50 protein-coding genes (2 of these 50 running past the window's edge) are annotated in these 55956 nt (G+C 72.6%); 22 read left to right on the top strand and 28 right to left on the bottom strand.

The window, feature by feature from the left end:
* Together ACZ32T_RS11170 and ACZ32T_RS11165 are read left to right on the top strand one after the other, a co-directional pair.
* Positions 1-926: the 3' portion of a glycosyltransferase family 2 protein gene (locus ACZ32T_RS11170; protein ID WP_467263801.1), read on the top strand. 562 nt of this gene lie to the left of the window's left edge; 926 of the gene's 1488 nt are visible here — the last part of the coding sequence; its start codon lies off the left edge, out of view; it ends in the stop codon at positions 924-926.
* A 100-nt stretch (positions 927-1026) separates the two neighbouring features.
* Entirely contained in the window at positions 1027-2574 is a 1548-nt protein-coding gene (locus ACZ32T_RS11165; RefSeq protein ID WP_467366415.1) for a polysaccharide deacetylase family protein, read from the top strand.
* Between the two features lie 27 nt (positions 2575-2601).
* Here the strand turns inward: ACZ32T_RS11165 and mgt are convergent, their stop codons facing one another.
* The 4 genes from mgt to ACZ32T_RS11145 form a co-directional block, all read right to left on the bottom strand.
* A complete protein-coding gene (gene mgt, locus ACZ32T_RS11160; protein WP_467263798.1) occupies positions 2602-3810 on the bottom strand; it encodes a macrolide-inactivating glycosyltransferase in 1209 nt (402 codons plus the stop codon).
* 65 nt (positions 3811-3875) lie between these two features.
* Entirely contained in the window at positions 3876-5168 is a 1293-nt protein-coding gene (locus tag ACZ32T_RS11155) for an ABC transporter substrate-binding protein (protein WP_467366413.1), read from the bottom strand.
* Positions 5168-6007: a carbohydrate ABC transporter permease gene (locus ACZ32T_RS11150; RefSeq protein WP_467263794.1), complete on the bottom strand. Its 840-nt coding sequence runs from the start codon at positions 6005-6007 to the stop codon at positions 5168-5170. Before ACZ32T_RS11150 ends, ACZ32T_RS11155 begins: the two co-directional genes overlap by 1 nt.
* A complete protein-coding gene (locus ACZ32T_RS11145) occupies positions 6004-6951 on the bottom strand; it encodes a carbohydrate ABC transporter permease (RefSeq protein ID WP_467263792.1) in 948 nt (315 codons plus the stop codon). Before ACZ32T_RS11145 ends, ACZ32T_RS11150 begins: the two co-directional genes overlap by 4 nt.
* Before the next feature lie 126 nt (positions 6952-7077).
* Here ACZ32T_RS11145 and ACZ32T_RS11140 point away from each other — a divergent pair, with 126 nt between their 5' ends.
* Positions 7078-7944 carry a phosphotransferase enzyme family protein gene (locus ACZ32T_RS11140; RefSeq protein ID WP_467263790.1) on the top strand — a complete coding sequence of 289 codons (867 nt, stop codon included), beginning with the start codon at positions 7078-7080 and terminating at the stop codon, positions 7942-7944.
* 44 nt (positions 7945-7988) lie between these two features.
* The gene (locus ACZ32T_RS11135) at positions 7989-8501 is read left to right on the top strand and encodes a hypothetical protein (RefSeq protein WP_467366410.1); all 513 of its coding nucleotides are present in this window, start codon (positions 7989-7991) and stop codon (positions 8499-8501) included.
* A gap of 98 nt (positions 8502-8599) precedes the next feature.
* Here the strand turns inward: ACZ32T_RS11135 and ACZ32T_RS11130 are convergent, their stop codons facing one another.
* Both ACZ32T_RS11130 and ACZ32T_RS11125 read right to left on the bottom strand, forming a co-directional pair.
* Complete coding sequence (locus tag ACZ32T_RS11130) at positions 8600-9334, bottom strand: exonuclease domain-containing protein (RefSeq protein ID WP_467263785.1); 735 nt, start codon at positions 9332-9334, stop codon at positions 8600-8602.
* Between the two features lie 78 nt (positions 9335-9412).
* Complete coding sequence (locus ACZ32T_RS11125) at positions 9413-10645, bottom strand: SAV2148 family HEPN domain-containing protein (RefSeq protein WP_467263784.1); 1233 nt, start codon at positions 10643-10645, stop codon at positions 9413-9415.
* A gap of 378 nt (positions 10646-11023) precedes the next feature.
* Here ACZ32T_RS11125 and glgX point away from each other — a divergent pair, with 378 nt between their 5' ends.
* Both glgX and treY read left to right on the top strand, forming a co-directional pair.
* On the top strand, positions 11024-13180 hold the full coding sequence (glgX, locus tag ACZ32T_RS11120; protein ID WP_467263782.1) for a glycogen debranching protein GlgX: 2157 nt from the start codon (positions 11024-11026) through the stop codon (positions 13178-13180).
* 109 nt (positions 13181-13289) lie between these two features.
* Complete coding sequence (gene treY, locus ACZ32T_RS11115) at positions 13290-15674, top strand: malto-oligosyltrehalose synthase (RefSeq protein WP_467366408.1); 2385 nt, start codon at positions 13290-13292, stop codon at positions 15672-15674.
* An 11-nt stretch (positions 15675-15685) separates the two neighbouring features.
* Here the strand turns inward: treY and ACZ32T_RS11110 are convergent, their stop codons facing one another.
* Positions 15686-16255 carry a DUF1707 and FHA domain-containing protein gene (locus ACZ32T_RS11110; RefSeq protein WP_467263778.1) on the bottom strand — a complete coding sequence of 190 codons (570 nt, stop codon included), beginning with the start codon at positions 16253-16255 and terminating at the stop codon, positions 15686-15688.
* 163 nt (positions 16256-16418) lie between these two features.
* On the opposite strand from ACZ32T_RS11110, the gene ACZ32T_RS11105 reads away from it, so the two are divergent.
* Together ACZ32T_RS11105 and ACZ32T_RS11100 are read left to right on the top strand one after the other, a co-directional pair.
* Positions 16419-17381: a GNAT family N-acetyltransferase gene (locus tag ACZ32T_RS11105; RefSeq protein ID WP_467263776.1), complete on the top strand. Its 963-nt coding sequence runs from the start codon at positions 16419-16421 to the stop codon at positions 17379-17381.
* A gap of 204 nt (positions 17382-17585) precedes the next feature.
* Complete coding sequence (locus ACZ32T_RS11100) at positions 17586-18497, top strand: GNAT family N-acetyltransferase (protein ID WP_467366406.1); 912 nt, start codon at positions 17586-17588, stop codon at positions 18495-18497.
* On the opposite strand, the gene ACZ32T_RS11095 is transcribed toward ACZ32T_RS11100, so the two are convergent.
* Positions 18469-19863, bottom strand: a complete 1395-nt coding sequence (locus ACZ32T_RS11095) for a GH1 family beta-glucosidase (RefSeq protein WP_467263772.1) — start codon at positions 19861-19863, stop codon at positions 18469-18471. The two genes, ACZ32T_RS11100 and ACZ32T_RS11095, sit on opposite strands and share 29 nt — an antisense overlap.
* Positions 19864-20066: 203 nt before the next feature.
* Here ACZ32T_RS11095 and treZ point away from each other — a divergent pair, with 203 nt between their 5' ends.
* On the top strand, positions 20067-21827 hold the full coding sequence (treZ, locus tag ACZ32T_RS11090; protein ID WP_467263770.1) for a malto-oligosyltrehalose trehalohydrolase: 1761 nt from the start codon (positions 20067-20069) through the stop codon (positions 21825-21827).
* A 25-nt stretch (positions 21828-21852) separates the two neighbouring features.
* On the opposite strand, the gene ACZ32T_RS11085 is transcribed toward treZ, so the two are convergent.
* Together ACZ32T_RS11085 and ACZ32T_RS11080 are read right to left on the bottom strand one after the other, a co-directional pair.
* Positions 21853-22518 carry a hypothetical protein gene (locus ACZ32T_RS11085; protein ID WP_467263768.1) on the bottom strand — a complete coding sequence of 222 codons (666 nt, stop codon included), beginning with the start codon at positions 22516-22518 and terminating at the stop codon, positions 21853-21855.
* 144 nt (positions 22519-22662) lie between these two features.
* Positions 22663-23556: an NADP-dependent oxidoreductase gene (locus tag ACZ32T_RS11080; protein WP_467366404.1), complete on the bottom strand. Its 894-nt coding sequence runs from the start codon at positions 23554-23556 to the stop codon at positions 22663-22665.
* A 70-nt stretch (positions 23557-23626) separates the two neighbouring features.
* Here ACZ32T_RS11080 and ACZ32T_RS11075 point away from each other — a divergent pair, with 70 nt between their 5' ends.
* The gene (locus ACZ32T_RS11075; protein ID WP_467366402.1) at positions 23627-24214 is read left to right on the top strand and encodes a TetR/AcrR family transcriptional regulator; all 588 of its coding nucleotides are present in this window, start codon (positions 23627-23629) and stop codon (positions 24212-24214) included.
* A gap of 48 nt (positions 24215-24262) precedes the next feature.
* Here the strand turns inward: ACZ32T_RS11075 and ACZ32T_RS11070 are convergent, their stop codons facing one another.
* Positions 24263-25393 (bottom strand): M24 family metallopeptidase, encoded by a 1131-nt coding sequence (locus ACZ32T_RS11070; protein ID WP_467263765.1) that lies wholly within the window; start codon positions 25391-25393, stop codon positions 24263-24265.
* Between the two features lie 153 nt (positions 25394-25546).
* Positions 25547-26386 (bottom strand): SDR family oxidoreductase, encoded by an 840-nt coding sequence (locus tag ACZ32T_RS11065; protein WP_467366399.1) that lies wholly within the window; start codon positions 26384-26386, stop codon positions 25547-25549.
* A 93-nt stretch (positions 26387-26479) separates the two neighbouring features.
* On the opposite strand from ACZ32T_RS11065, the gene ACZ32T_RS11060 reads away from it, so the two are divergent.
* Positions 26480-26869, top strand: a complete 390-nt coding sequence (locus tag ACZ32T_RS11060; RefSeq protein WP_467263760.1) for a winged helix-turn-helix transcriptional regulator — start codon at positions 26480-26482, stop codon at positions 26867-26869.
* Positions 26870-26955: 86 nt separating this feature from the next.
* Here ACZ32T_RS11060 and ACZ32T_RS11055 read toward each other — a convergent pair whose 3' ends face one another.
* Entirely contained in the window at positions 26956-27582 is a 627-nt protein-coding gene (locus tag ACZ32T_RS11055) for a nucleoside/nucleotide kinase family protein (RefSeq protein WP_467366397.1), read from the bottom strand.
* 88 nt (positions 27583-27670) lie between these two features.
* Between ACZ32T_RS11055 and ACZ32T_RS11050 the strand changes: the two genes are divergently transcribed.
* Entirely contained in the window at positions 27671-28057 is a 387-nt protein-coding gene (locus tag ACZ32T_RS11050) for a VOC family protein (protein ID WP_467366395.1), read from the top strand.
* Positions 28058-28073: 16 nt separating this feature from the next.
* On the opposite strand, the gene ACZ32T_RS11045 is transcribed toward ACZ32T_RS11050, so the two are convergent.
* From ACZ32T_RS11045 to ACZ32T_RS11015, 7 genes are all read right to left on the bottom strand, one after another.
* On the bottom strand, positions 28074-28979 hold the full coding sequence (locus ACZ32T_RS11045; protein ID WP_467263755.1) for a LysR family transcriptional regulator: 906 nt from the start codon (positions 28977-28979) through the stop codon (positions 28074-28076).
* 31 nt (positions 28980-29010) lie between these two features.
* Positions 29011-30204 carry a glycine C-acetyltransferase gene (locus tag ACZ32T_RS11040; RefSeq protein ID WP_467263753.1) on the bottom strand — a complete coding sequence of 398 codons (1194 nt, stop codon included), beginning with the start codon at positions 30202-30204 and terminating at the stop codon, positions 29011-29013.
* A gap of 42 nt (positions 30205-30246) precedes the next feature.
* On the bottom strand, positions 30247-31272 hold the full coding sequence (tdh, locus tag ACZ32T_RS11035) for an L-threonine 3-dehydrogenase (protein ID WP_467263751.1): 1026 nt from the start codon (positions 31270-31272) through the stop codon (positions 30247-30249).
* Positions 31273-31514: 242 nt separating this feature from the next.
* Positions 31515-33626, bottom strand: a complete 2112-nt coding sequence (locus tag ACZ32T_RS11030; RefSeq protein WP_467366393.1) for a bifunctional serine/threonine-protein kinase/ABC transporter substrate-binding protein — start codon at positions 33624-33626, stop codon at positions 31515-31517.
* Position 33627: 1 nt separating this feature from the next.
* A complete protein-coding gene (locus ACZ32T_RS11025) occupies positions 33628-35751 on the bottom strand; it encodes a bifunctional serine/threonine-protein kinase/ABC transporter substrate-binding protein (protein ID WP_467366390.1) in 2124 nt (707 codons plus the stop codon).
* A 7-nt stretch (positions 35752-35758) separates the two neighbouring features.
* A complete protein-coding gene (locus ACZ32T_RS11020) occupies positions 35759-36532 on the bottom strand; it encodes a hypothetical protein (RefSeq protein ID WP_467263745.1) in 774 nt (257 codons plus the stop codon).
* Positions 36533-36720: 188 nt separating this feature from the next.
* The gene (locus ACZ32T_RS11015) at positions 36721-37140 is read right to left on the bottom strand and encodes a MarR family winged helix-turn-helix transcriptional regulator (RefSeq protein ID WP_467264375.1); all 420 of its coding nucleotides are present in this window, start codon (positions 37138-37140) and stop codon (positions 36721-36723) included.
* Between the two features lie 161 nt (positions 37141-37301).
* Between ACZ32T_RS11015 and ACZ32T_RS11010 the strand changes: the two genes are divergently transcribed.
* Complete coding sequence (locus ACZ32T_RS11010; RefSeq protein ID WP_467263743.1) at positions 37302-37775, top strand: MarR family winged helix-turn-helix transcriptional regulator; 474 nt, start codon at positions 37302-37304, stop codon at positions 37773-37775.
* 134 nt (positions 37776-37909) lie between these two features.
* Positions 37910-39496 carry an MFS transporter gene (locus tag ACZ32T_RS11005; RefSeq protein WP_467263741.1) on the top strand — a complete coding sequence of 529 codons (1587 nt, stop codon included), beginning with the start codon at positions 37910-37912 and terminating at the stop codon, positions 39494-39496.
* 69 nt (positions 39497-39565) lie between these two features.
* Here ACZ32T_RS11005 and ACZ32T_RS11000 read toward each other — a convergent pair whose 3' ends face one another.
* A complete protein-coding gene (locus ACZ32T_RS11000) occupies positions 39566-40402 on the bottom strand; it encodes an alpha/beta fold hydrolase (RefSeq protein ID WP_467263739.1) in 837 nt (278 codons plus the stop codon).
* A 197-nt stretch (positions 40403-40599) separates the two neighbouring features.
* On the opposite strand from ACZ32T_RS11000, the gene ACZ32T_RS10995 reads away from it, so the two are divergent.
* The 4 genes from ACZ32T_RS10995 (at position 40600) to ACZ32T_RS10980 (ending at position 46482) form a co-directional block, all read left to right on the top strand.
* The gene (locus tag ACZ32T_RS10995) at positions 40600-43014 is read left to right on the top strand and encodes a GTPase-associated protein 1-related protein (protein ID WP_467366388.1); all 2415 of its coding nucleotides are present in this window, start codon (positions 40600-40602) and stop codon (positions 43012-43014) included.
* A gap of 95 nt (positions 43015-43109) precedes the next feature.
* A complete protein-coding gene (locus ACZ32T_RS10990) occupies positions 43110-43580 on the top strand; it encodes a hypothetical protein (protein WP_467263734.1) in 471 nt (156 codons plus the stop codon).
* A 138-nt stretch (positions 43581-43718) separates the two neighbouring features.
* Positions 43719-44273, top strand: a complete 555-nt coding sequence (locus ACZ32T_RS10985; RefSeq protein ID WP_467366386.1) for a TetR/AcrR family transcriptional regulator — start codon at positions 43719-43721, stop codon at positions 44271-44273.
* A 40-nt stretch (positions 44274-44313) separates the two neighbouring features.
* Positions 44314-46482: an MMPL family transporter gene (locus ACZ32T_RS10980; RefSeq protein ID WP_467366384.1), complete on the top strand. Its 2169-nt coding sequence runs from the start codon at positions 44314-44316 to the stop codon at positions 46480-46482.
* A 51-nt stretch (positions 46483-46533) separates the two neighbouring features.
* Here the strand turns inward: ACZ32T_RS10980 and msrB are convergent, their stop codons facing one another.
* The 4 genes from msrB to ACZ32T_RS10960 all read right to left on the bottom strand — a co-directional run bounded on the left by msrB (position 46534) and on the right by ACZ32T_RS10960 (position 49782).
* Positions 46534-46941 (bottom strand): peptide-methionine (R)-S-oxide reductase MsrB, encoded by a 408-nt coding sequence (gene msrB / locus ACZ32T_RS10975; RefSeq protein ID WP_467263727.1) that lies wholly within the window; start codon positions 46939-46941, stop codon positions 46534-46536.
* Between the two features lie 10 nt (positions 46942-46951).
* Entirely contained in the window at positions 46952-48346 is a 1395-nt protein-coding gene (murC, locus tag ACZ32T_RS10970; RefSeq protein ID WP_467366382.1) for a UDP-N-acetylmuramate--L-alanine ligase, read from the bottom strand.
* 46 nt (positions 48347-48392) lie between these two features.
* The gene (locus ACZ32T_RS10965) at positions 48393-48845 is read right to left on the bottom strand and encodes an indole-3-glycerol phosphate synthase (RefSeq protein WP_467263722.1); all 453 of its coding nucleotides are present in this window, start codon (positions 48843-48845) and stop codon (positions 48393-48395) included.
* Positions 48846-49002: 157 nt separating this feature from the next.
* Positions 49003-49782: a pyrimidine reductase family protein gene (locus ACZ32T_RS10960; RefSeq protein WP_467263720.1), complete on the bottom strand. Its 780-nt coding sequence runs from the start codon at positions 49780-49782 to the stop codon at positions 49003-49005.
* A 37-nt stretch (positions 49783-49819) separates the two neighbouring features.
* Here ACZ32T_RS10960 and zapE point away from each other — a divergent pair, with 37 nt between their 5' ends.
* The 4 genes from zapE to ACZ32T_RS10940 all read left to right on the top strand — a co-directional run bounded on the left by zapE (position 49820) and on the right by ACZ32T_RS10940 (position 53982).
* Positions 49820-50962: a cell division protein ZapE gene (gene zapE / locus ACZ32T_RS10955; RefSeq protein WP_467366379.1), complete on the top strand. Its 1143-nt coding sequence runs from the start codon at positions 49820-49822 to the stop codon at positions 50960-50962.
* An 83-nt stretch (positions 50963-51045) separates the two neighbouring features.
* Entirely contained in the window at positions 51046-51471 is a 426-nt protein-coding gene (locus tag ACZ32T_RS10950; protein ID WP_467263716.1) for an OsmC family protein, read from the top strand.
* A 133-nt stretch (positions 51472-51604) separates the two neighbouring features.
* Complete coding sequence (locus ACZ32T_RS10945) at positions 51605-52981, top strand: alkaline phosphatase PhoX (protein ID WP_467366377.1); 1377 nt, start codon at positions 51605-51607, stop codon at positions 52979-52981.
* A gap of 95 nt (positions 52982-53076) precedes the next feature.
* A complete protein-coding gene (locus ACZ32T_RS10940; RefSeq protein WP_467263712.1) occupies positions 53077-53982 on the top strand; it encodes a polysaccharide deacetylase family protein in 906 nt (301 codons plus the stop codon).
* A 17-nt stretch (positions 53983-53999) separates the two neighbouring features.
* Here the strand turns inward: ACZ32T_RS10940 and ACZ32T_RS10935 are convergent, their stop codons facing one another.
* The 3 genes in view from ACZ32T_RS10935 to ACZ32T_RS10925 are tightly spaced (at most 13 nt apart) and all read right to left on the bottom strand, a layout consistent with a single transcriptional unit that may run on beyond the window.
* Entirely contained in the window at positions 54000-54179 is a 180-nt protein-coding gene (locus tag ACZ32T_RS10935) for a hypothetical protein (RefSeq protein ID WP_393764173.1), read from the bottom strand.
* Between the two features lie 13 nt (positions 54180-54192).
* Positions 54193-55818, bottom strand: coding sequence for an ATP-binding cassette domain-containing protein (locus ACZ32T_RS10930; RefSeq protein WP_467366375.1), 1626 nt, complete (start codon positions 55816-55818; stop codon positions 54193-54195).
* Positions 55815-55956 carry the 3' end of an AIM24 family protein gene (locus ACZ32T_RS10925; protein WP_467263708.1) on the bottom strand. 533 nt of this gene lie beyond the right edge of the window, so only the last 142 of its 675 coding nucleotides appear in the window; its start codon lies off the right edge, out of view — the gene reads right to left on this strand; its stop codon occupies positions 55815-55817. The genes ACZ32T_RS10930 and ACZ32T_RS10925 overlap by 4 nt, the downstream gene beginning before the upstream one ends.

Genomic DNA, 55956 nt, shown 5'->3' with positions numbered 1-55956 from the left:
TCGGCAAGAAGCACGCGCTGGTCCGCGCCTGCGAGCTCGCCGACACCGAGATCATCGCCTTCACCGACTCCGACTGCGTCCTCGCCCCCGACGCCCTGCGCCGCTGTGTGCGCGCCCTGGTGGCCCACCCCGAGCTGGGTGCCGTGAGCGGCCACTGCCGGGCGCTCAACACGGACGCCGGATTCCTGGCGCGTGCCCAGGACGTCTGGTACGAGGGCCAGTTCAGGGTGGCCAAGGCGGCCGAGGCCTCCTTCGGCTCGGTGTCCTGCGTCTCGGGACCGCTGGCCGTCTTCCGGCGGGACGCCGTCTACAACTACCTCCCCGCGTGGGCCGACGACCGGTTCATGGGCGCGCCGTTCCGCTTCGCCACGGACCGCCAGCTGACGGGATACGTCCTCGGGCAGGCGTGGAAGGGCGCGGCGCTCAAGCGCCGGTACGCCGGTTCCCCGTTCGTCGAGGAGGACTTCGCCGAGCGCCGCTGGCGCGTCGGGTACGTACGCTCCGCGCGGGTGTGGACCGATGTGCCCGCCCGGCTGGGGCCTCTCCTGCGTCAGCAGGTCCGCTGGAAGAAGAGCTTCATCCGCAACCTCTTCTTCACCGGCTCCTTCATGTGGCGCCGCGGGCCGGGGCCCGCCGCTCTCTACTACGGGCACGTGCTGTGGGTGCTCGCCGCACCGGTGATGGCGTTCCGGCATCTGGTCTGGGCGCCGGCGCACGGAGCGCTCTTCCTGACCCTGCTCTACTTCTGCGGAGTGGTCCTCAAGGGCTGCGTCTGGGGCCTCGCGTACAGGATCGACCACCCCGGGGACACCCGCTGGCGCTACCGGCCCCTCATGAGCCTGTTCTCCTCGGTGCTGCTCGCCTGGCTGCTGCCGTACTCCCTGCTCACCGTCCGGCGGGGCGTCTGGTCCAGGGGGGCGGCATGAGAGAGCAGGTCCGTACGGCCGCCAGGGCGCTGGCCGCGCTGCTCAGCGCGGCCGCCGTCATCACCGTGTACCTTCTCGTGCTCTTCCGGGGGGCCCTGCCGTGACCACCTCCGCACCCAGGCGTGCGCTGCTCGGGCTGCTCGCCGTGGCGATGGTCTGCGTGCCCTTCTACGGTGCATGGCGCTACGACGAGTTCCACCGGGCCGTGGCGGCGCAGGAGGCGCCTCCCGGGCCCGGTCGCGGGGCCGCCGCGGCCGCGGGCGGGCCGTCCTCCGGGAGGCGGACGGAGGGCGCCGCCCCCGTCGTGCTGGCGTACCACGACATCGGGCGTGACAGCCGCAGCCGCTACACGGTGACCCCTGAAGCGTTCGACGCGCAGCTCGCCGCCCTGGCGGCGGCGGGCTACCGCACGCTGAGCAGCGAGGAGTTCACCGCGTATCTGCGCGGAGGGCCGGCCCCGGGGCCGCGCTCGGTGTTCCTGACCTTCGACGACGGCGCCCACGGGCTGTGGGTGCACGCCGACCGCATCCTCGCCCGACACGGCATGCGGGCGGCCGCCTTCCTCATCACGCGTGCGGTGGGGAGCCACCGCCCCTACTACCTCTCCTGGGAGGAGATCGGCCGCATGGCGCGGTCGGGACGGTGGGACTTCCAGAACCACACCCACGACCTTCACCGGCGGGAGGCCGTGGACGCGGCGGGCCGCACGTCCTCCGCGCTCGCCTCCCGGCTGTGGCTGCCCGGCGAGGGGCGGCGGGAGACGGCGCAGGAGTACCGGCGGCGGATCGAGGCCGATCTGGACCGCTCGATCGGCGACATCACACGCCGGGGCCTGCCCAGGCCCCGGCTCTTCGCCTACCCCTTCTCCGAGACGACCGGGCACGCCTCGGCGCCGGTCGCCGACCGGATGCTGCGCACGGCGCTCGCCGAGCGGTTCGTGGCCGCCCTGACCAACACCTCCGGCCGTCCGCTGCCGGCCGGGCGACGGGCGGCCGCCGCCGGTGAGGTGCAGCGGGTGGAGGTCACCGCCGGCACCGGCGTCCGGGAGCTGCTGACGGAGGTCCGGCGCTGGACGGCGGTGTCCCCCGCCGACTGTCCGGCCCCGCTCACCCAGCCAGGGTCCTGGCGGCCGCACGACGGTGCGCCCGCCGGCCTCGGGGTGTTCACCGGCGCGGGTCCCCACCCCGGCCGCACGGGGTACGTCGGCGCCGCCTACCGGCCGATGGCCTCGGCCGACTGGACCGCCTACGGGGTCGACTTCCGGGTGACGGGGCTGCGGGAGTCGGAGAACAGCGCAGGCGTGATCGTGCGCGACGGCAGCCTCGGCCCGCTGGAGGTGTCGCTCAGCTTCAGTTACGTCCGGCTGCGTGAGCTCAGGGGCGGCCGCTGGCACGAGATCGGCCGCCGCACCCTGACCGACGCCGGGGAGCACCGGGTCAGGATCACCGTGGAGGGCGACCGGACCGTGGTCGCCGTCGACGGGAGGACGCGGATCGAACAGGCCACGCGCGTGACCGGCGGCGACGCGGCCGGAGGGATCGCCGTCAGTGTGCGTAACGGCGATCCCGAGGGGGGATGGCCCCGCTTCACCTCCCTGACGGTGCGTCCGTCGGCCGGGCCCGGGAAGGACGGGGTACGGCGCGGATAGCGCCTTCCCGGGCCCTGGCGACGCGGGTCAGCCCAACCGGCCGGGGAGTTCGGCCTCGATGAGGTCGGCCGCCCGCTTCGCCCCGCCCTCCCCCGCCATCTGTTCCCGGATCCGCTCCAGCCTCGCGGCCACCTCCGGGTCCTCCACCAGGGCGAGCACCGCGTCGCGCAGGGACGCGGCGTCGGCCTCCTCCTTCGGCAGGTGCCGGGCGACTCCGATGGCCTGGAGCATGTCCGCGTTGCCGAACTGGTCGACGGCCTGCGGGACCGCCACCATCGGGGTGCCGGTGGCGAGTCCCTCCTGGCTGCCGCCGGCGCCCGCGTGGGTGATGAAGGCGTCCGCCTGCTTCAGCACGGACAGCTGCGGGACCCAGGAGTGCACCTCGACACTGTCCGGTACGTCCCCGAGTTCCGCCGGGTCGACATGGGCGCCGATCTGAAGCACCACGTGCCAGTCCGGCAGGTCGCCGAAAGCCTTGACGCACTCGCGGTAGAAGGCGGGCTCGTTGGTGTACGACGAGCCGAGGGAGACCAGCAGGACCTTCCCTGCTCCCGCCGGCCGCTTCCACTCCCCCTGGTCGGCGCGCTCACCCTGGCAGGCGCCGACGAAGGTGAACCTGGTGTGGTCCACGCGGTCGGCGTTCGGCTGGAGCGCCTCGGGGATGAGCACCAGGCCGCGGCGTGGCCGGGCCACGAAGTCGTCGGACGAGAGGTCGCCCAGACCGTTCTCATCGAGCCAGGACGCGAAGCGCGCGAAGTACGCCCTGCCCCTCTCGGTCTGCTTCAGCTCGGCGTTCGCGGGGTCCCCGACCTCTTCCTCGTACCCCTCCCAGGGAACCAGGTTGGGCCAGAGCTGGACTGCGGGCACACCCCAGCGGTGGGCGAGGGCGCGGGCCGGGTAGGAGGTGATGTCGTGCAGGACGAGGTCCGGTTCGTCGCCGTCGAAGGCGGCGACGAACTGTGGGAGGGCCTGGACCGCGTCATCGAGGAAGGGTTCGAGGTTGTCGATCATCTCGGTTCCCCAGTCCTCCGGGTTGTCCTCGGTGGGCAGCACCGAGGTGTAGATCACGGGCTCGGCTCCGGTGGCGGCGACCTTCTCGGCGAAGGACTCCGGGATGGCGTAACTGACGCGATGGCCACGGGCGACGAGCTCCCGGATCACTTCGAGGCTCGGGTTCACGTGCCCGTGGGCGGCGATGGAGAACATGGCGATGTGGGCACGCGGGGTCGATGTCATGCCCTCACCGTAGACGAGACGCAACGTCTCGTCCACCGTATTTGCGGGTCCGCGCCGGACCCGGTTCAGCGCTGGTAGCGGGCCAGCACCCTGTTCCCGTCGTCGACCAGGCGCTTCCTCAGCTCCTCTGTACCGATGGCCCCGCTGTAGAACTCCTGGAGCGCGGGCGTGGCGACCTTGTCCTTCCACTCGGGATAGCCGCGCACCGACTGCGCGGGGGCCGGGCGCAGCGACCGCGCGAGAGCGGTGCCCGTCGCCCAGCCGTTCTCCTCGGTGTGCAGTGCGGGATCCGCCAGGGCCTCGGTGCCGGTCGGCAGCATCCAGTCACCCCTGGCCAGCCGCACCATGTTCGGTGGACGCAGGAGGAAGTCGATGAACCGCGCGGCCTCCTTCTTGTGCGGGCTCTCCTCGGCGACCGAGAGCGTCTGGGGACTGACCCCCTGGGCGAGCCCTCCACTGCCGGCGGGGGTGGGCAGCACCGTCCATTCGAAGCCCTCGGGGGCCTGCTCGACGACCTGCTGGCGGTAGGAGAAGCCGAGCGGCACCATGGCGTACTTGCCGCCGAAGAAACCGGGGAGCGTGTCCGAACCCCCCATGCCGAGCGCCGACCGTGCCGCGCTCCGGTCGGAGTTGACCTGGTCCCTGACCGTGCCGGGCATGACCTGGTCACCCTCGCCGGACCGGATGGCCACCTTGCCGTCCGCGCTCCGGTGGAAGAGCTGCCCGCCGACGGAGAGGCCCAGATTGAGGGTGACGGAGACCGGCTCCTTGAGCGGCCAGGCGACCCCGTACGTCCCCTTCTTCGTCAGCTCCCCGGTCACCTGCCGGAATTCCGGCCAGCTCCAGGGCTTCTCCGGGGTCGGGATCCGGACGCCCGAGGACTCGAGGATCTTCTTGTTGGCGATGAGGACCTTGGGCTCCTGGAGGAACGGCACCCCGTAGACGCCGTCACCGAAGGTGGTGGTGTCCCAGGACGCCTGCGGGATGTCCTCGGTCAGCCGGTCCGGCAGCAGGGTCCGCAGATCGGCGAGGTATCCGCCGTACGCGAAGTCCGCGAGGTCGTCGGAGGCGTCGTGGATGATGTCGGGCGCCTCACCGCCCTCGAAGGAGGTGAGCAGCTGGTCGTGGACGTTGTCCCAGCTGCCCTGGACGTAGTCCACCTGCACGTCGGGGTGGGCGGCGTTCCACTCGCGCACGAGTTGCTTGTTGGCGTCGACGGACTCCTTCTGCCAGGCGAGCGACTGGAAGCTGAGCCGGATCGTGCCGTCCGCGCCGTCGCCGCCCTCTCCGGAGCAGCCGGCCAGCAGGAGGACGAAGGCGGTGGTCACCGCGGCGAGCGCGGGCAGCCGGCGGCGCATCAGTGCTTCACCGCCCCGGCCGTGAGGCCGCCCGTGATGCGCTTCTGGATGACCGCGAAGAGCACGAGCGAGGGAAGGGTGGCGAGGAAGGCGGCGGCGGCGAGCGGCCCGAGGTCGGCCACGCCCTCCGCGCCGAGGAAGTGGGTGAGTACGACCGGCAAGGTCTGCTTCTCCGGTGTCTTGAGCAGGACGAGCGCGAAGAAGAACTCGTTCCATGCGGTGATGAACGCGAAGAGCGCCGTCGCGACGATCCCGGGGGCCAGCAGCGGCGCGGTGACCGAGATCAGGATCCGCGCCTTCCCGGCCCCGTCGACAGCGGCGGCCTCCTCCAGCTCGGGCGGGACGGCCCGTACGTATCCGGCCAGCATCCAGAGCGCGAAGGGGAGCGACCAGACGACGTAGACCAGGATCAGCCCCCACAGGGAGTTGATCAGGTGCAGGTGCTTGAGGACCAGGAAGAGCGGGATGATCACCAGGACGAAGGGGAACGCCTGGCTGACCACGACCCATCCGGTGGCGGCCGTGGACAGCCGCCCGCGGTGACGGGCCATCACGTAGGCCATGGGCGTGGCGATGACGACCGCGATCAGGGCGGCGCAGAGCGCCGCGGTGAGCGAGTTGGCCGCCGCCCGCAGCAGCGGCTGTTCGTCGAAGGCCTGCCGGAAGTTGTCCAGCGTGGGGTTCTCGGGGATCCAGGTGGGGTGCAGCGAGCCGAGCTCACGGGCCGGCTTGAAGGCGGTGGAGATCAGCCAGAGGAAGGGGAACGCCAGGAAGACGAGGTAACACAGGAGCGCGGCGTACTGCCCGGCGCGCGCGGTTCTGCCCGTACGAAGGCTCATGCGTCCTCGCCTCCCCTGAGCCGGCCGGCGAGGTAGACGGCGAGGAGCACCGAGATGACGGCCACCATCACGCATCCCATCGCGGCGGCGTAGCCGAACTGTCCGTAGCGGAAGGCCTCTTCGTAGGCGAAGAGCATGGGAAGCCGGGTCCGGCCGCCCGGTCCGCCGCTGGTCAGGACGTAGACCAGGGCGAAGGAGTTGAAGTTCCAGATGAAGTTGAGCGCGCTGATCGCGAGGGCCACCGGTCTGATGGCGGGCCAGGTGACCGTGCGGAAACGGCGCCAGGCCCCCGCTCCGTCGAGGGCGGCCGCCTCGTGGAGTTCGTGGGGGGTGTTCTGCAGCCCGGCCAGCAGCGCCACGGTGGTCTGTGGCATGCCGGCCCAGATCCCGACGACTATCACGGCGGGCAGAGCGGTGGCGAGACCGGTCAGCCAGTCCCTGCCGTCGCCGAGCCCGAGATCGCGGACGGTCTCGTTGAGGATGCCCGCGTCGGGGTTGTAGACCAGGCGCCACATGATGCCCACGACGACCTCGGGCATGGCCCAGGGGATGATCGCCAGGGCCCTGGCGAGCCAGCGCATCCGCAGGTTCGCGTTGAGCAGCAGGGCGAGACCGAGGGCCAGCACGAACTGCGGGACGGTGACCCCGACCGCCCACAGCAGGCCGATCCGGAAGGAGTCCCAGAACAGCGTGTCGTGGAGCAGGTCCTGGAAGTTGAGGGTCCCGACCCACTGGGTGGAACGGGTACGGCCCGACTGGGCGTCGGTGAAGGCCAGCAGGATGCCGTAGACCAGCGGGCCGACACTGAGGATCAGGATCGGGATCAGTGCGGGCAGCACCAGGAACCAGGTGGCGCCGTCGCGGCGGCGGCCCTCTCTCCGGCCGCCCTGGGGCCCCTGGGGGCCCTTACGCCCGGACCGCTCCGTTGCGGTCGCCAATGTCACGAATTCGACCCCTTTTACTTCCTTGGATCGGTTTCATCCCCCTATCGCCGCCCGGGCGGCCCCCGTCATCGTGCTGACGGGCAGCCCGTTCGTCAAGGTGGCCTGCGAGGATGAGAAAATCGAGCCATGGACGACATGCGTGCGCGCGAGGTGCTGACGGCCGCCGGACTGCCCTCCGGTGCGGATCTCCTCGCGCTCGGCGAGAACGCGGTCTTCGGCCTCGGTGACCTGGTCGTCAAGGTCGGCCGGGACTCGACACACCACCCCGAGCTCCGGGCGCGGGCCGAGCGTGAGGTGGCCGTCGCCCTGTGGCTCGCCGACTCGGGCGTACCCGCCGTGCGGGCCGCAGAGCCTCGGCCCCGCCTGGTCGAGGGTCACCCGGTGACACTGTGGCACCGGCTGCCCGACGCCGTGCGCCCGTCCGAACCGCGCGACCTGGCCCCGCTGCTCACCCAGGTGCACGCGCTGCCCGCCCCGTCGGGCTTCACACTGCCGCGGCGTGAGCTGCTCGGCGGTGTCGAGCGCTGGCTGCGTCTGGCGGGCGACGCGATCGATCCGGCCGACGCCGACTATCTCCGCGGCCGGCGCGACGGCTTCGCCAAGGCCGCGGCGGCCCTCGCCCCGCATCTGACGCCCGGCCCCATCCACGGCGACGCGCTCCCCCGAAATGTCCATGTCGGCCCGGACGGGCCGGTGCTGGTCGATCTGGAGACCTTCTCCGCCGACCTGCGCGAGCACGACCTGGTGGTCCTCGCGCTCTCCCGCGACCGGTACGGGCTGCCGGCGCGGGCCTACGACGCGTTCACCGAGGCGTACGGCTGGGACGTGCGCGCCTGGGAAGGGTGCGCGGTACTGCGCGGCGCCCGGGAGACGGCGAGCTGCGCCTGGGTGTCCCAGCACGCCCCGGCCAACCCCAAGGCCGCGGCGGAGTTCCGGCGCAGGGTGGCGTCACTGCGTGAGGACGACCCCGAGGTGCGCTGGTACCCGTTCTGACCCGCGCCTTCGTCGCGCGGATGCGCGTCGCATAGGTTGACCGGATGGGAATCCTCGACAAGCTCACCGGAACCAGGCACCCCGAGGACGGCGTGGAGCCACGTCCGGCCGGGGAGCTGCGGAACGCCCTGCTCGCTCTCAACCGGCCCGACGTCCCCTACGTCATCCGTGACGGCGCGTCGGAGGGCGCTGACCTGGTGGCGGAGTGGCGGATCGCCGAGCCCGCCTGGCAGACCTTCTTCGTCGGGTCCCAGCTGACGCACGCCATCCGGATCCGGATGCGCCTGGCCGAGCAGAGCCACGAGGTGCGGGCGGTCGAGGAGCAGTGGGAGGTCACCCGCGTCGGAAATCCCCCGAGGCTCCAGACTTCGGCGGAGTACGGGCGTGGTGGGGGACGGACCGTCTCCCGCCGCTACACGCTCCGACGCGGGGAGAGCGGCCGCATCGAGGCCACGGAGACGTTCAGCTTCGACAGCGCGCAGCTGACCGGACCCCTGCGGAGCACCACCCTTGACGCAGGGTGGATCTGGCGCGGAGTGCTCCTCGGCAAGCTGTGAGGCCCGCGGGACATCGGCTCGCCCCCGGCCCCTCGGCTGGGCGCCCGCCTGCTGCCGGATGCGGGCCGGGCCGGACCGGCGGGTCCCCCGGTGTCCGGTCATCCCCTGCCGCCCGCCGGCTCGCGCCTCCGGGGGATGAGCGGCCAGGCGGCTTCCACGACGGCCGCAGGATCCGCCGTGCGCCGCAGATAGGCCTGCAGGGAGAGCGACTGCTCGGCCGCCGCGTGCACCTGGAGGCCGTGCAGATCCTCCAGCGGCATCACCCCGACGGGCTGGTGCCTCTCCCCCATCCGCCGCACCACCCGGGCCGCGGCCACGGCGTCCGCCCTCGCGTCGTGCGCGTCCTCCAGCGACACCCCGTAGTGGGCGCACAGTGCGTGGAGGGCGCGCTTCCCCTTGCGGTACTTGTCGACATGCTTGTCGATGACCAGCGGGTCGATGACGGGCGAGGGCGCGTCCCCCAGCCGCTCGCTGACCGACTCCACGCCGTACCTCCGGCACTCACGGTCGAGCAGGGAGAGGTCGTAGCGCGCGTTCATCACCACCAGAGGCGTCCCCGAGCGCAGTCCGTCGGCGACGGCCCGGGTGATCTCCTCGATCGCGGAGGCGGCCGGCATCCCGTGCTCGCGGGCGCGTTCGGTCGAGATGCCGTGGATCGCCGATGCCTGCTCCGGTATGGCGACACCGGGATCCAGCAGCCAGGTCCGCTCCCGGGAGACGGATCCGTCCGCCTCCAGCCGGACGACCGCCGCCGTCACGATGCGGTCGGTCTCGACGTCCGTCCCCGTGGTCTCCAGGTCGAACGCCAGCAGTGGCCCGCTGATCCAGCTCATCCCGTACCTCCTTCTGTGGTGCGTGCCCCCAAGTGATGACCACCTTCGCACGCACCACTGACAACGCCGGAAGGTGCGTCAGGAGACGGGTCTGGAGTCCGTCCAGACCGACTCGAACTCCTCGCGGTACGTCTCGAAGAGGCCGTGCTCGCTGTCCTGCCCCGCCCTGACCACCGCACGCCCCCCGCCGCGCAGCACCAGGACGGGTGCCTCCATGCCGCGTGCGCGCCGCAGATAGGGCTGGACGACCCCGACCGCGTCGGGTCCGTCGCCGTCCACCAGATAGGCCGTGAAGCGCGGCGTCTCGTCGAAGACGTGGATCTGGAAGGCGCCCGGGTCGCGGAGCTTGGAGCGGACCCGGCGCATATGGAGGATGTTCATCTCGACGGAGCGGCTCAGTTCGCCCTTCTTGAGGCCCAGTTCGCGCTCCCGGCGCTTGACCGCGCTGCTCGCCGGATTGATGAACAGCAGCCGGACCCGGCAGCCCGACTCGGCGAGGCGCACCAGCCGGCGCCCCGAGAAGTTCTGCGTGAGGAGGTTGAGCCCGATGCCGATCGCGTCCAGCCGGCGCGCGTTTCCGAACAGGTCCTCGGCGGGCAGCTGACGCTGCAGCCGCACCCGGTCCGGGTGGACGGAGACCACGTCGGCGTAGCGGTCGCCGACCAGCTCCTCCACGGCGTCGACCGGCAGCCGCTCGGCGGAGGGGACGGCCGCGCCGCTGCCGAGGATCTCCAGGAGCCGCGCGGAGGCGCGTTCCGCCTGCGCCAGGACCGCCTCGTTGAGCGCGCGGTTGCGGGAGACGACGTTGCGCGCCACCTCCAGCTCGTCCAGCGCGAGCTCCACCTCGCGGCGGTCGTCGAAGTACGGTTCGAAGCAGGGCCAGTGCTGGACCATCAGTTCACGCAGCTGCGGCAGCGTGAGGAAGCTCAGGACGTTGTCGTCGGCCGGGTCGAGCAGATAGCCCTTGCGGCGCGAGACCTCCCGGACCGCGACGGCGCGCTGCACCCACTCCTGCCCCGCGGGCCCCGCGGCGGCCACCACCCAGTCCTCGCCGTGCACCGGCTCGTAGATCGGCCGGATCACCGCGGCTACCACGGCGCGCAGCCGCTGTTCCACCAGATTCAGCCAGATGTACGCCCGCCCGGCGCGCTGGGCGCGGGTGCGCACCTCGTTCCAGGAGTCCGCTCCCCAGTTCAGATCGGCACCGATCTCCATGGGCTGTGCGAGGGAGACCGCCCCCGGCGGGGCATCGGTCGATTCCCCCTCGTGACCCGCGTCACCTGGGGGCAGCTCGAACCCTCCCGAGCTCACCCGTGTACCGCCTTCCACTCCCCCACCAACGATCAAGGAAGGGTACTCCGGCAGCGGAGGCCGGTGCAGCAGGATGCACAGGCTCCTCACTCAACTCCCCTGATCCGGGGGCTCGTTCCTTGCGGTGAGATCGGGTGGAGTGAGATGGTTCATAGCGATTGCGCACCCCCTCGCACGCCGCATACCGGACGGAGGAGCTGCCCGGCGGCCCGGGCCCCTGCCCGGGCGACACCGAGGTGCACCGGGTTGACCGGCCCGGGGGGATCCCACGACGGAAACCGGCCGCACCGGTCGACGTACTAGGTACAGGACCGTCTTTCGGGGAGTATCGGGGCGAAATCCCCCAGCACCCGGATCAGAAGTGGAAGAGTCCTATCTATGCAGGTCTGGCCGGGACACGCGTATCCGCTCGGCGCCACCTACGACGGCGCCGGAACCAACTTCGCGGTCTTCTCGGAGGCCGCCGACCGAATCGAGTTGTGCCTGCTGCACGACGACGGTTCAGAAACGGCGGTGGAGCTCCGCGAGACCGACGCCTTCGTCCGTCACGCCTATCTGCCCGGCGTGATGCCGGGGCAGCGCTACGGCTTCCGGGTGCACGGCCCGTACGAGCCGCAGCGCGGACAGCGCTGCAACTCGGCGAAACTGCTCCTCGATCCGTACGCACGTGCGATCTCGGGGCAGATCCAGTGGGGCGAGGCGGTGTACGGCTACCCGTTCGGCAAGCCGGACGAGCGCAACGACCTCGACTCGGCACCGCACACGATGAGCTCGGTCGTGGTCAATCCGTACTTCGACTGGGGCGACGACCGCCGTCCGCGCACCGACTACCACCGCACGGTGATCTACGAGGCCCATGTGAAGGGCCTGACGATGCTCCACCCGGGCCTGCCGGAGGAGCTCCGCGGCACCTACGCGGGACTCGCGCACCCCGAGATCATCGCGCATCTGACGGAGCTGGGCGTCACCGCGATCGAGCTGATGCCGGTGCACCAGTTCGTCCAGGACCACCGTCTCGCCGACGCCGGCCTGGCCAACTACTGGGGTTACAACACCATCGGCTTCTTCGCCCCGCACAACGCTTACGCCTCCTGGGGCGACCGCGGCGAACAGGTGCTGGAGTTCAAGCAGGCGGTGAAGGCGCTGCACCAGGCGGGCATCGAGGTGATCCTCGACGTGGTCTACAACCACACCGCCGAGGGCAACCACCTCGGTCCGACGCTCTCGTTCCGGGGCCTCGACAACGCCTCGTACTACCGCCTGGCGGACGACCAGAAGTACTACATGGACACCACCGGCACCGGGAACTCGCTGCTGATGCGGTCCCCGCACGTCCTTCAGCTGATCATGGACTCCCTGCGGTACTGGGTGACCGAGATGCACGTGGACGGCTTCCGCTTCGACCTGGCCGCGACACTCGCACGCCAGTTCCACGAGGTGGACCGGCTGTCGTCCTTCTTCGACCTGGTGCAGCAGGACCCCGTGGTGAGTCAGGTGAAGCTGATCGCCGAGCCCTGGGACGTGGGCGAGGGCGGCTACCAGGTGGGGAACTTCCCGCCGCTGTGGACCGAGTGGAACGGCAAGTACCGGGACACGGTGCGGGATCTCTGGCGGGGCGAGCCCCGGACCCTCGCGGAGTTCGCCGGGCGTCTGACGGGCTCGTCCGACCTCTACCAGGACGACGGCAGACGTCCGCTGGCCTCGATCAACTTCACCACCTGCCACGACGGTTTCACCCTGCACGACCTGGTCTCGTACAACGAGAAGCGCAACGACGCCAACGGCGAGGGCAACCGGGACGGCGAGAGCCACAACCGCTCGTGGAACTGCGGGGCGGAGGGGGAGACCGAGGACAAGGAGGTCCTGGAGCTGCGCAGCCGTCAGATGCGCAACTTCATCGCCACGCTGATGCTCTCCCAGGGCGTGCCCATGCTGAGTCACGGTGACGAGTTCGCGCGGACGCAGCGGGGCAACAACAACGGCTACTGCCAGGACAACGAGCTCTCCTGGGTCCACTGGCCCGATCCGGCCGCCGCCTCGCACTCGGAGGACGGCGACGAGGAGGGCGGCTCCACGGATACGAGCCTGCTGGAGTTCACCCGGTCGATGGTCTGGCTCCGCCGCGACCACCCGGTCTTCCGGCGCAGGCGCTTCTTCCACGGCCGTCCGGTGGAGGGCACGCACGACGAGCTGTCCGACATCGCGTGGTTCACCCCCAGGGGTGAGGAGATGACCCAGCGGGACTGGCAGGCCGCACACGCCAAGGCCATGACCGTCTTCCTGAACGGCCACGCGATCTCCGAGCCGGGGCCCCGCGGTGAGCGGATCTCCGACGACTCGTTCCTGCTCATGTTCAACGCGGGCGCCGAGACGCTGGAGTTCGCCGTTCCGATGAACCACGGCAAGCAGTGGCAGGTCGTCGTGGACACGGCCATCCCGGACGGTGTGCCGCCGGGCGCGGGTCCCAAGGTGTCGGCGGGCGAGCGGGTGACGCTCGTCGGGCGGAGCATGACGGTGCTCAAGCGTCCGGCATAGGGCGGCCTTGACCCGTTGGGGTGACCGGGCGGACCGGGCGGGCCCGCCCGGTCCGCCCGGTCGGTGCAGAAGGTGGGAAAGAGACGTCCGGCTGGGTACGTACGACTCCATGACGCCCACCGCCACGTACCGGCTGCAGCTCCAGCCGGACTTCCCGTTCGCCGCCGCCGCGGACGCCGTGCCGTACATCGCCGAGCTCGGCGTCTCCCATCTGCACCTGTCCCCCGTCCTGGAGGCCGTGCCCGGCTCGGGGCACGGCTACGACGTCGTCGACCACACCAGGGTGCGGTCCGAGTTCGGGGGCGAGGAGGGGCTGCGGGAGCTGGCCGTCACGGCACGCGCCCACGGCCTCGGGCTGATCCTCGACATCGTGCCGAACCACATGGCCGCAGCGCCCCGGTACAACCTGCCGTTCCGGGAGGTGCTGCGCGAGGGCCCGGAGTCCTCTTACGCCCGCTGGTTCGACATCGACTGGGCCGCGGGCGGCGGGAAGGTGCTGCTGCCCGTGCTGGGGGGACGGTTCGGCGAGGAGCGCGGCAGCATCGAGCAGGGGACCCGGGACGACGGCACGCCGGTGCTCCGCTACGCCGACCTGGAGTTCCCCCTGCGTGAGGGCACGGCGGACCTTCCGCCGGACGAGCTGCTGGCCGCCCAGCACTACCGGCTCGCCTGGTGGAGGCTGGCCAGGACGGAGCTGAACTACCGGCGTTTCTTCACGATCTCCGATCTGATCGGTGTCCGGGTGGAGCACCCCGAGGTCTTCGCCGCCACCCACTCCAAGATCCTCGAACTGGTCCGCGACGGGGTCGTCGACGGGCTGCGCATCGACCACCCCGACGGGCTGGCCGACCCCGCCGCGTATCTCGGGCGGCTCGGCGACGCCACCGGCGGGCGGTGGACGGTGGTGGAGAAGATCCTCACCGGTGACGAGGCCCTGCCGGCCGGCTGGGCGGTCGCGGGGACGACCGGCTACGACGCGCTGCACCGGATCGACGGCCTGTTCACCGACCCGATGGGCGCGGCCGACCTGCTCGGCCGCTACCGGGACTTCGCGGGGCCTCCCGGGGACCGCGGCGGCTACTGGACCGCGACCGTCCGCCGCGCGGCGTACCGGGTGGTCACCCATGAGCTGGCCGCCGAGACGGAGTGGCTGACCCGCCTCGCCACCGAGGTGTGCGCGGGGGACGCGACCCTGCGCGACCACGCGCCGTGGGCGCTCCACACGGCGGTGCGCGAGCTGTTGGTGCGGGTGCCCGTCTACCGGCCGTACGTGACCGCGGGCGGCCCGCTCACGGAGATCGCCGAGTCGACGCTCCCGGCCGAGGCGGTGCGGGACGCCAGGGCGGTGTTCTCGGTCGCCCAGGAGGCGGACGCCGTCGACGTGGTGCGGGATCTGGCGCTGGGCCGCCTCGGCGACGGTCCGGAGCACGTGGCGTTCTGCGCCCGGTTCGCGCAGACCGCGTCGGCGCTGCACGCCAAGTCGGTGGAGGACACGGCGTTCTACCGCTACGTCCCGCTGATCTCGGCGACCGAGGTGGGCGGCGACCCGGGCCGGCCGGCGGTGGGCCCCGAGGAGTTCCACGCCTTCTGTGCCCGGATCGCGCGGGACTGGCCGGCCACCGGCACGGTGCTGACCACCCACGACACCAAGCGAAGCGGCGACCTACGGGCCCGGATCGCGGTCCTGACCGAGTGCCCCGAGCGGTGGTCCGCGCTGGTCGCCCGGCTGGCCCGGGCGGCCCCCGTGCCGGCCCCGGACCCTCAGCTGGCCTGGCAGGCCTGGCAGTCGGCGTACGGCTGCGCGGGTCTGCCCGCCGGTGAGATGGCGGGCAGGCTGGAACCCGCGCTGCTGAAGGCCGTGCGCGAGGCGGGGCTGTTCACCAGCTGGACGGAGCCGGACGCCGCGTACGAGCGGGCGGTGACCGACTTCGTGGCGGCCGGTCCCGGCAGCGACGCGGGCGAAGCCCGGTCGGTGATGACGGGTTTCGCGGACACGCTCGCCCCGTTCGTGCGGGCCAACGTGCTGGGCGCCGCGCTGGTGCACCTCACGATGCCCGGGGTACCCGATCTGTATCAGGGCACGGAGCGGGAGTACATCGCGCTGGTCGACCCGGACAACCGGAGGCCGTTCAGCAGGCCCTTCGGGGGTGGGGACGAGAAGACGGCGCTGACCACGGCCGCGCTGTCGCTGCGCCGGGAACGCCCGGAGCTCTTCGGCGAGTCGGGGACCTACGCCGCGCTGGGTGCGCGGGGCCCGGCGGCCGCGCACTGTCTTGCGTTCTGCCGGTCGGGCGAGGTGGTCACGGCGGTGACCCGGCTGTCGCTCAGGCTGGCGGAGGAGGGCGGCTGGCGCGAGACGGAGCTGGCGCTGCCCGACGAGGGCCCGTGGGCCGATCTCCTGTCGCCCGGGCGGGAGTTCGCGGGCCCGGTCGTTCCGGTGGCGGACCTCTTCGCGGACCGGCCGGTGGCGCTGCTCGTGAGGGCGGGGCGCTGAGCGGTGCTCGTTCAGGCAGGGGGCACGGGCAGCGACGCACAGAGCCGGAAGGTCATCCGACCGAAGCTCACCTGGTCGCCGTCGTGCACCACGACCGAGCCGACGACCCGCTGGCCGTTGACACAGGTGCCGTTCGTCGAGCCCAGGTCACGCAGGATCCACCGGCTGCCCTGCGCGGTCAGTTCGGCGTGCAGCCGCGACACCGTCTCGTGGCTGAGCCGCAGGCCGTTGCCCGGGTCGCGGCCGATGCGCAGCGGCTGCGGTCCGGGCACGGGCAGCAGGAGCCTGGGCAGCCGCTCGGACTGCCAGGCCCTGCGCACCAGGGCCGGAAAGGCGGAGACCCCGCCCACCGCGCGGAACAGGCCGCGGGACCAGCGCCCGCCGCCCGCCTCCAGGTCCGAGGTGAGCGCCTTCAGCTCCTCGGAGCGCCGGGCGGTCAGGGCGAGTTCCATGCGGCGCAGGAACGTGTCGTGGGAGAGCTTGCCCTGTGCGGCGCCGTCTCTGAGCACACCGAGTACACGGTCGCGCTCGGCGTCCGAGAGCCGCGCGGGATACGTGTAGTGCTCGAAGGAGGACGTCACAGCACCGATTGTCGGTCCGAGGGGCCCGAGGTGTCCAGACGATGCCCGATTCCGGCCACCTGACCTGCGAGGCAGTGGATAAATACTGACCACCGGGGCCGGGGAGTTGTTACCCTCACGCGCTGCCGCCTTCGCCGGGCGGCACTCATGTCGAGGAGACTCTGTGATCCCTGCACCACCGGAACTGACCGTCCGTCCGCTCACCGGAGCGGACGAACTCGGTCTCTTCCTCCGACTGTCCTATGTGCTCGACCACGAGCTCGCGGACGACCTCGCCACGGGCCGGCGCCGCCCCGAGTGGATGTGGGTGGCCCTGCGCGGTGACCGCGTGGTGGGGCGCGTCGCCTGGTGGACGGGCCAGGACGGCGGCAGCCCTCAGCTCCTGGACTTCTTCGACCTGGACGACACCCTGCCGGAGCCGGAGCGCGGCGAGATCGGGCTCGAACTGGTCGAGAAGGCGACCGCCGCGGTCGTCCCGGCCGGGTCCGCCCGCCTGGAGTACGGACGGTTCGTCCCGCCGGACTGGCGTGAGGATCCCGCCGCCCGCGACGTCGTCGAGGCCCGGATACGGGTCATGGAGGCGAGCGGGGCCCGGATGCTGGTCGAGCGGCTGCGGCTGGAGTGGCGGGCGGGCACACCGGTGCCCGAGGACACCGGCCGTCTGGTGTTCCGCCGGGTCACCGGGCGCGAGGACCTCGTGGCGCTGATGGCTCCGGTGATGGAAGGCACCCTGGACGCCCACGGCCAGGCGGATCTGGCATCCGGCCTGAGTGCCCGCGAGGCGGCGGAGAAGCAGTACGACGAGGAGTTCGCCGGTCTCAGGACGCCTCAGGAGTGGTGGCGGATCGCGGAGTTGCCGGACGGAGAGCCGGTGGGCTTCGTCATTCCGGCACGCAACAACTACCACCCGATGATCGCCTACATCGGGGTGCTGCCGGCGCACCGGGGCCACGGCTACATAGACGACATCCTGGCCGAGGGGACCCGGGTGCTCGCCGCGCAGGAGGACGTGGAGCGGATCAGGGCGGCGACCGACCTCGGCAACGTCCCGATGGCGAAGTCCTTCGAGCGCCTGGGCTACGTCAACTTCGAGCGCGCCTTCGACATGGTGTGGGACCAGGCGTAAACCGGTGGACGGGGGGTGCCGGAGACCGTAATGTCGTCGCCCGGCACCCGCTCGGGCGTCTGCCCCGGACGAGGAAGGAGGCGAGACACGTGCGTGACATCGGCACCATCCGTTGCACCACCACGTTCACGCGCTCCCGTCCCGTCCTCAGGACGGTGCCGGACTCGGTCTGACCGGGGGCGCCGAGTCCCGGAGGACATCACCATGACCGTTCCGGTCATCCGTTCGCTCACCCCGAGCGAGGCCCCTCTCTTCCATTCCCTGCAGGGCCCTTCCCTGGTCGGCCGTGCCGCGTTCGGCCACCGCTACGCCCCCGTGCACGAGGGCGGTGAGTACCGCCCCGAGTGGACCTGGGTGGCTCTGCGCGACGGAGTCGTCGTCGCCAGGGCGGCCTGGTGGGGCGGGCCCGAGGACACCGAGCCCGTACTGCTCAACTACTTCGACTTCGCCGAGGGAGAGGACGCCACGGGCGCCGAACTGCTGCGCCGCGCCCCGTGGTCCGTCGAGTACGAGCTCATCGTGCCGCCCGGCTGGCGCGAGGCACCCGAGGTGCGGGCGGCCGCTTCGGCGCGGATCGCGGCCGCGGAGGCGGCCGGCATGGAGCTCCTGGTCGAGCGCTACCGCTACGAGTGGACGCCCGCCGACGGCCTGCCCGAGCGGCCCGGCCGGCTGGAGTTCCGCGAGGAGCCCGACGACACGGTGGTCCTGGAGGTCCTGCGCCGGGTCCACTCCGAGACGCTGGACGCCCATGCCCGGCGGACCATCGCCGGGCCGGGCGGTCTGGAGCAGGCCGCCCAGGAGGAGCTGGACTTCTTCCGCTGGTGCCCCTCGCCCCGCGCCTGGTGGCGGCTCGCCCACACCCCGGACGGCCGGCTCGCGGGCATCCATGTGCCGGCCCGAAACCCGGGCGGGCCCTGCATCGGCTTCATCGGGGTCGTCCCGGAGGCGCGCGGTCACGGTTACGGCTACGACCTGCTCGTCGAGTGCACCCGCTTCCTGGCGGCCGAAGGCGCGACGTCCGTCGCGGGGGCGACGGACCGGGGCAACACGCCGATGGCTGCCGCGTTCGCCCGGGCCGGTCACCGCATCACGCAGGAGCGTGTCCACCTGGTGTGAGCGCCGTCCCCCGCGAGCCCCCGGTGCGCTGCGCGCTGATCACGTCGCGGTACCAGGCGTACGACTCCTTGGGCGTGCGGCGCAGCGTCTCGTAGTCGATGTGGACCAGGCCGAACCGCTTGCTGGCGCCCTCGGTCCATTCCACGTTGTCGGTGAGTGACCAGGTGAAGTAGCCACGCACGTCGACGCCCGCGTCGATGGCCGTGCGCAGCGCCTCCAGGTGTCCTTCCAGGAAGGTGATGCGGCGGCCGTCGGCGACGGGCTCGTCGACGGCGCAGCCGTTCTCCGTGATGTAGACGGGCGGCAGCCGGTCGCCGAAGCGGTCCCTCAGCTGACCGAGCGTCTCGGCGAGCCCTTCGGGGACGACGGGCCAGCCGAAGTCGGTGGTGTCGTACCCCTCGATCTCCCTGATGCCGAAGGGAAGTCCCTCGGGCATGGTGTAGCCGGAGAACGAGCCGGGCGCTTCGGGGCGCGGGGCGCCGACGAGCGTCGGGTTGTAGTAGTTGACGCCGTACCAGTCGAGTGGCGCCGAGATGACCTTGAGGTCGTCCTCGACCGGTCCCGGCATCAGGGCGGCGAAGCCCTCGTCGGGATAGCGGCCGGTGAGGACCGGGTCGGCGAACAGCCAGTTGGTCAGGGTGTCGTAGATCTCCGCCCCCGCCCGGTCCTCGTCGGAGTCCCCCGCCGCCCAGACGGGTGTGTGCGAGAGCGCGATGCCGATGTTGTCGGCGCCGGCCGCGCGCAGCGCCCGTACCCCCAGTCCGTGGGCGAGGAGCTGGTGGTGGGCGGCCGGCAGGGCGTCGAAGAGCAGCGTGCGGCCGGGGGCGTGCTCGCCGAGCGCGTAGCCGAGCATGGTGACCTCGGCCGGTTCGTTGATGGTGATCCACATGGGGACCCGGTCGGCGAGGCGTTCGGCGACGATGCCCGCGTACTCGGCGAAGCGGTAGGCGGTGTCCCGGTTGAGCCAGCCGCCCGCCTCGTCCAGCGGGAGCGGCGTGTCCCAGTGGTAGAGCGTCGGGGCCGGGGTGATGCCGTGGGCGCAGAGTTCGTCGACGAGCCGGTCGTAGAAGTCCAGCCCCGCCGGGTTGAGCGCGCCGCTGCCGCCGGGGACGACCCGGGGCCAGCTGACGGAGAAGCGGAAGGCGTCCGCACCGAGTCCGGCGAGCAGGGCGACGTCCTCGCGGTAGTGCTCGTGGAAGCCGGTGCCCCGGGTGGTGTCGGTGCCGTCCTTGATCCGGCCGGGCTGGGCGGCGAAGGCGTCCCAGCCGGAGGGCCCCTTGCCGTCGGCGTCGAAGGCCCCTTCCGTCTGGAAGGCGGAGGCGGAGGCGCCCCAGAGGAAGCCGGGTGGGAAGGTCGGCACGGTCATCTCGGCCTCCAGCAGCCGTAGGAGGGACCTTGTACTACTGCCCGGGCTCGCCGCGAATGAGCAGAACCCGGCAGGGCAATGATCAGGACCAGACCCTAATCGTCAGTTGCAGGCTCGTTCCAGTGCCCTGGGGCCGTGCGTGCGAATTCCGCCGATCGTGGGGCCTCCGGCGAGGCATCAGGTTCATGGACGAGGAGTGCTGAATGCAGTTCGAGGTGTGGGCCCCCGAGGCCGGTTCTGCCGCGCTGTGCCTGGCGGGCGGCCGGCGGCCGATGGAGCGGGATCCGCTGCGTGCGGGCTGGTGGACCGCGGAGGCGGAGGCGGCGGACGGGGACCGTTACGGGTTCTCGCTCGACGACGGCCCCGTGCTGCCCGATCCGCGCTCCCGCCGCCAGCCGGACGGGCCCGACGGCGAGAGCGCGGTCGTCGACCACGGCGCCCACACCTGGCGCACCGTCTGGGCCGGGCGCGGGCTGCCGGGCGCCGTCCTCTACGAGCTGCACGTCGGCACGTTCACCGAGGCGGGCACCTTCGACGCCGCGGCCGAGCGGCTCGGGAGCCTAGTGGACCTCGGCATCACCCACGTGGAGCTGATGCCCGTCTGTCCGTTCCCCGGCACGCACGGCTGGGGGTACGAAGGGGTGTCCCTCTGGGCGGTGCACGAGCCCTACGGGGGCCCGTCCGGGCTGAAGCGTTTCGTCGACACGGCGCACGGTCTGGGCCTCGCGGTCGTCCTGGACGTGGTCCACAACCATCTGGGCCCCTCGGGCAACTACCTGCCGGCCTTCGGCCCGTACTTCACGGACACGCACCACACCCCCTGGGGCTCGGCCGTCAATCTCGACGCCCCCGGCTCGGACGAGGTGCGCGCGTATCTGCTGGGCAGCGCGCTCGCCTGGCTGCGGGACTACCGCCTGGACGGCCTGCGCCTGGACGCGGTCCACGCGCTGGCCGACGGCAGGGCGTTCACCTTCCTGGAGGAGCTGTCCACGGCGGTCGACGCCCTCGCCTCGGAGCTCGGCAGACCGCTTGGACTGATCGCGGAGTCCGATCTCTGCGACCCGCGGACGACCACTCCGCGCACGGAAGGCGGAATCGGACTGCACGCCCAGTGGAACGACGACTTCCACCACGCGCTGCACACCGCGCTCACCGGCGAGTCCCAGGGCTATTACGCCGACTTCGCGGCCGCCCCGCTGGCCGCCCTCGCCAAGACCGTGACCAGGGCGTTCTTCCACAACGGTACGTACTCCAGCTTCCGGGGCCGCACGCACGGCCGCCCGGTCGACGTCACCCGGGCGCCCGCCCACCGTTTCGTGGGCTATGCCCAGACCCATGACCAGATCGGCAACCGTGCCCTCGGTGACCGGCTCGCCGCCGGGCTCTCCCCCGGCCTCCAGGCGTGCGCCGCGGCGCTCGTGCTCACCGGGCCGTTCACCCCGATGCTCTTCATGGGCGAGGAGTGGGGCGCCCGTACCCCGTGGCAGTTCTTCACCGACCACACCGATCCCGAGCTGGCCCGCGCCGTACGCGACGGCAGGCGGCGGGAGTTCGCGGCCCACGGCTGGGCCGAGGAGGACATCCCCGATCCGCAGGCCCCGGACACCCGGGCCCGCTCGTGTCTCGACTGGAGCGAACCGGCGCGCGAGCCCCACGCCCGGCTGCTCGCCTGGTACCGCGAGCTGATCGCGCTGCGCCGCGCCCTGCCGGACCTCTCCGATCCGGACCTGGCGTCGGTGCGGACGGCGTACGACGAGGAGGCCCGCTGGATCGCCTACCGGCGGGGCGATCTGCGGATCGCGGTCAACCTGTCCGGCAAGCCCGCCGCCATCCCGCTGGGGGCCGGCCGTCACCGTGCGCCCGGGGGCAGGGTGCTGGCCGCCTGGGAGCCGGCCGAGGCCCCGGGCGGCGACGGGGTGCTGCACCTGCCGCCGGAGTCGTGCGTGGTGCTGGCCGACGACTGAGACCGCGCCCCGGTGCGGGCGGCCGTCAGATCTTGCCCCGGTCCCACGCGTTCAGCATGCCGTCGAAGGAACGGACCAGGGCGAGCAGGGCGGCCCCCGACCGGGGGTCCAGGAACGCCTCCTGGAGACGCAGCTGGTTTCCGTGCGCCTTGAATTCCAGGGGGACCCGGCCGCCCTCGCGCCAGATGATGCGGCCGGGTCCGCGAGGAACGTCGCCGCCGCCGAGCACAGCCGCCACGAAGAGGAACGGCATCAGGGGCGAGAACAGCCACCACACGCACCACCAGAGGATCCGGCCCTTGTATCCGACCGCGTCGGGCGCACCGGGCCGGCGCACTGTCCACCGGGTGCGCAGCCCCTTCCTGAACGCCTTCTCGCGTATGACCGTGCACAGGAGTTCGCCCTGCGCGCCGAGCACCTGATAGACCGAGACGCCCTTCGCGCAGGAGGCGGTCACCACGGTGGCGGCCCGTGCCCCGCGGTACTCGTCCGTCCACAGCACGAAGGAGCGCGCACCGCTGCCCCGGGCCGCGAGATAGGCGGGCACGCCGCCCGGCGGCAGCTCCCGTTCCACGTGGCCCACGGTCCGGGACGGCCCCGGCTTGACGAAGAGGCTGATCCTTCGGGCGACCGGCTCGGGAGCGACGCCCTCCTGCCGCCTCGGGTGACTCATCGTCAGCATGCCGGTCATCCGGTGTTCCCCCTCGTACGGTCCTCGCCGGTCCTCGCCGGTGCGAGGAGCGTACGGATCCTACGGCCGTGAGGGTGACCGGGGCGCCGGCGGTGGACACTTCCGAGGACCCGCACGGCACCGTGCGGCCGTGCGGGAGCCGGCTCAGACGACGATGACCCGGCGACCGCGCGAGTGACCGGCCTGGCTGTCGATGTGCGCCGCCGCGGCCTCGGCGAGCGTGTAGGTCTTCTCGACCGGGATGTGGAGCTTCCCCGCCGAGATGAGGCGGGACGCCTCGGCGAGCGCGTCCGGCACACTCCCCGCCACGCCGGAGAACCGGACTCCGAGCGCGGGTGCGTCGAGGTCGGCGATGGAGATCACCTTCCGCGGCTCCCCGGTCAGCTCGACGAGCTCGCGGATCACGCCCGAACCGGCCAGATCGAGCGCCGCGTCGACGGAGCCGAGCCGCCGCACCCGCTCGGCCCAGCCGTCGCCGTACGTCGTGGCGAGGGCACCCAGGCTCCGCAGATAGTCCTGGTTGGCGGCCCCGGCGATGCCGATCACCGCGATGCCGCGGTCCCGGGCGATCTGCAGCACCGCCGACCCGACTCCCCCGGACGCGCCACTGACCAGCAGCGTCTGCCCGGGCCGCACGCCGGTCCCGCGGATGACGCGCAGCGCGGTCTCCACCGGGGAGGGGTACCCGGCCGCCTCTTCGAACGTCAGCCCCTCAGGCATCCGGGCCCAGGCCGACAGCACGGCGAACTCGGCGTAGGTGCTGGAGCCCCTGCCGAACACGTGGTCGCCGACCTCGGCCCCTGCGGCTCCCTCGCCGACCTCGTCCACCACCCCGGCGGCGTCCAGCCCGAGTCCGGAAGGCAGCCTCATCGGACGGGCCTTCTGGAACTGGCCTTCACGAACCCTCCAGTCGTGGGGGATGACGCCGGCCGCCCGCACGGCGATACGTATGTGACCGGGACCCGCGTGGGGCTCCTCGGCATCGATGAGGCGCAGGACGTCCGGGCCGCCGAACTCGGCGAAGCTCACTCTCTTCATGCGGTGGACCGTAACACTAACGGTTAGGCTTTTGGAACGGTTACGGTTTCCTAGCTGATAGCGTGCGGGCATGACCGAGCCGCCCGGGCGCCGTGAGCGCAAGAAAGCCGCGACCCGCCAGAAGATCGCCGACGCCGCGCTGCGGCTCTTCCTGGAACGCGGTTACGACGCGGTGGGCATCCGTGAGGTGGCCGCCGAGGCCGACGTGGCCGTCACCACGCTCTTCTCCCACTTCGCCTCGAAGGAGGCCCTGGTCTTCGAGCAGGACGAGGACTTCGAGCAGCGCCTCACGCGGGCGGTCACCGACCGGGCCCCGCACGAGCCGCTCGTCCCCGCTCTGCGCCGCGAGATCCATGCGATGGTGCGGCACTGCACGGCGCCCGGCGGCGCGACGATCCGGCGCATGATCGACGGATCGCCCGCCTTGCGGAAGTACGAGGATTCGATGCGGCTGCGCCACGCGGAGACGCTGGCGACGGCCGTCGCCGCCGATCCCGGGCCGCCGCGGAGCGCGACGGCGAGCCGGGCGATCGCGCGGTTCGTGGTCGACGCCCATGCGCTGGCCCGCGAGGCGGCCGACCCGGACGGTGCGGTGGACGAGATCTTCCGGATGATCGAGGCGGCCTGGGAGACCACGCGCCCCGCCCGGCCCGCCTGAGCGAGGGCGTCGCGCCCCCGCGCGAGCGAGGGCGGAACGCCGAAACCGCTACTCGACGACCGCCAGTTCGCGCGCGGTGGTGTTCAGCCGCCTGCCCCCGCTCGCCGTGACCGTGACGATGTCCTCGATGCGGACGCCGAAGCGGCCCGGGAGGTAGACGCCCGGCTCGACGGAGAAGCACATCCCGGGGACCAGCGGCTGCTCCTCGCCCTCGATCATGTAGGGCGGCTCGTGGGTGGTCACGCCGATGCCGTGGCCGGTGCGGTGGATGAAGCGTTCGCCGTAGCCGAACTCCGTGATGACGGCACGGGCCGCCCGGTCGATCTCCTGGCAGGCGACCCCGGGCCGGACGGCGCGGCAGCCGGCCTCCTGCGCCTCCCGTACGACGTCGTGGACCCGCTGCTCCTCGGCGGTGGGCTCGCCGACATGGACGGTGCGGGAGGTGTCGGAGCCGTAGCCGTGCATCAGCCCGCCGAAGTCCAGGACGACCATGTCGCCCCCCTCGATGGTGCGGTCGCCCGCCTCGTGGTGCGGGTCGGCGCCGTTCGGGCCGGAGCCGACCACGGTGAAGTCGACCTGGGAATGGCCGTGTTCCATGAGGAGCGCGGCCAGGTCGGCGGCCACGTCGCTCTCCCGCCGGCCGGAGAAGCGGACCTTCAGGATCTCCTCGTACGTCGCGTCGGCGGCGGCCCCCGCGGCGGCGAGCCGTTCGAGCTCGGCCGCGTCCTTCACGGCGCGCAGCATCGGCAGGGCTTCGGTGAGCGAGGCGTAGGAGGAGTCGGGGAGGAGCTTGCGCAGGGCCAGCAGGTGCAGCGCCCAGGCGTTGTCACTGATCCCGAACCGGCCCTTGGCGTGCAGCAGTCCGGCGGTCAGCGTGTAGGGGTTCGCCGCGTCCGTCCACTCCCTCAGGGCGAGGGCCGGGGAACCCGGCGCGCGTTCCGCGTCGGCCGCCTCCAGGGCCGGTACGACGAGGACGGGTTCGTGGCCCGCCCGCAGGACGAGCAGGGTGAGGCGCTCGGTGTCCGCCGTCGGCCGGTAGCCGGTGAGGTGGACCATGTCGGGGCCCGGCGCGACGAGCACACCGGCCAGGCCGGCCGCGTCGGCCGTCTCGGCGGCGCGGGTCATCCTGGCCCGGTAGTCGTCTGCGGTGAAGGGCACAAGCTGGTCGGTGCTGGACATGAGGACCTCCTGGCGGGGCGACACGGCACCCAGCATCCTGCCCGGCCGCCGGGGCGGACGCGAGCAGGATGCCGGGTGCGCCCCGCCCGGATCGGTGAAGCCGTAAGCCGCTGCCCACCTCCGCCTCGAACCGGCCGCGCGGACGCACCTGCCTCAGCGGAACGCGGCGACGTTCCGGTCGGCCCAGTCGGCGAAGGGACGCGGAGGGCGGCCGAGGACCCGCTGGACGTCCGGGCTGACGCGCAGCTCGGCCGGGTTCGGAGAGCCGATGATGTCCAGGGTGTCGTTGGCGAGCTCCGCCGGCATGCTCCGGCTCATCCCGGTCAACGCCTCGTCGCGGGTGAGCTCGTGGAACCGCACGGGTGAGCCCAGCGCGGTGGCGATCACCTCCGTCTGGAGGCGCGGAGTGATCACCTCCGGGCCGGTCAGCTCGTACACACCGCCGGTGTGCCGGCCGTCCAGCAGGGAGGCGGCCGCGACCTCGGCGATGTCCGCCGGGTCGATGACCGGCACCCCGACGTCACCGAAGGGCGCGGCGACGGTCCGGTGCGTGCGGACGGACTCGGCCCACCACAGGGCGTTGGACGCGAAGCCGCCCGGCCGCAGGACGACCCACTCCGGGCCGGCCTCCCGCAGCATGTCCTCCAGTGCGCGCATCGCGATCCGCGTGCGGCCCGAGGGCCTGGTCACCACGCCCAGCGTGGAGAGCAGGACGACCCGGCGGACGCCGGCGGCGACGGCTTCGGTGATGATGTCGGCAGGGTTGGCTCCGGAGGCGTGCAGGTCGCCTGAGAGCAGGAGGAACAGCTTCTTCGCCCCGGCCAGCGCCGGCCTCAGGCCGGCCGGCTCGCCCAGGTCGGCCACCACGTGGCGGACGCCGTCCGGCACCGCCGCAGCGTGCCGTGACACCGCCGTCACCTGCTCGCCCGCCTCGGCCAGTGCCTGCGTCAACGGCCGGCCGATGTTTCCGGTGGCCCCGGTCACTACGATCATGTCAGCTCCTTGTCGGATTCCCTCTGTGTGGGCCCGACGCTAGGGGCGCGAGCTAACTTTTGGTAAGGACATACCTCGGGGTAAGCTCATGACATGGTGGAAGGTGTCCAGCGCAGACAGGCCGAGACCGATCAGCGGTATGACGTGTTTCACACCGGCTGCCCCGCCCGTGACGTGGTCGACCATGTGACCAGCAGGTGGGGCGTCTGGGTGCTGATCTCTCTGCGCAACAACAGCCTCCGGTTCTACGAGCTGCGCGAGAGCATCCAGGGCATCAGCGAGAAGATGCTCGCCCAGACCCTGCGCTCACTGGTCCAGGACGGTCTGGTCTGGCGGGAGGTCGAGCCGACGACGCCGCCTCAGGTCACCTACGGGCTGACCGAGTTCGGCCGGGATGTCGGCGAGCCGCTGACCGAGCTGTTCGACCGGATCACCCGTCGGCTGTCGCCGCCCGACGCGGACGATCACGACTCGGCGGCCTGACAGGGCCGCCCGTCGGCCGGTTCGGCCAGAAGGGCGGAAGGCGCCAGTGGTGCCGGCCGCCCACACCCTCGCCCCGCCGCTCCCGCTCAGCGGAGCCGCACGACCAGGTCGGCCCGGTCGCGGTGACGCTCGACCAGCCGGGCGTTGCGCTCGTCGGAGCCGGCGACCCAGCGCTCGGCGTGGGGACGCGGCTTCCCGAAGCGCACGTGCCGGTCCACGAGTCTGCGCACCCGCACTCCCGGGTCCGCGTCCAGGAACCACACCTCGTCCAGCAGTCCCCGTACCGGCGCCCAGGGCCCTTCGTCCAGCAGCAGGTAGTTGCCCTCGGTCACCACGAGCGGGATGTCCGCCGGGACGCGCACGGACCCGGCGACCGGCTCCTCCAGCGCACGGTCGAAGGCGGGCGCGTACACCGGGTCGTGCCCCCCGGGGTCGCGCAGCCGCCGGAGCAGTGCCGCGTATCCGGCGGCGTCGAAGGTGTCGGGGGCGCCCTTGCGGCCGGCCCGGCCGAGACGTTCCAGCTCCGCGCCCGCCAGATGGAAGCCGTCCATCGGGACGAGGACCGCACGGCCTTCGAGCCGTTCGACGATCCGGGCCGCCAGCGTGGACTTGCCCGCTCCGGGCGCACCCGCGATGCCGAGGACACGGCGGTGGCCCCCGGCGGCGAGGCCCCGGGCACGGTCCGCCAGCGCGGCGAGGTCGGTCGTCTCCATGACGGGCATTGTCCCGGCACCGGCCCGGGGCGCGATAGTGTTACGTATAACTCACACAGTGTCCGTACGCCGAGGACGAGGTCCCCCCATGTCTCAGATCGCCCTGGTCACGCTGGTCGTCCGCGACTACGACGAGGCCCTCTCCTTCTACACCGGCGCCCTCGGGTTCGAGCTGGTGGAGGACACGGACCGGGGCGACGGCTCCCGCTGGGTCGTCGTGCGGCCACGAGGCACCACGGGCACAGGGCTGCTGCTGGCGCGCGCCAAGGACGGGTCCCAGCTCGCGAGCGTCGGAGCGCAGACGGGCGGCCGGGTCGGGTTCTTCCTGCACACGGAGGACTTCGCGCGTGATCACGAGCGGATGCGGGCTGCCGGGGTCCGCTTCCTGGAGGAGCCGAGGCACGAGACGTACGGTTCCGTCGCGGTCTTCGAAGACCTCTACGGCAACCGGTGGGACCTGCTGCAGCCCGCCTGACCGCCCGCGGGGGACGTCACACCGGACCGGCCGCCGTGCGCAGGGCCTCCAGGACCGGCTTGATCAGGGGGTGCCCCTCGGCCCCCTGCCGTACGGCGGCGAAGACCCGCCGGGTCGGGGCGACACCCTCCACGGGCCGGACGACCACCCGGCCGAGGTCGGTGCCGCGCAGTGCCGAGCGGGGCACGAGCGCCACTCCGGCACCCGCGCCGGCCAGGGCGACCACGGCGTGGAAGTCGTCCGACGAGTGCTCCAGGACCGGCTCGAAGCCGGCGTACTCGCAGGCCAGGACCACCACGTCGTGACAGGGGTTGCCGGGGTACGGGCCGATCCACGCGTCCTTGGCGAGGTCGGCGACGGCGACGTGCTCCTGGCCCGCGAGGCGGTGGCCGACCGGCAGCACCGCGTCGAAGGGCTCGGAGTACAGCGGCACCCGGGTCAGCCGGCGGTCGTCGTCACCGGGTGCTCCCCGGTATTCGACGGCGACCGCCACATCGACCTGACGGTCCAGCACCATCGGCACGCTGGCGTCGCCCTCGGCGTCCTGCACCCGGACCCGGATGCCCGGCGCGGTGCGGGTGAGTTCGGCGATCGCGGGGGCGAGGACGAGCCCGATCCCCGTGGCGAACGCGGCGACGGTGACCGTCCCCGCGACGCCCGCGCTGTAGTCGGCGAGCTCCGCCTCCGCCCGCTCCAGCTGGGCGAGCACGGCGTTGGCGTGGGTCAGCAGGATCTCCCCCGCCACGGTCAGCCGGGCCCCCCGCGCCCCGCGCTCGACCAGCCGGTGGCCGGTCTCCTGCTCCAGGGCGGCGAGCTGCTGGGAGACCGCGGAGGGGGTCAGATACAGCGCGGCGGCCGCGGCCGTCACCGTGCGGTGGTCCGCCACCGCGCGGAGGATGCGCAGCCGCCGTGCATCGATCATGCGCCCCATGATCCCAGATCGTGAGACGGCTCTACGACTCCAGGGCGGCGCGGGCGTCGACGAACGCGTCCACGGCTCGGTTGACGTCGTCGGTGGAGTGGGCGGCGGAGAGCTGCACGCGGATGCGCGCGGCTCCCTGCGGGACGACCGGGTACGAGAACCCGATCACGTACACACCGCGTTCGAGGAGGAGCTCCGCCATCCGGCCTGCCTTCGCCGCGTCCCCGATCATGACGGGCGCGATGGCGTGGTCGCCGGGCAGGATGTCGAAGCCCTCCTCGGTCATCCGGGAGCGGAAGAGCGCGGTGTTGGCGTTCAGCCGCTCGCGCAGGTCACCCGCGGACTCCAGCAGGTCGATGACCTTGAGGGAAGCGGCGGCGATGACGGGGGCGAGCGAGTTGGAGAAGAGGTACGGGCGCGAACGCTGGCGCAGCAGCGCGACGATCTCGGCGCGCGCGGCGACGTAACCGCCGGACGCGCCGCCGAGCGCCTTGCCGAGCGTGCCGGTGATGATGTCGACGCGGTCCATGACGCCGTGCAGTTCGGGGGTGCCCCGGCCACCGGGGCCGACGAAGCCGACGGCGTGCGAGTCGTCGACCATGACCATGGCGTCGTAGCGGTCGGCCAGGTCGCAGATCTCCGCCAGCGGGGCGACGTAGCCGTCCATGGAGAAGACGCCGTCGGTGACGACGAGCCGGCGGCGGGCCCCGGAGGCCTCCTTGAGCTGCTGTTCCAGGTCGGCCATGTCGCGGTTGGCGTAGCGGTACCGCTTCGCCTTGGAGAGGCGGATGCCGTCGATGATCGAGGCGTGGTTGAGGGCGTCGGAGATCACCGCGTCCTCGGGGCCGAGGAGGGTCTCGAAGACTCCGCCGTTGGCGTCGAAGCAGGAGGAGTAGAGGATCGTGTCCTCCTGGCCGAGGAAGGCCGAGAGCCGCTGCTCCAGCTCCTTGTGCACCTCCTGGGTGCCGCAGATGAAGCGGACGGACGCGAGCCCGTAGCCCCAGCGGTCCAGCGCCTCGTGGGCGGCGGCGACGACCTCGGGGTGGTCGGCGAGGCCCAGGTAGTTGTTGGCGCAGAAGTTGAGGACCTCCCCGGCGCGGCCTCCGGAGGTCACGGCGACGGTGGCGGACTGCGGGGTGCCGATGACGCGCTCGGGCTTCTGGAGTCCGGCGTCGCGGATCTCGTCGAGTGTGGTGCGCAGGTCATCGCGTACGGAATCGAACATCAGAGGTGTCTCCCAGGTGGATACGGGTGCGTACGAGGAGCGTCAGGCCCAGTCGAGCAGGACCTTGCCGCCGAGACCGCTCGCGGCGTCGTCGAAGGCGGCTTCGAAGTCGCGGTAGCCGTACCGGCCGGTGATGACGGGGGTGAGATCGAGCCCGCCCTCCAGGAGTACGGACATGGCGTACCAGGTCTCGTACATCTCGCGGCCGTAGATGCCCTTGATGGTGAGCATCGAGGTGACGACGCGGGACCAGTCGACGGGGAACTCGGCGGACGGCAGGCCGAGCATCGCGATCCGGCCGCCGTGCGTCATGTTCGCGATCATGTCCCGCATGGCCTCGGGGCGTCCGGACATCTCCAGGCCGATGTCGAAGCCCTCACGCAGTCCGAGGGCTTGCTGGCCGTCGGCGACGGTCGCGCCGCCGACGTTCAGGGCGAGGTCCACCCCGACCTTCCTGGCGAGGTCGAGACGCGCCTCGCTGACATCGGTGATGACGACGTTGCGGGCGCCCGCGTGGCGGGCGACGGCGGCGGCCATGATGCCGATCGGGCCGGCGCCGGTGATGAGCACGTCCTCGCCGACCAGGGGGAAGGACAGGGCCGTGTGCACCGCGTTGCCGAACGGGTCGAAGATCGCGGCGACGTCGAGGTCGACCTTGTCCCGGTGCACCCAGACGTTGGACGCGGGCAGCGCCAGGTACTCGGCGAACGCTCCGTCGCGGCCGACCCCGAGCCCGAGGGTGGAGCGGCACAGGTGCCGGCGCCCGGCGAGACAGTTGCGGCACTTCCCGCAGACCAGGTGGCCCTCTCCGCTGACCAGGTCGCCGACCTTGATGTCGACGACGTCCGCGCCGATCCCGGCGACCTCGCCGACGAACTCGTGGCCCAGCACGAGCGGGGTGCGGACGGCCTGCCGCGCCCAGCCGTCGTAGTCGCGGATGTGCAGGTCGGTGCCGCAGATCCCGGTGCGCAGCACCTTGATCAGCACGTCCCCGGGGCCGGTCTCCGGCTCCGGCACGTCCATCAGCCACAGTCCGGGCTCGGCCTTGTGCTTCACGAGTGCCTTCACGGCTGCGGCTCCCTGTACCTGGTACCTGGTGGTCACCCCGGGCAGGGCATGCCGAAGGCGGCCTGCGGCCCGGGATGGCTGGGGGTGACGGCGGACGGAGCGGGTGAGCGCGTCATCCGCCGCTCGCCGCCGTCACAGAGACCTTGCCGTACGCCGGACCGCAGGTCCATCGAGGATTTCTTAAGCGCCGCCGCAGCTGCGCTTCACGCCTCGCTCCGCACCGCGCGCCCGCACCCCGGGCTTCACACCTTCTCGTACGGCCCCATCCAGCGGGCCCTGCCGTCCTCGATCCGGTACAGGAAGATCCCCGTTCCGCTCCGCACCTGGCGGGTTCCGTGGAACGAGATGCGCCGGCTGATTCCCCGGTGGTCCAGCAGGAACAGCCGCTGGGCCACTCCGCTCCGCTTCGCGTCCGTCGCGCTGGTCGCTCCGGCGGCGCGGGCGATCAGGCCGACCGCGTCGTACGCCTCGGCGGACCAGCGGCCGGGCGGGGCGCCGAACCGGGCACGGTGGGCGGCGGTGAACGCCTCGGCGGCCGGGGCGGCCAGGGGGTCGGTCCATGCCTCGGAGAAGACCCACCCGTCCGCGGCGTCCCGGGCGTCCCGGAGGAAGGCCGGGGCCAGGACGGGCCCGGTGGACAGCCGGGTCCCGGTGAAGCCGGCGTCGGTCAGTGCCCTGGCGCAGAGGGCGCCCCGGGTGGGTGACCCGCCCGCGTAGACGACCGCGTCCGCACGGGCGGAGACGGCCGCCCGGGCGGCGGAACCGAAGCCGCCGTCCGCGCTCACGGCGTGCACGGTGAGGGTGGCTCCGGTGAGAGCGGCGTCGCGGAACGAGTTCGTGATCAGCCAGCTGCTCGCAGGGTCGGCGCCATCCTCGACGAGATGGATCCGCTCGGCCGGCCTGACGTTGACCACGTAGTGGATCAGGCCGGCGGGAAGCACGCTGTCGGGCGGCCGGATCACGCACAGGGCGGCCTTTGAGCCCACCCCCGCCGAGGACCTGGCCGCGACGACGACCGCGGCGAGGCCGCTCCCGCCGTAGCGGGTGACGACGGCCTCGGGTGTGCGGTCGGTGCTCGGGCCGACGACGGCCAGCACCTCCGGGTTCGCGGCCAGCCGGCCGGCGACTCGGAGAGCGCCTTCGATGGTTCCCGTGTCGTCCTCGGTGCGCAGGGCCAGCCTGAAGGCCACGCCTTCACGGGCGTTGTGCGCCGCGACGGCGAGCTGGGCGCCCCGCCGGTGGGCCAGGCCGACGGCTCTGCCGGGTCCGCTCATGTCGGCGTGCAGGCCGATGGTGTACGTGGGCCGGTCACCCGGCGGGCCGCCGGACGGGTCCTCGCGCCGGCCCGCCAGCCACGCTGCGGTGGAGCCGCCGGTCAGCAGGACCGCCCCGGCGGCTCCGGCGACGAGAACGCGGCGCCTGGAGGGGCTCCCGGGAGGCGCGAGGTCCGGCTCGGTGGGGAGGGGCGCGGGGTCGGGCAGGGCGAGCGCCGCGGCGGAGCGTTCGGCGATCAGTGCGGAGAGTCCGGGCACCGGCCACGGGTCCGCCGCCCCTCCCCCGGAGGTGAGCAGCTCCGCCGCCTGCGCGGCGGTGGGTCGGTGCGCCGGGTCCTTGGCCAGGAAGGCGGTGACCGCGCCGAGCAGCTCGGCCGGCAGGCCCTCCAGGTCCGGCTCCTCGTGAACGGTCCGGAAGAGTACGCCCGCCGGCACCCCCCGGCCGAAGGGGCCGTGCCCGGTCGCCGCGTAGGTGAGGACGCAGCCGAGCGAGAAGACGTCCCCGGCGGGTCCCGTCTCCCCCGCGGACGCCTGTTCGGGGGCCAGATAGCCGGGTGTGCCGATCACCGCGCCGGTCGCGGTGAGGGCGGTGGCGCCGTCGTGGCGCGCGATGCCGAAGTCGATGAGGCGTGGCCCGTCGAGCGCCAGGAGCACGTTGCCCGGTTTGACGTCGCGATGGGCGAGGCCGGCGCCGTGCACGGCGGCGAGGGCTTCCGCCAGCCGGGCGCCGAGCGCCCGCACGGCACCGGCGGACAACGGCCCCTGCGCGCCGACCGCTTCGGCGAGCGAGGGGCCCGGCACGAAGGCGGTGGCCAGCCAGGGCTCGCGGGCTTCGGTGTCGGCGCCGGTCACGGGGACCACCCACGGTCCGGAGACCCGCCGAGCCGCCTCGGCCTCGCGCCGGAAGCGGGCGCGGAATCCGGGGTCGGCGGCGTGTTCGGCGCGGATCACCTTCACGGCGGCCAGGCCTCCGCCGGGCGAACGCGCCAGGTACACCACGCCCATGCCCCCCGCCCCGAGCCGGGCCAGGGTGCGGTACTCGCCGACGGCCCGGGGGTCCTCGGACGTGAGCGGCCGCATGTCAGCCCGCGGTCTTCGGTGCCGGCCCGACGAAGCGGTAGCGGCCGTTCTCGACCTGGTACAGATACGCGTCCTTGCCCTCGACGAGCCGGTCCTCGTCGAAGGTGTACGTCCGGGAGACCCCCTGGTACGCCGATCTGGAGATGCGAGCCACGAGTGCCGCGCGCGGGGGCCGCTTCCCGAACGCGGTGAGGGCGTCGATGACGAGTCCGGCCGCGTCGTAGGCCTCGGCCGCCCAGTGGCCGGGCGCCGTTCCGAGGATCTTGCGGTGCGCCGCGGCGAACTCCTGCGCGGCGGGCGCGGTCGCGTCGGTGTACGGGGCGGTGAACTCCCATCCCGTGGCGGCGTCACCCGCCTCCTCGATGAATGCCGGGCCCATGGCCGTGTGCATCGCCATCCTGGGGCCCTTGAACGGGGTGGCCGCGAGCGCGCGTGCGGCGCGGGCGGCTCCCGCCTCGTCACCGGCGTAGAAGAACGCGTCGCTCCCGTGCGCCAGCATGTCGGCGACGACCGGGCCCAGGTCCCGCGTGCCGGGGGGGACCACCCTGGGGTAGGTGGTCCCGGTGGTGAGCACCGACGTCAGCAGGTTGGTCGCGTAGCCGCCCGTGTAGGAGGCCTGCCCCCCGGCACGGTCGAGCAGCACACCGAGGCGTTCGACGTCGGGCCGCAGCACGAGCCTGTTGACGATCGGCTCGGTCAGGACGGCGTAGGACGGGGCGGCCTGGAAGAAGGACTTCCGTGACCGGGGGGCGTAGCCGATCGCCAGGGACGACACGGTGATCAGCGGCAGCATCGCCTCGTCGTAGACGCCCAGGACGGCGCCGGTCTCCGCGTCGCCGGTCGGACCGATGACGGCGAGCACATCGCGGTCGCGGGTGAACTCCTGGGCCGCTTTCACCGCCCGCCCGGTGTCACCCCGGTCGTCGAGCGTCTTGACCTGGAGCGTGAAGGGCTTGTCCTTACGGGAGTTGAAGCGCTCGACCGCGACGCGCACCCCGCGTTCCTGGGCCTTGCCCGCCGCCTTCCGGGCCCCCGACAGATCGGCCTGTACGCCGATGGTCCAGGCCCGTTCGCCGGACTTCGCCGTGGCACCGTCCTCGTCGTCGCTCAGCGCCTCCCAGGCGGCGAAGGCGCCGCCGCCCGCCACGACGACCGCGCCGGCGGCAGCCAGGGAGAGGAACCGGCGTCGGCCCGGGGCGGGCGCCGGCTCCTCGGCGATCGTGGGTTCGATGTCGGGCAGGGCGAGCATCTCCGCGGACCGGTCCGCGATCAGCCGCACGACGTCCTCGGGCAGCCAGGCGATCGAGCCGTGCGGGACGTCCTCGGCGATGCGCTCGTCGAGCTCCCGTGCTGCCGGCCGGCCGGCGGGGTCCTTGGCCAGGCAGTCGGCGACCAGGGCGCGCAGTCCGGTGTCGTCGATCCCCGCGAGGTCGGGTTCGTCGTGCACCGTGCGGTACAGCAGGGCGTCCACGGCTCCGCTGCCGAAAGGCGGCCGGCCGGTCGCGGCGTACGCCAGGAGGCAGCCGAGGGAGAACACGTCGCTCGCGGGCCCCGCCGGCGTGCCGCCCCCGGATGCCTGTTCCGGGGAGAGGAAGCCGGGGGTGCCGACGACGAGTCCGGTCGCGGTGAGCGCGGTGGCGTCGTCGGCCCGGGCGATGCCGAAGTCGATGAGCCGCGGCCCGTCGACGGCGAGCAGGACGTTGCCGGGTTTGACGTCCCGGTGTACAAGTCCCGCCGTGTGTACGGCGGTCAGGGCCCGGGACAGCAGCCGGCCGAGGACCCGTACGCTGCGGGCGGGCAGCGGGCCGCAGCGTCCGACCGCCTCGGAGAGCGAGGGGCCGGGGACGAACGCGGTGGCCAGCCAGGGGCGTTCCCCCTCGGTGTCGGCGGCGGTGACCGCGACGGCCCAGGGGCTGCGTACCTTGCGGGCGGCCTCGGCCTCGCGGCGGAACCTGGCCCGGAAGTCGTCGTCCCCGGCGTACTCCGGGAGGATCACCTTGACGGCGGCGGCAGCTCCCTCGTCCGTGCGGCCGAGGTAGACCACCCCCATGCCGCCCGCGCCGAGGCGTCCGAGCAGCCGGTGCGCGCCGATGCGCGCGGGGTCCGTGGGCCGAAGTTCGTCCATGGGGTCCTCAGCTCTGCTTCTCGACGGCGGACCCGATGCGCACCAGCATGGTGGTCAGCCCCTGGGCCACCAGGTCGGAGATCTCCTTCTCGGTGCGGCCCTCGGCTCCCTTGCCCGTCGCGGCCACGGTGAACTGGAGGCTCTGCGCCTGCTGCCAGTCGTAGACGTGCGGGCCGCCCAGCTCGGTGCTGGTGAACTCGCCGGTCTCTGTCAGCACGTCCTCCGCCGTGGTCTGTCCGCCCTCCCCGCCCGTCAGCACGCCCGAGACCATCGAGCCGATCTTCTCGCCCTCCTGGAGTTGCTGGGTGGGACAGCGCATCGTCTCCTCCAGGGACTCGGCCATCTCCCACTGCGCGTCCTCACGGGTCCGGTGGACGGTGACGACCGCCGAGAGCCGCACGGGCCCCTTCCCCTGAGCGGCGGGCACCTCGAAGGAACGGGAGAGCGTGGCGAGGACGTCGCTTCCCGGCTTCTCCTGGTGCCAGACGCAGTCGGCGCCGAGCACCGGCCAGGTGGCCGGACCGCTCTCGTACGGACTGCGTCCCACCACACCCGGGCCGAAGCTGTCGGGGTCCGCGATGACCTTGCCGATGAGGTCGAGCGCGGCCTCGCCGTCCTTGGGGAGCCGGGCGGGATCGGCATCGACGACCGGGGCCGGTGACGCGGGGTCCGCACCTGGCGCTCCCTCCGCCGAGGCGCCCGGCACTCCGCTCGCCGAGGCGTCCGCCCTCCCGGCGGACGGGCTGCCACCGCCCCCGCCGGAACACGCCGCCAGCAGCATCAGCGGAGCCAGAACCGGTAATCCGTACCTGTGCAACGACCGTAGGTGTCTCACGAGTCCGTGTCCCCCATCTCCACGACGCCGCTCGATCATAGGAGCAACGGCCCGCCCCGCACGGGGATCGGGCGGACTGTTGCACCCGTGCGACAAGCGGGACACCCGCGCGTGACGGAGCGCGCGCCGTTCGCTCAGGGCCGGGGCCAGGGCCGCCCGTCGAGGTTCTCGATGTCGCTGTTGAAGCGCTTGAGGTACGCGGCGAAGGCCGCGACCTCGTCGGGCGACCAGTCGGCCATGACCCGCTCCAGGCCGCTGATGTTCGCCGCACGCTCCGCGTCGAGACTGTCTTCACCCACACCGGTGATGCGGAACTTGCGGGCGATGCCCCCGTCGGGGTCCGGGATGCGTTCGACCAGACCGGCCCGCAGCATGGCGGCGGTCTGCCGGTTGAGAGTGGAGGCGTCGAGACCGAAGGCGTCGCTGAGCTGCCCGATGGACATCGGGCCTTCCATACGGATGCGGCTCAGCAGGGTGTACGCGCTGCGGTCGAGATGTCCGCCGCCGCGCCTCGACCGGGACGTGCCCGGCTGGAGGTGCCGTCCGAGCAGCATCGCCTCGAACTCGATCAGGTGCGTCGGCTTGTCCACGGTCCTTCTCTCGACCGCGTGCGCGGCGCCTCGGGGCTCTCTTCACGGCACATATACCACCCGGCGGACCCCCTTCCATTTTAGGTATGTTGACATAGCTATCTTTCGGTACCTATGCTGGGGGTGTGCCCGATCCCACCGCGCCCGGCCAGGACATCGACCACGTAGCCTCCGCGCTCGTGGCGTCCCTGCCTGCGCTGCACCGGGGTCTGGAGCGGCAGGTCGCACACGCTTTCCCGCATCCACGGCTCCCTGACGGCCAGTTGGCACTGTTGTTCCTCGTCGAGGAGCGCGAAGGGATCACCGTCAGGGACGCGGCCGAAGCGCTGCTGATGAAGCCGAACAACGTCAGCGCCCTCGTCTCCCAGCTCACCGACCGGGGACTGCTGGAACGCCGGCAGGACGCGGCCGACAAGCGGGTCGCCCACCTGCACCCGACGGCCACGGCCCGGGAGCGGCTCGCGGAGGCCCGGGGGCTCAAGGAAGCCCATCTGGCGGGAGCGCTGCGCACCCTCACCGACGGGGAGCTCGACGCCCTCGGTGCCGCCCTGGGCGCGCTGACCGCGTTGAGCCGGGGCCTCCACTCCCCCATCGGCTGACTCCGCCACCGCCGGGCCCGGCCGTGGCCGGGTCCCCCGGCGCGCCTGCGGCGCGTCCGTCGTAGCCGGGGCGCGTCTTCCCGTCGCCCCGGAATCCCTTCTTCCGTACCGAGTTCCACAGACAAGGCTTCCGCATGTCCTCCACCACCGTGGACACCTCCGCCCTGCCCGAGAGCAGTCCACCCGACGCGCCCCGGGGCAGGCGTGCCAACCCCTGGCTGACCCTGATCGCCGTGGCCATCGGCCTGTTCATGGTCAACCTCGACGGTTCGGTCGTCGCGATCGCCAACCCGGAGATCGGCCGGGACCTCGACGCGTCCACCGCCGACCTGCAGTGGGTCACCAACGCCTATCTGATCGCCATGGCCGCCCTGCTGATCCTGGGCGGCAAGCTCGGTGACCGCTTCGGGCGGCACACGGTCTACATGGCCGGCACCGTCGGCTTCACCCTGGCCTCGGTCGCGATCGCCCTCTCCGGGTCCATCGAGGGCGTCATCGCCTTCCGTGCCGTGCAGGGCCTCTTCGGCGCCCTGCTGATCCCCAACACCCTCGGTCTGCTGCGCGCGGTCTTCCCGCCCCAGAAGTTCGGCATGGCCGTGGGCCTGTGGGCCATGGTGGCGTCCTGCTCGACCGCGCTCGGCCCGATCGTCGGCGGTCTTCTCATCGAGCACGTCAACTGGGAGTCGGTCTTCTACATCAACGCCCCCATCGGCGTCTTCGCTCTGGTCTTCAGCCTGTTCGTCCTTCCGAAGAGCAAGGACTCCACGGGCAACCACCGCTTCGACGTACCCGGCGTGCTCCTGCTCGCCGTCGGTCTGGTCGCCCTGATCTTCGGCGTCGTCAAGGGGGAGACCTGGGGATGGACCTCCGGCGGAACGCTGGGGTCGATCGTCGCGGGCCTGGCCGTGCTGACGGTCTTCTGCTGGTACGAGACGCGCCAGGAGCACCCGCTGCTGCCGATGCGCCTCTTCCGCAACCGTTCGCTGACCATCGGCACGATCGTCACCGCCATCAACTTCTTCGTGATGCTCGGTGTCATCTTCTTCGTGATGCTGTACCTGCAGAACGTGCGTGGGTTCACCCCTGTCGAGGCCGGCGTCCGCACCCTGCCGTTCAGCCTGGCCACCGTGGTGGCGGCGCCGCTCGGCGCCGCCCTGACCCAGCGCTTCGGCCCGCGGGTGACCATGCCGGCCGGCATGGTCCTCCAGGCGGCGGCCTCCCTGTGGATGCTGACCTGGGACGCGGATTCGGCGTTCGCCGCGATGTGGCCGCCGTTCCTCGCCATCGGTCTGGGCGTCGGCATGGTGATGTCCGCGTCCTCCGACGCCATCGTGGGCAACGCCCCCCGCAAGGACGGCGGCGTCGCGGGCGGCCTCCAGGCCACCTCGCTCCAGATCGGCGGTGCGCTCGGCACGTCCGTGCTGGTCTCGCTGATCAGCGGCAAGGTGGGTTCGACGCTGACCGGCGAGCTGACCGGCGCCGGTGTCCCGGCCGAGGCCGCCGCCGGCTTCGCAGAGGCCAAGGACGCCGTGTCCATGGGTGTCTCGCCGGTCTCCGCCGACATGCCGGCCCAGCTGAGGGCAGCCGTGATCGAGGGCAGCGGCAACGCCTTCATGAACGGCGTGCACGCCGCGGTGGTCGTCACCGCCGTCCTGTGTGCCGCCGGCGCGCTGCTGGCGGGGTTCGGGATGCGCGGTCGCACCAAGGCCGTGGAGAGCTGAGGCCCTCCTGACCGCCCCGGCCGGGTACGGGAGCCGCGTACGCGCTTCCCGCACCCGGCCGGGCCGCGTTCAGGACAGCGGTACGAACGCCTTGATGGCCTCGCTCAGCCGCTGGGGCTGGTCCTCGGGGATGAGCGTGAAGCTGTCGGCGATCTCCACGAGTTCACCCTCGGGCAGCATCTCCGCCAGCCTCCGGCCGTGGGCGAGGGGCATGACCTTGTCCTCCGTCGCCCAGACGACGAGCGCGGGGCGGTCGAACGTGCGCAGCGCTTCAGCCCAGGCCAGGAGTTCGTCATCGGGCGGCACCCCGAGCACGTACGCCCGAAGGTCCCGCCGGATCGCGGCGGAGGTCCACAGCGGCCGGAACCACTCGTCCATCACGTCGTGCGGCACCGGCCGTTTGCTCATCCATCCCCATGTCAGGGGGAGTCGGCGCATCCGCCTCAGCTTCAGCAGGGCGAAGGCGAGCCGCAGCCCGCCGGGCGCCTTGGCCGCGGCGTACAGATTGCGGCCGGGCAGTCCGGGCGGGAAGTTGTCGAACGCCTCGCAGGACGTGATGACCAGCCTGCCGATCCGCTGGTCCCGGCCTTCCGCGACGAGGGCCTGCGCCCCGCCCCAGTCGTTCATCACCAGGGTGACGTCGCTCAGGTCAAGCTTCTCCAGGAACTCCGCCACCAGGTGGGCGACTCCGAGCACCGTCAGATCGGCGTCCGGGCGCATCGGCCTGCGGTGGGCACCCAGCGGCAGTGTGGGCACGACGCACCGGTAGCCGGGGCGCAGCCCGTCGACGACGTGCCGCCAGAGCGAGCCGTTCATCGCCACCCCGTGCAGCAGGACCACCACGGGCCCGTCACCACCGGTGTCCTCGTACTCCACCACTCCCGCGGAAAGCGTCACCTCGGTCATACGGCCAACCTAGGGCGTCCTGCCCCTCCATGGGGGCCCAACGGGGCGTCAGGGCTTGATAGCGTCGCCCGCACGACTGCGGAAAGCTCCCCGCCGGGGTCGTCGCTCCGCCGGGCCGGGCCGCACCGACAGGGCGGCGAGCGGCGGCCGGTGCGTGTGACGGGGACGCACGTGGCAGGGACGATGAGGGCCTACGCATGAGCCTCCCGCAGTTGCACTACACCTCCGTCATGTCCGGGGACGGGGTGCCCTCCGGCCGGTTCACCGCCGTGGACCCGGCGATACCCGGACCGGTGCGCGCGGAGGCCGCGCCGGTCCTGGCGTACGACGCTCCGGCCGGCACCCCCGAGCGGCTCCCCGACGCCGGACTCCGGGCGCTGCCGGTGGCGTTCGGCTTCGCCCTGCTCTCCGACGGCAGCCATCTGCTCAGCCGTACGGTGCCCACGGGCGCGGGCGGGTTCCACGCCCACGCCGTACATCTCCTGCCCGGCACACCGATACCCGGCCGGGTGCTGCCGGTCGCCGCGTGGGGGGCCGCGGGGTGGCTCTCGGCGACGCCGGACCGCATGCCGCCCGATCCCCTGACCTCCATGCTCACCGCGCACGGCCCCTCGCGGGGGCTCACCCGGGAAGGTCTCGGCGACTTCGCCGTGGCCCGCGGCCCGTGGCTCGCCGCCGTGCTCAGCGATCTGCGCCGGGTGAGCGAGGACCCGTCCGCGCCGCCGGTCGTGCTCGTGGAGCGGCAGAGCGCGGACGTGGCCCGGTGGGTGGCGCTGGCCACCGCCGTGCTGCCCCCGGACCATGCCGAGCGGCTGACCTTCACCACCTACACCCGGCGCCCCGGATTCACCACGCACCAGGTCATCGGTGTCCTTCCCGAGGACGCGCCCGACATCAGCGACCCCCGCTTCCGCGTGCACGCCGCCTCCGGTCACCGCCCTTCCGGGGCGGTGGACGACGCGTGGGCGGGGACGGCCGCCCGGATCTGGCGGAGCCGGTCCCCGGAGCTCTTCCGGGAGGCGGCGGAGCTGCCGGGTGAGCCGTTCGCCGCCGGGCCGCTGGCGGTCACCGCGCTGGGTGCCGGCATCGCGCTCGGGTCCGGGGAGCGGGCGGCGGCGGCCGACTGGGCGGCCGAGCGACCCTACGCGCTGGACGAGAAGCGGACCCGCCGGCTGACCGACGCCCTGACCGCGCCCGCCGACGACCGTACGGCCGCGGAGTGCGCGGCGGCGCTCCGGCTGCTGACGGCGCTCGACGGCCGCTGCCCGGCTTCCGTCACCGCGCCGCTGGCCGCGCTGCTGGTGACGGAGGCGGTACGGGGCGGTGATGTGGCCCTGGAGCCGCCCCCGCGCTCGGCGTTCGAGGAGGCCGAGGGGGAGCGCGCGCTCGCCGCACTGGTCGAGGAGCTCGGCGGCGAGCTGCTGGCCGAGCTCTCCGCCGCGTCTCCCGGGGGCGTCGCCCGGACCGTGCAGCTGCTGCGGATCGCCCGGCTGCTCGGCGTGGACCGCGCGGAGCTGCTGCCCGGCGTGGTGGGCCGGCTGGCGCGCGCCCTGCTCGACGACCCCGGGGCGGGCGCGTGCCGCGCGCTGCCGGACCTGCTGGACGAGCAGTTCGACGTCCGTACGGCGCTCCTGGGTGAGCTGGACCGGCTCACCCCGGACCGCCCGGCGGACACGGAGCAGCTGCTGGTCCGGGTGGCCCTGCCGTTCACGGGGACCCAGGCGCTGCCGCATCTGCGGATGTGCGCCGAGGCACCCGGGGCGAAGGCACGCGGCGCCGACCGGGTGGGGGTGCTGCACACGGTGCTGCGCGCGGCGGGCATGTCCCCGTTCGCCGAGCCGCTGGTGCTGCGGACGGCCGTCGGCCTGGTGTGGGGCGAGGACACCCCGACGGCGGGCGAGGCCCGGTCGATGCTGGGCGAGACCACGTCCGACGCCCACCGGGCGGCCGGCACCTGGTCCCACCTGGTCGACGCCGCGCTGGCCGCGCCCGTCGGCGACGAGGACGCCCCCGAGCTCGCCCACGATGTGCTGCGCGGCTTCCCGCAGGAGATCGGCGCCCGGGCACGCGGCGGCCTGATGCTGCTGGACCTCGCGCGCGGCCTGCGCGCGGGCACGGCGGAACCCGGCTGGGCGGACCGGGTCCGGACGCTGCGCGGCCAGGCCGGACCGGCGGAGCACCTGGCCCTGGAGCACGCCCTGGCGGCCCTGTCCGAGCGGCTGCTCGCCCCGGGCCGGCCCGGGGACGAGCTGTACGCGTTCGTGCACAGCGGGGACGAGGACCTGATCGCGGCGTACGGCGGGGCGGCCCGCCGCGACGTGGTCCTGACGCTGCTGCGGGCGGATCCCGCGTACGTGGCGGACTGCTTCACCGTGTGGACCGCCCACCCGCACGCGGGCGCGGACTGGACCCGGACCAGGACCGCGCTGCTGGACGAGGTCCTGCGCCCCGCCGTGCGCGACCTGTCCCCCGAAGGGCTCACGGCCGTGGAGGAGGCCGTGGAACGCGAGGGGAGCAGCCGCACCCTCGAAGCGTTCCGCGCCTGGAACCGGCCGCCCCGTTCGCTGGGACGCCTCGGCAGACGCATCGCGGGGCGGGTCCGCAGGGCATGACGAGGTCGCCGGACGCTCCTGGCGGCGGGTACCGTGGGTTGTTCTGATCCCGTGTGCCTCCTGGAGGGCTGCGTGACACCCCAGGAGGAGACGGCATGACGACGAACCGCGGACGCAAGGACGTCATCCGGGACCGGATGGCCGCGACCGGCGAGTCGTACAACGTCGCCGCGCGGAACCTCAAGGCGATGAAGGACATGGGCGCCACCCGCGAGGCCCGGCTCGTCCAGCGGTGGCAGCCCGCGGAGTCGCTGGACGTGCCGTGCCCGTGCGGCGGGACGTGTGAACCGGGCGAGACGTGCGATCACTGCCATGCGCGGCACCGGCACGTGAAGCGTTACCCGGGCAGTGTCACGGACGTCGAGGTCTGGGCGGACCGCTACGAGTGCATGGGCTGCTCGTCGTCGTACACGCTCACCGTCCGCCTGGCGGGCCGTCCGTGGGGCGTGGCCGAGACCGTGGTGCAGGGCGGGGCGGCCGAGGAGGTCGTACGCGCCAGGGTGTTCCCCGGGGTGGTGCACCCGCTGCTGCGTGCCGAGGCGGCGGAGTCCGGGGACGAGGACTGAGGGCCGGCCCGGCGGTTTCGGCCGGGGAGCGCGGGGGGCCGAGGCGCTGCGCGGCATCACGCCCGGGTGTGGCGGGCGTCACCCGGAACGCCTGACCGATCGGTCAGCTCTGACCGATCGGTCAGCTACGGTGTCCCCATGCCACGTCCGCCTTCCGCGATGCGTCGTCAGATCCTCGACTCCGCACTGCGTCTCTTCGCCGAGCACGGCTTCAAGGGAACCTCGCTGCACGACATCGCGGTCGAGGCGCACTGCTCCAAGGCGTCCCTGCTGTACCACTTCGCCGGCAAGGACGCGATCCTCACCGAACTGCTGACCCCTCCGGCCGAGGGGCTCTCCGGCCTGGCCGGGGAGCTGGCCGCACTGACCGGCGCGCAGGCCGTCGAAGCCGCTGTCACGGGCTACGTCGGCCTCGCTCTGCGCTTCCACCTCGAGATAAAGATCATCTTCGCCGAGCTGCCCGACATGCTCGGCCATCCCGTGCTGGCCGTCATCCCCCGGGCCGTCGACCAGCTCGCGGCCGCGCTGGCGGGCCGTTCGGACGAGCCCCGTGCACGCGTCATGGCGCAGATGGTGATCGGCGGCGTGGCTGTCACGGTCGCCGCCGGCGTGGACGTCGAACCCGGCACGATGCGCGACGAACTGGTCCAGGGAGCACTGAGAACCCTCGGGCATCCGACCGGCCGGAGCTGACAGAAGCCGTCCAGACCGAAGAGAAAGACGCCTCTTTCGCATGGCAATACTGCTGTACCGGCTCGGCCGGCTGTCCTTCCGGCGCCGAGGTCGTGTCCTCGCGCTCTGGCTCCTGCTGCTCGCCCTGCTCGGTGGGGGCGCCGCGGCCTTCAGCGGGCCCACCACCAGCAAGTTCTCGATCCCGGGCACGGAGTCCCAGAAAGCCCTGGACGCGCTCGCCCGGGAGTTCCCGCAGGCGAGCGGCGCGACCGGGACCATAGTCGTCGCCGCACCCGAGGGCGGGAAGCTCACGCCCACGGCTGTGGCCCCCGTGACCGAGGAGGCCGCGGAGGTTCCGGGCGTCCTCGCGGCCGTCGATCCGTTCGCTTCCAAGGCCGTCTCGCAGGACGGCCGCTACGCCCTGATCCAGGTGCAGTTCACGTCGGGTGCCGACGGCATCACCGACGCGCAGCGGGAGGCGTTCTCGGAGGCCGGCGCGTCCGTCGCGGATCTGCGTGTCGAACACGGCGGCGAGATCATGCGGGGCGTGCCGGAGATCGGTTCGACCGAGATCATCGGTGTCGGCGTCGCCGCCCTCGTCCTGGTCCTCACCTTCGGCTCCCTGGTCGCCGCGGGCATGACCCTGCTGAACGCCCTGGTCGGGGTGGCGGCCGGCATGGCGGGGCTCTTCGCCCTCAGCAGCACAGTGGAGCTGACCAGCACCGCGCCCATCCTGGCGCTCATGCTGGGCCTGGCGGTCGGCATCGACTACGCCCTGTTCATCACCTCCCGGTACCGCCACTACCTCCTGGAGGGCATGGACGGGGAGGAAGCGGCGGGCCGGGCGGCCGGGACCGCCGGTTCGGCGGTCGTGTTCGCGGGTGCCACCGTCGTCATCGCGCTCGCGGGGCTCGCCGTCGCCGGTGTGCCCTTCCTGACGGTCATGGGCCTGGCCGCCGCGGCCACGGTCGCCCTCGCGGTGCTGGTGTCCCTCACCCTGCTGCCGGCCGTCCTCGGCTTCGCGGGCGCCCGAGTGCTGCCCCGTAAGCAGCGGGCCCGGGACCGCGCGCCCGCCGCGGTGCCCGCCGGGGCCGAGGCCGGCTTCGGCTTCCGCTGGGGCCGGATCGTGGCCCGGCTGCGGGTGCCCGTCCTCGTCCTCGGGGTGGTCGGGCTCGGCGCGCTCGCCCTGCCCGTGCAGGACATGCGACTGGCGCTGCCCGACGCGAGCACCGAGGCGGTGGGCTCGCCCAACCGCGAGGCGTACGACCTGACGACCGAGGGATTCGGCGAGGGCTTCAACGGCCGGCTGGTCGCCGTCGTGTCGGGCGACACGGCGCAGGCGACCGGTACGGCGGTCAAGGAGACCGCCGCGCTCATCACGGACACCGACGGGGTACTGGCCGTCGCCGCCCCGCAGTTGAACGAGAAGGGCACCACCGCCCTTCTGGCCGTGATCCCCGAGACCGGTCCGACCGCCGCCGCGACCGAGGACACCGTCAACGAGATCCGTGACCGGGTGGCGGACGTCGGTGGCGCCGCCGTCTCGCTGACCGGCGCCACCGCGGTCGGCATCGACGTCTCCGAGAAGCTCGCCGGTGCGCTGCCGGTCTATCTCCTGCTCGTGGTCGGGCTGTCCGTCCTGCTGCTGATGCTCGTCTTCCGGTCGGTCCTGGTGCCCCTGAAGGCGGCGCTGGGCTTCCTGCTGACCATCGGCGCCACCTTCGGGATCACCGTCGCCATCTTCCAGGAAGGCCACCTGTCGGATCTGGTGGGCCTCGACACACCAGGACCGCTGGTCAGCTTCCTGCCCATCCTGCTGATCGGCATCCTCTTCGGGCTGGCCATGGACTACGAGGTCTTCCTGGTCTCGCGTATGCGTGAGGACTTCGTCCACGGCGCCGACGCCCGCGAGGCGGTCATCAGCGGGGTCGGCCACAACGCACGCGTGGTCACGGCGGCGGCGGTGATCATGACGGCCGTGTTCGGCGGCTTCGTGTTCATGCCCGACCCGATCATCAAGTCCATCGGGTTCGCCCTGGCGATCGGCGTGCTCGTCGACGCCTTCGTGGTGCGGATGGCCCTCGTACCGGCGGTCATGCACCTTCTGGGACGCGCGGCGTGGTGGCTTCCCCGCCCCGTCGACCGGGTACTGCCCGACCTCGACATCGAGGGCGAGCGGCTGCAGCGGGAGATCCCGGTGCGGGAGCAGGTCGAGCTCGTGAAGACGTGAACGCGCCGGTGCCCCCGGCCCGAGGGCCGGGGGCACCGGAAGTGCGTCCGCTCAGTTCTCGTCCGGCGCCAACGTCAGCGAGATCGAGTTGATGCAGTAGCGCTGGTCCGTGGGCGTCGGGTAGCCCTCGCCCTCGAAGACGTGCCCCAGGTGCGAGCCGCAGCGGGCGCAGCGCACCTCGGTGCGGGCCATGCCCATGCTGTTGTCCTGGAGCAGCTCGACGGCCTCGGTGTCCTTCGGGTCGTAGAAGGACGGCCAGCCGCAGTGCGACTCGAACTTGGTGTCGGAGCGGAACAGCTCCGCACCGCAGGCACGGCAGGAGTAGACGCCCGCCGTCCTGGTGTCGGTGTACTCACCCACGAAGGCGGGCTCGGTGCCGGCCTTGCGCAGCACCGCGTACTCGGCGGGCGTCAGCTCCGCCCGCCATTGCTCGTCCGGCTTCTCGACGTCGTACGACACGGTGGCTCCCTCAGCTCGACAGGTGGTCCAGGATCTGCGGGCCGAGGTCGGTGACATCGCCCGCTCCCATGGTGAGAACCAGATCGCCGGGCTTCGCCATTCCCGCGACGGCCGCGGGGACGGCGGCCTTGTCGTGCACGGCCGTGACATCGGCGCCCGCGGCCTTCGCGGCGTCGATGATCAGTGCGCTCGTGACGCCCGGGACCGGGTCCTCCCTGGCCGGGTAGATGTCCAGGACCAGCGAGGCGTCGGCGAGGGCGAGGGCCTGGCCCATCTCCGTGCCGAGCTCCTGGGTGCGGGAGAAGAGGTGGGGCTGGAAGACCACCAGGAGGCGGGCGTCGGTCGCCGCGCCGCGCATGGCCTCCAGGTCGGCGGTCATCTCCGTGGGGTGGTGGGCGTACGAGTCGATGACCTGGACGCCGGCGGCCTCGCCCTTGAGCTGGAGGCGGCGCTTGACCCCGGTGTACTTGCCGATGGCCGAGGCCAGGTTGTGCGCGGGGATGCCGAGGGCGACACCGGCGGCGAGCGCGGCGACCGCGTTGTGCGCGTAGTGGCGGCCCGGGACGGAGACCGTGAAGGTGAGGTACTTGCCGTTGAGGACGACCGTGACCTCGCTGGTCAGTCCGCGCGGGGTGACCTTGTGCACGCGCACGTCCGCGCCCTCGGACTCGCCGTAGGTGACGACGGTGAGGGAGGAGAGCGCGCGGACCCGGCGGGTCAGCTCGACGGCGCCGGGCTGGTCGGCGGCGACGACCAGGGTCCCGCCCGGGACGACCTTGCCGACGAAGGTCTCGAAGGACTCGTAGATCTCGTCCATCGAGGCGTAGTTCGCGTGGTGGTCCAGCTCGACGTTGAGGACGATCGCGACCTCGGGGGCGTACTTCTGGAAGCTCCGGTCGCTCTCGTCGGCCTCGGCGACGAAGATGTCGCCGCTGCCGTGCGTGGCGTTGGTTCCGGGGCCCTCCAGGTCGCCGCCGATGGCGTACGAGGGGTCGAGGGCCAGCTCGGAGAGGGCGACGGCGAGCATCGACGTGGTGGTCGTCTTGCCGTGCGTGCCGGCGACCGCGATGGCGCGCGCGCCGTCCATCAGGGAGGCGAGCGCGTCGGAGCGGTGGACGACGGGGATGTCCAGCTCGGCGGCGCGGACGAGCTCGGGGTTGTCGGCGCGGATGGCGCTGGAGACGACCACCGAGGTCGCGTCGTCGGCCAGGTGTCCGGCGGCGTGCCCGATGTGGACGGTCGCTCCGAAGGCGCGCAGGGCCTCGGCGGTGGCGGACTCCCTGGCGTCGCTGCCCGCCACCTTCGCGCCGCGCTGGGCGAGGATCTTCGCGATGCCCGACATTCCGGCGCCGCCGATGCCGATGAAGTGCGGCCGTTCCAGGGCGGCAGGAATACCGGGTGCCATACGTGTCTCTCCCGAGCTGTGGGGTGGGTCTGGGTCGGCCCCCAGCCTATTCGCTGTGCGCGAAGAGCTTGAGCACCGGTACGCCGACCTTGTGGCGGGCCCGGGACGCCCAGTCGCGGTGGAAGAACTCCTCCACGTAGTGCGGCGCCGTCAGCACGATCACCTCGTCGGCCCCGGAGTCGTCGACCACGGTCTTCAGCTTGTCCAGGGGGTGGTCCTCGACAACCTGTCCGACGGCCTCCGATCCCGCCTCGCGCAGCTCCCGGAGCGAGAACTCCAGCGCCATCTCGGCGGGCTCCCTGGCCTCCTTCCCCTCCGGACGGTCCCCTTCCCGGACGGCTTCCCGCAGCTCGCCGATCGCCACGTCGTCGATCGCGCGCAGCAGCACGTCGGCCTGGTCGCTGCGGGGCTGCATCAGCACGACGAACGAGATCCGCTCCTCGCCGTGGAGGGTCGTGACGAATTCCACGTCCTCGGGGGTGAGGGGCTTCTCGATCATCAAAACGCTTGTGAACACGACAGGCGCCCTTCCGCTTCATCTCGTCGGCCGCAGGGACGGCCGCTGTTGCTGAAACCATCCTTCCCCGCGATTGCAGGGGTGACAGGACCAAGTGTGCCCACCCGGACCTAACCGGAACGGGTAATTCCGCTAAGTGTCAGAACTTCCCGTACCGAGTGAAGAGGAATCCTGCCTCTTCCAGGAGCGAGATGAGGGAGAAACGTTCCGGCACGATGACGGCGGGGCCGCCCGCGATGCGCTGCGCGTCTCCGGCGGTCAGCAGCGGGGACAGCGTCAGGCAGAGCTCGTCCAGCACCCCTGCCGCCACGAACTGGCCGAGCAGACGCGGTCCGCCTTCGGTGAGGAGCCGGCTGAAACCCCGCCGGCCCAGTTCGGCGACGGCACGCGCCGGATCGACGGCGGCGCCGTCCCCGGCGAACAGCACCTCGGCCCCCGCCTCCCGGGCCGCCCGGACCCGGTCGGAGGGCGCCGTCGCGCCGGTGACCACCAGGGTCGGGACCGGCGGCGAGGCGAAGAGCGGGAGCGAGAAGTCGAGGTCCAGGCTCGCGCTGACGACCGCGACCGCCGGGGCGGGGCCCTGACCCGCCGCCTCGCGCCGGGCGGCGAAGGCGTCACGGGCCCGCGCCGGCCGGTAACTTTCCAGGCGGACCGTCTCGGCGCCGACGACGACCACGTCGGCGAGTCCCCGCAGGGTGCCGAAGATCCGCATGTCGGTGGGGCAGGAGATGCCCTGGGAACGGCCGTCGTGCTGGGCGGCGCCGTCCAGGGTGGAGACCATGTTGGCCCGGAGCCAGGGGCGCTCGCCGTCGGGATAGGCGTAGGCCTCCGCCAGCTCGTCGAGCGTCCACTCGCGGTCGGCGGCCGCGGTGGCGGCGGGCGGGGTTGTCAGGTCCGTCACAGGGAGCAGGCGTCGCATGCCCAGCAGTCTGGCACGGCCCTTAGAGTGGATGGTTGTGTCGTCCTCCACAGCCGTGCCGGGGCAGAGCCCCATAGCCGAAACGGCCCCGCAGTCCCTGTGCGCCCTCGAGCCGCGCGTCCCCGCCGACCGTCTGGTCGCGGAGATGGTGCCGCCGCCGCGCTTCGACTCGGTGCGTTTCGATACGTACGTACCCGACCCGAACCAGCCGAGCCAGACCGAGGCGGTCGAGGTCCTCAGCTCGTTCGCGGCGGGGCTCGGCGGGGCACACGCGACAGGGGCGGGTAAGACAGGAAGAGCGCGAAGCGCATCCTCTGCGGGGTGGTGGCGGGCGACGGGTGGGTGGTTCGGCAAGAAATCCGCCGCAGCCCCCGCCGGCCCGCGCGGCGTCTACCTCGACGGCGGGTACGGCGTCGGCAAGACGCACCTGCTGGCCTCTCTCTGGCACGCCACCCCCGCCGAGCCGTCGCTCAAGGCCTTCGGTACCTTCGTCGAGCTGACGAACCTGGTCGGCGCGCTGGGTTTCCAGCAGACCGTCCAGACCCTGAGCGGACACCGGCTGCTCTGCATCGACGAATTCGAACTGGACGACCCGGGTGACACGGTCCTGGTCTCGTCCCTGCTCAGCAGGCTCGTCGAGGCGGGGGTCGCGCTGGCCGCGACCTCGAACACCCTGCCCGGCAAACTCGGCGAGGGCCGTTTCGCGGCGGCCGACTTCCTCCGCGAGATCCAGGGGCTGTCCTCGCACTTCAGGCCGCTGCGCATCGACGGCGAGGACTACCGCCACCGAGGGCTGCCCGAGGCGCCGCCGCCGTACTCCGACGACCAGGTCACCAGGGCCGCGTACGCGACTGCGGGGGCCTCGCTCGACGACTTCCCCGCCCTGCTCGACCACCTCGCCCGGGTGCATCCGAGCCGGTACGGCGCGCTGACGGAGGGGATCACCGCAGTCTGCCTCACCGATGTGCAGCCGGTGCCCGACCAGTCGACGGCACTGCGCCTGGTGGTGCTCGCGGACCGGCTGTACGACCGCGAGGTCCCGGTGCTCGCCTCCGGTCTTCCCTTCGACCGGCTGTTCAGTGAAGAGATGCTGAACGGCGGGTACCGCAAGAAGTACTTCCGGGCCATCTCGCGGCTGACGGCACTGGCGCGTGACGCAAAGGGGCTGGTGGCGCAGTAGGTTCGGGGGATACAGGGCGTACGAGTTCCTCCGGGTCCGCGTACGCCCGTACCAACCGCGCACACCGTTTGAAGGGATCAAGCATGGCTACCACGCGTCAGGCGCACACGGTCTGGGAAGGCAACCTGCTCGAGGGCAACGGCGTTGTCACCCTCGACTCCTCCGGGATCGGGGCGTACCCGGTCTCCTGGCCGTCCCGCGCGGAGAAGGCGAACGGCAAGACCAGCCCCGAGGAGCTCATCGCCGCCGCGCACTCCAGCTGCTTCTCGATGGCCCTCTCCAACGGCCTGGCCGGCGGGGGCACCCCGCCCACCCGGCTGAACACCCAGGCCGAGGTCACCTTCCAGCCCGGCACCGGCATCACCGGCATCCACCTCACGGTGGAGGGCGAGGTCCCGGGGCTGGACGAGGCGGGCTTCCTGAAGGCCGCCGAGGACGCCAAGGCGAACTGCCCGGTCAGCCAGGCGCTCTCGGGCACGACCATCACGCTCACCGCGTCGCTGGCCTGATCCCACCCGTCCCCGGGGCCTCGTACGCCCCGGGGACACAAGGGGCATCGTGGCCCGCGTGGTTCCCGCGCGCCACGGCGCGTGGTACACACATGCGGGTCACTTCACCTGTCCGCCAACAGGGAGTTGCCTCATGTCATCCACATCCCGACACCTCGCCACACGACGACAGGTCCTGGCCGGCAGCGCCGCGACCGCGGCCTCGGTCGCCTTCACCGGGGCCTTCACCGAGCTCTTCGCCGGCACCGCCGACGCCAGGGGGCACAGCGGCTATGGCCCCCTCCTGCCGGACCCCGACGGCCTGCTCGATCTGCCGAAAGGTTTCCGCTACCGGGTGCTCTCCCGGGAGGGCGACCAGCTCCGCTCCGGTGAGGGACAGGTGCCCAGCAACCACGACGGCATGGCCGCCTTCGCCGGCCGCCACGGCCGCGTCCATCTCGTGCGCAACCACGAGAACCGCACCACCGGAAAGATCGGCGTCCCCACGGTCGAGGGCCTCACCTACGACCCGATGGGCAAGGGCGGGTGTACGTCCCTCGAACTCGACGGCCGCGGCGACGTACGCGGTGAGCGTGTCGCCATCGCGGGTACGGCCGTCAACTGCGCGGGCGGTCCCACCCCTTGGAACACCTGGCTGACGTGTGAGGAGACCGAGGACAAGGCCGGCACCAACGGTTACACGAAGGACCACGGCTTCGTCTTCGAGGTGGACGGCGCCGATCCGCGCCGTACCGGGGCCGTACCGCTGACGGCGATGGGCCGCTTCCAGCACGAGGCCGTCGCGGTCGACCCGCACAACGGCATCGTGTACGAGACGGAGGACGCCTTCGAGAAGCCGTTCGGGCTCTTCTACCGCTTCCTCCCCGAGAAGCCGCTCGGCGGCACGGGATCCCTGCGGGCCGGCGGCGCGCTCGAGGCCATGCGGGTGCCCGGCGTACCCGACCTCTCCGCGATCCAGGAGACGGGTGCGAGCTTCGACCGGATCGAGTGGGTCCCCGTACCGGATCCGGGGGCAGCGCAGACCCCGATCCGGCTGCAGGACTTCGGGGCGAAGGGCATCACACACGCCCAGAAGCTGGAGGGCTGTTACTGGGGCGGTTCCTCGGTGTACTTCGTCTCCAGCTTCGCGCACAGCTCGGAAGGGTCGACGGCCGACCACTTCGGCCAGGTGTGGCGGTACGAACCGAAGCGGCGGAGGCTCACCCTGGTGATCGTCTTCGGTCCCGACACCGATGTGCGGCTGCCCGGCGAGTCCCCGGACAACATCTGCCTCGCCGCGGGGGGCGGGCTGATGGTCTGCGAGGACGGGGGCGGCGCACAGCACGTGCTCGGGGTGACGCGGCGTGGCGAGGTCTACGCGATGGCGCGGGGCCGGCAGAACATCGGGACGGCCGAGGAGCCGGAGTGGGGCGAGTTCGCGGGCGTCACGTTCTCACCGGACGGCGGGACGATGTTCGTGAACTGCTACACGCCGGGGACGACGTTCGCGGTGACGGGCCCCTGGCGCTGACGGGGGCACGGGCAGTCGGGTGATCCGGCTGCCCGGCCGGCGGGCGGCCGGAGCGCCGTGAGCACGTTCCGCCGGACCACGGCTAGCGTCCTTCGATGATCAAATCCGTTCGTACGATGATCGTGCTGGCTGTGGTGGGTGGCGTACTCACCGGCTGCGGAAGCTCCGGGACGACCCGCGCCACGACCGCCGCGCTCCCGCCCGCCTCTCCCTCACCGGCGACGGAACCCGCGACGGGGCCCGCCTCCCCGTCGCGGGTTCCCGAGAGCGAGCCGCCCGTCCTGGCCCCCGGTCCCGGCGGTCTCACGCCGGTCTTCGAACGACGGGCGGGCGGCGCCGCCGACGGCTCCGCGGCCCGGGGCGGGGCGGACAAGGTCGTGGCCCTCACCTTCGACGCCGACATGACGGCGGATCAGGGGCCGCGTGCCGCTGACGGCGAGCACTTCGACAATCCCGGACTGATCGCGTCGCTGCGCCGGCTGAAGGTCCCCTCGACGGTCTTCATGACCGGCAGGTGGGCGCAGGAGTATCCCGCCCAGGCCCGCTCGATCGGCACCGATCCCCTGTTCGAGATCGCCAACCACTCGTACAGCCACTACGCCTTCTCCTTCCCCTGCTACGGCCTGCCGACCGTCGCGAAGACGGACATGCGGAGCGATGTGGAGCGGGCCTTCACCGCGATCCGGGAGACCGGGGCGCGCAACGTCGTGCCGTACTTCCGCTTCCCCGGCGGCTGCTACGACGACACCTCGCTGAAGGCGCTGGCCCCGACCGGTGTGACCGCGGTCCAGTGGGACGTGGTCAGCGGTGACGCCTTCGCCACGGACGCGGACGCGGTGGCCGAGCAGGTGCTGGGCGGGGTGGAGCCGGGGTCCCTGGTGGTCATGCACTGCACCCGCAGCGCGGCGCCCGTCACCGAAGACGCCGTACGCCGGATCGTCCCGGAGCTGCGCGAGCGCGGCTACCGCTTCGTCAAGGTCTCCGAGCTGATGCGCGGCTGACCGCACCCGCCCGCGCGTCAGCCGGAACAGGCGGTGCGCCCCGCCTCCTGCCACGCGCAGACCGGGCAGAGCGTGGCGCCCTTCGTCGACTCCGGGTGTTCGGTCGGCTTCCGGCACAGCACGCACTCGGCGTACGGCGGACCCGCGTCCACGGGTGCGGGGTCCGGCGCGGGTGTCTCGCAGTACGCATCGTCCATACGTCGAGGCTACTCACTCGCGCAGAGCGGCGATCCGGGACGTGAGCGCGGCCACCGCGACGGCGACGGCGAGCGCACCCGCCAGGGGCAGCAGCGGCACCCGCACCGTGCCGGTGAGCGAACCGGAGACCAGGCCCGTCACCGCGGCCTTCGCGGGTGAGCCCTCGGTCACGAGGGCGAGCAGGGAGCCGAGCACGGTCGCGGCGAGCGACCAGCCGTGGCGGTGCAGGACCGGCCGGGCGCAGAGCGCCCCGACTGCCGATCCCAGCAGGGCGGAGCACCCGGCCGCGAGCAGTCCGGCGAGCGCGGCGGGCAGGAGCGGGACGGCGGCGGTGTGGTCGGTGCTGACCGGTTCGCTGATCAGCAGCACGATCCCCGCCCCCACGGCGCCCAGGACGAGCGCGCCGCCCAGGCCGGTGAGCAGCGAGGCGCGGTGGGCGCGCGCCGGCCCGACGGCGGAGGCGGTGACGGTCCGGGCGGCGAGCGGCTCCTGGGTGACGCAGAGCCGCACGAGCCAGGCGGCCGCGGGGAGCAGCGCGGCGGCGGCGTAACCGAGCGAGTCCAACAGGGGCTGCCCCGCCCGTACGCCGATGCCGAGGACCGCCGCGTACAGGAGGAGGGGGGCGAGCCAGCGCTGCGAGCGTGCCAGCGTCGCGGCCTGGTAGCGGATCACTGCGGTCGTGGCACCCACGGGCGAACGGACCGCACGGGCGGGGCGCGGGACCGTCTCCGGCGAGGGAGCGGCGGTGGGGTGCCCGCCGGGTGCCGGATCCACGGCCCTCCCGACCGCGGGCACCGGGCCCTGGGCGGAAAGCTGTGTGAGCCCGGTGACGTGCCACGGCGGACGGGCCGTGAGCAGGGCGTGGAGCAGCGTGTCCGAGTGCGCCGCGGTGGTCGTGAGCCGGACCGCGGCCGGGTCCCCGGCGTCCCGTTCCACCACGGGCGCGCCCGGCAGGACTGGCGGGAGGGCGGCGGGAGGCCGGCCGGTCGCCTCGATCCTGACGTGCGGGCCGGTATCGCCGGGCTGAGCCGCCGCCGGGGTGAGGGTGTGGCCCTCCAGCCGGTACGCGAGGTCGGCCGCCCCGGCGAGCCGCTTCGGGTCGTGGTCGACGAACACCACCGTGGCGCCGCCGGCGACCCGCTCGGCGACGGCCCGGTCCAGTTCGTCACGGGCCGCGGTGTCGAGCCCGGTCCAGGCCTCGTCCAGGACGAGGAGGTCCGGTTCGGCGAGGAGCGCCTGGGCGACGGCGACCTTCTGGCTGGTGCCCTTGGAGAGTTCCGCGAGAGGTGTACGGGCGTGCCCGGCGGCCCCGAAGCGCGCCAGCCACTCCTGGGCCCGTACGGCGGCCTCGGCGGTCGGAAGTCCGTGGACGCGCCCCATGTGGATGAGGTAGCCGGCCGCGGTGAACGGCAGCGCCGCGGGGAAGCGTTCGGGGACGTACGCCGTGCGCGGCCGGTCCAGGAGGCACCCCTCGGTCGGCGCGTCGACGCCCGCGAGGAGCCTCAGCAGTGTCGACTTGCCGACACCGTTGGGACCTTCGATCCGGACCAGGGCGCGCGGGGGCAGCTCGAGAGCGAGCCCCCGCAGCACCCAGGGACCGCGCAGGCCGTACCGGCGGCCGACTCCTCGCAGGATCAAGAGGACGACTTCTCCGGCTTGAGCTCACTCGGGCGTACGATCACGAAACCCTCCCCCTGGAGCATCAGCTGGACCGCCTCGCCGGACCCGCCGCGCACCATGGAGCCGACGCTCTGCGAGCGGTGCAGGGAGGTGGAG

The sequence above is a fragment of the Streptomyces sp. NPDC023573 genome (genome assembly GCF_055559735.1).
The sequence above is the reverse complement of the archived record's forward strand: the minus strand, read 5'-3'. Positions and strand labels throughout refer to the sequence as shown.

What these genes read in the sequence shown, in the direction of transcription:
- ACZ32T_RS11065 (WP_467366399.1), bottom strand. Translation starts at nt 26,386, where the DNA reads ATGATCGTAGTGACCGGGGCCACCGGAAACATCGGCCGGCCGTTGACG.
- ACZ32T_RS11005 (WP_467263741.1), top strand. Translation starts at nt 37,910, where the DNA reads ATGTCCTCCACCACCGTGGACACCTCCGCCCTGCCCGAGAGCAGTCCA.
- murC (WP_467366382.1), bottom strand. Translation starts at nt 48,346, where the DNA reads ATGGCACCCGGTATTCCTGCCGCCCTGGAACGGCCGCACTTCATCGGC.
- ACZ32T_RS11135 (WP_467366410.1), top strand. Translation starts at nt 7,989, where the DNA reads ATGGGAATCCTCGACAAGCTCACCGGAACCAGGCACCCCGAGGACGGC.
- ACZ32T_RS11050 (WP_467366395.1), top strand. Translation starts at nt 27,671, where the DNA reads ATGTCTCAGATCGCCCTGGTCACGCTGGTCGTCCGCGACTACGACGAG.
- ACZ32T_RS10990 (WP_467263734.1), top strand. Translation starts at nt 43,110, where the DNA reads ATGACGACGAACCGCGGACGCAAGGACGTCATCCGGGACCGGATGGCC.
- ACZ32T_RS11080 (WP_467366404.1), bottom strand. Translation starts at nt 23,556, where the DNA reads ATGAAGAGAGTGAGCTTCGCCGAGTTCGGCGGCCCGGACGTCCTGCGC.
- ACZ32T_RS10985 (WP_467366386.1), top strand. Translation starts at nt 43,719, where the DNA reads ATGCCACGTCCGCCTTCCGCGATGCGTCGTCAGATCCTCGACTCCGCA.
- mgt (WP_467263798.1), bottom strand. Translation starts at nt 3,810, where the DNA reads ATGACATCGACCCCGCGTGCCCACATCGCCATGTTCTCCATCGCCGCC.
- ACZ32T_RS11040 (WP_467263753.1), bottom strand. Translation starts at nt 30,204, where the DNA reads ATGTTCGATTCCGTACGCGATGACCTGCGCACCACACTCGACGAGATC.
- ACZ32T_RS11100 (WP_467366406.1), top strand. Translation starts at nt 17,586, where the DNA reads ATGACCGTTCCGGTCATCCGTTCGCTCACCCCGAGCGAGGCCCCTCTC.
- ACZ32T_RS10960 (WP_467263720.1), bottom strand. Translation starts at nt 49,782, where the DNA reads ATGCGACGCCTGCTCCCTGTGACGGACCTGACAACCCCGCCCGCCGCC.
- glgX (WP_467263782.1), top strand. Translation starts at nt 11,024, where the DNA reads ATGCAGGTCTGGCCGGGACACGCGTATCCGCTCGGCGCCACCTACGAC.
- ACZ32T_RS11140 (WP_467263790.1), top strand. Translation starts at nt 7,078, where the DNA reads ATGGACGACATGCGTGCGCGCGAGGTGCTGACGGCCGCCGGACTGCCC.
- ACZ32T_RS11095 (WP_467263772.1), bottom strand. Translation starts at nt 19,863, where the DNA reads ATGACCGTGCCGACCTTCCCACCCGGCTTCCTCTGGGGCGCCTCCGCC.
- ACZ32T_RS11070 (WP_467263765.1), bottom strand. Translation starts at nt 25,393, where the DNA reads ATGTCCAGCACCGACCAGCTTGTGCCCTTCACCGCAGACGACTACCGG.
- ACZ32T_RS11020 (WP_467263745.1), bottom strand. Translation starts at nt 36,532, where the DNA reads ATGCTGCTGGCGGCGTGTTCCGGCGGGGGCGGTGGCAGCCCGTCCGCC.
- ACZ32T_RS10940 (WP_467263712.1), top strand. Translation starts at nt 53,077, where the DNA reads ATGATCAAATCCGTTCGTACGATGATCGTGCTGGCTGTGGTGGGTGGC.
- ACZ32T_RS11060 (WP_467263760.1), top strand. Translation starts at nt 26,480, where the DNA reads ATGGTGGAAGGTGTCCAGCGCAGACAGGCCGAGACCGATCAGCGGTAT.
- ACZ32T_RS11055 (WP_467366397.1), bottom strand. Translation starts at nt 27,582, where the DNA reads ATGGAGACGACCGACCTCGCCGCGCTGGCGGACCGTGCCCGGGGCCTC.
- ACZ32T_RS10945 (WP_467366377.1), top strand. Translation starts at nt 51,605, where the DNA reads ATGTCATCCACATCCCGACACCTCGCCACACGACGACAGGTCCTGGCC.
- treZ (WP_467263770.1), top strand. Translation starts at nt 20,067, where the DNA reads ATGCAGTTCGAGGTGTGGGCCCCCGAGGCCGGTTCTGCCGCGCTGTGC.
- ACZ32T_RS11030 (WP_467366393.1), bottom strand. Translation starts at nt 33,626, where the DNA reads ATGCGGCCGCTCACGTCCGAGGACCCCCGGGCCGTCGGCGAGTACCGC.
- ACZ32T_RS10935 (WP_393764173.1), bottom strand. Translation starts at nt 54,179, where the DNA reads ATGGACGATGCGTACTGCGAGACACCCGCGCCGGACCCCGCACCCGTG.
- ACZ32T_RS11000 (WP_467263739.1), bottom strand. Translation starts at nt 40,402, where the DNA reads ATGACCGAGGTGACGCTTTCCGCGGGAGTGGTGGAGTACGAGGACACC.
- ACZ32T_RS10995 (WP_467366388.1), top strand. Translation starts at nt 40,600, where the DNA reads ATGAGCCTCCCGCAGTTGCACTACACCTCCGTCATGTCCGGGGACGGG.
- ACZ32T_RS11075 (WP_467366402.1), top strand. Translation starts at nt 23,627, where the DNA reads ATGACCGAGCCGCCCGGGCGCCGTGAGCGCAAGAAAGCCGCGACCCGC.
- ACZ32T_RS10980 (WP_467366384.1), top strand. Translation starts at nt 44,314, where the DNA reads ATGGCAATACTGCTGTACCGGCTCGGCCGGCTGTCCTTCCGGCGCCGA.
- ACZ32T_RS10950 (WP_467263716.1), top strand. Translation starts at nt 51,046, where the DNA reads ATGGCTACCACGCGTCAGGCGCACACGGTCTGGGAAGGCAACCTGCTC.
- ACZ32T_RS11045 (WP_467263755.1), bottom strand. Translation starts at nt 28,979, where the DNA reads ATGATCGATGCACGGCGGCTGCGCATCCTCCGCGCGGTGGCGGACCAC.
- treY (WP_467366408.1), top strand. Translation starts at nt 13,290, where the DNA reads ATGACGCCCACCGCCACGTACCGGCTGCAGCTCCAGCCGGACTTCCCG.
- ACZ32T_RS11150 (WP_467263794.1), bottom strand. Translation starts at nt 6,007, where the DNA reads ATGAGCCTTCGTACGGGCAGAACCGCGCGCGCCGGGCAGTACGCCGCG.
- ACZ32T_RS10965 (WP_467263722.1), bottom strand. Translation starts at nt 48,845, where the DNA reads ATGATCGAGAAGCCCCTCACCCCCGAGGACGTGGAATTCGTCACGACC.
- ACZ32T_RS11130 (WP_467263785.1), bottom strand. Translation starts at nt 9,334, where the DNA reads ATGAGCTGGATCAGCGGGCCACTGCTGGCGTTCGACCTGGAGACCACG.
- ACZ32T_RS11155 (WP_467366413.1), bottom strand. Translation starts at nt 5,168, where the DNA reads ATGCGCCGCCGGCTGCCCGCGCTCGCCGCGGTGACCACCGCCTTCGTC.
- ACZ32T_RS11085 (WP_467263768.1), bottom strand. Translation starts at nt 22,518, where the DNA reads ATGACCGGCATGCTGACGATGAGTCACCCGAGGCGGCAGGAGGGCGTC.
- ACZ32T_RS11015 (WP_467264375.1), bottom strand. Translation starts at nt 37,140, where the DNA reads ATGCTGCTCGGACGGCACCTCCAGCCGGGCACGTCCCGGTCGAGGCGC.
- ACZ32T_RS11025 (WP_467366390.1), bottom strand. Translation starts at nt 35,751, where the DNA reads ATGGACGAACTTCGGCCCACGGACCCCGCGCGCATCGGCGCGCACCGG.